The organism is Parvimonas sp. M20 (assembly GCF_035282425.1).
Classification (GTDB): Bacteria; Bacillota; Clostridia; order Tissierellales; family Peptoniphilaceae; genus Parvimonas.
Genome location: NZ_JAYKBQ010000012.1, coordinates 1 through 47,704 on the forward strand (window position 1 = coordinate 1; position 47,704 = coordinate 47,704).

The window sequence follows — 47,704 nt, forward strand, 5'->3', positions numbered from 1 at the left end:
AACATCAAAGCTAACTGATACTAATAAATCGAAAGCTTGACCAGAAATATATACTCTTTAGTTGTAAGGGGTTTTAAACAGAAATATATTGAAAAAGAAAAGAAAAAGAAAAAGTACAAAAGTAAACAAGTATGGCTGTGAAGCTTAAGAGGCTACTCTGTACCCATCTCGAACACAGAAGTTAATGACCTAACAGCAATCTGAGATTGCGTCGTAGGTCAGATGCTAAGAAACTCCATTTGTGAAACAAATGGTAAGTTTCGACAGTGAAAGCTCAGAGCTTAACAGCAAAAATAAATAAACAAGTATGGCTGTGATTGCTAAGAGGATACACCTGTTCCCATCCCGAACACAGAAGTTAAGCTCTTAAACGTCGAAGGTACTGATACATCTCGTATTGGGAGAATAGAAAACAGCCAAACTCCTAGGTAGCTCAATGGTGGAGCACCCGGCTGTTAACCGGTAGGTTGTGGGTTCGAGCCCCACCCTGGGAGCCAATTGTGCCGGGGTGGCGGAACTGGCAGACGCACAGGACTTAAAATCCTGCGATGTTAACTCATCGTACCGGTTCGATTCCGGTCCTCGGCACCAAGTTTTTTTATTATCGCGGGATGGAGCAGTTTGGTAGCTCGTCGGGCTCATAACCCGAAGGTCGTAGGTTCAAATCCTGCTCCCGCAACCATAAGAATAATCGAAAGATTATTCTTTTTTTGTGTAAAATTAGCTTAAATTGAATAAAGTGAGGATAGTCTATAATTGACTAAGATTTGATTTTAAAGCTTATTTGTGTTAAAATTATATCATAAGGAGGCAAGTATGAAAGAGAATTATCAATTATTATTAGATAATATAATAAAAGAAAACGAAAAAAATAACTATGCACCAACTCTTCTACTACATTCATGTTGTGGACCTTGCAGTAGTTATTGTCTTGAATATTTGTCTAATTATTTTAGAATTACAATTTTTTACTACAATCCAAATATTTATCCTAAGGAAGAGTATTTTTTTAGAGTTGAAGAGCAAAAAAAATTGATTGAAAAAATTAATGGAAAATATTCGATAAATATGGTAGTTGGTAAGTATGATGTTGATAGATTTTATAAAATAGTAAAGGGAATGGAAAAACTGAAAGAAGGTTCTATTCGTTGTCATAATTGTTATGAATTAAGACTAAGAGAGGCTGCATTGTTGGCAAAAGCTGAAAAGTTTGATTATTTTACAACAACACTTACAATAAGTCCTCATAAAAATTCACAAATTTTAAATGAAATTGGTCAAAAAGTTGCTGAAGAAATTGGAATTAAACATCTTCCATCAGATTTTAAAAAGAGAAATGGTTATAAAAGAAGTGTAGAACTTTCATTAATGTTTGGGATGTATAGACAAGATTATTGTGGATGTATCTTTTCTAAAATGGAAAGAGAAGAATTTAAAAAATTAAAAGAAAGCTCATAGCCTTCTTTTCTTATGTTCTTGTAGTTAAACGGATATAACAGTCCCCTCCTAAGGGACCGTTGTGGGTTCGATTCCCGCCAAGAACGCCAAGAAAGTACATTTAATAATGTACTTTTTGTTTATAGAAATGTAATATGATATATACAATTTTGGAAAAGTATAATTTTGATAAATTATACACAGGAGAAATTATGAAAAATTTTTTTAATTTTATTTTTAGTAGAATTTTCTTCATATTTTGTATGGTTTTAATTCAACTAATGTTTTTAACAGTATTTTTAATATATTTTAATAGGTATTTTATTTATTTGTATGGGATAAACTTAATTGTTGGTATGGTTTTTACTTTTATTATTATCAATGACAATATTAATCCTGCATTTAAAATAACTTGGATATTAATTGTAATTGTTCTTCCATTTTTAGGGGGATTAATTTATTTAACTTTTGGAGAAAAAAGACTTTTAAAGTCTGTTAAGAAAAGACTTTTTAATTTTTCTATAAAGTTTAAAGATTCTATGGATCTTTCAAAAGACTATGATATAGAAAATTTAAATGATTCTGATATGAATGTATATAGACAAGCTAAATACATAAATGCTTCAACTGGTAGTCCTATATTTTTTAATACTAATACTAAATATTTTGCTTCTGGAGAAGATAGTTTTGAAGAGTATCTAAATGATTTAGAAAAAGCTGAAAAATTTATTTTTATGGAGTATTTTATTGTTTCGGAAGGTTTTTTCTTAGATTCAGTTTTAAAAATATTAAAAGAAAAGGTTAATGAAGGTGTAGAAGTTAGAATTATCCTTGATGATATAGGTAGTATTTTTACAATTTCAAACAAAAAGCTTAATGAAATTCGTAATTCAGGAATACAAGTAGTAGAATTTAATCAAGTCAAGGGAATAGTTTTACCAAAACATAACAATAGAACACATAGAAAAATGACCATAATTGATGGTAAAATTGCTTATACTGGTGGAATTAATATTGCTGATGAATATATAAATGTAATTGAAAAATATGGATATTGGAAAGATTCAGTTTTGAAACTAGAAGGGCATGCTGTTGCTTCTTTTATAAATATGTTTATTTCTCTTTGGGATTATTCAACCGGAGAAAATACTGATATTTCAATTCTGTATGATAAAAAAGATATTGAAAAAAATTCAACAATAAAAGAAGAGCTAGGTGTAGTAATTCCTTTTTCTGAAACTCCACTTGTAGAGTCTACAAGTGAAAATATGTATCTAAATATGATTAGACGTGCGAATAGGTATATTTATATAACAACACCTTATTTAATTATAACTTGGGAAATGGAAAAAGCATTAATAAGTGCTGCAAAAACTGGGGTTGATGTTAGAATCATAACTCCACATATTCCTGATAAAAAGTATGTTCATTTACTTACAAGGTCATTTTATAAAAATCTTGTAAAAAATGGGGTAAAAATATATGAATTTGAAAAGGGATTTATTCATGCGAAGAATTTTGTATGTGATGATGGATTTGTTGTAATTGGAAGCATAAATTTGGATTATAGGAGTCTTTATCTTCACTTTGAATGTGCAGTTTGGACATTTGGAGCACCGATAGTAAAATATGTTAAGGAAGATTTTGAAAAAACTCTAAAAGAATCTATAGAAATTACACCAGAATGGATAAAATCAAGAAGATTAATAACAAGAATATTGCAATCACTGTTAAGATTGTTTGCACCATTAATGTAGGGAGAACTTTTACTGTTAGTAAAAGTTCTTTTTTTGAAAAATATTGTATAGTCTTTAAGATTGTACATATTATTGATATTATGATAGAATAATAGTCTAGAATATTATTAAAATGGAGATATTTATGAGAAATATTATGCTCACAATTAGTTACGATGGAAGTTTATTTTTTGGATTTCAAAAGCAAGAAAATGTTGTAACTATTCAAGGAGAGATAGAAGATGCCTTAAAGAAAATTACTGGCGAAAATATTAATATTATTTCAGCTGGAAGAACGGATAGAGGGGTTCATTCTTTAAGACATATTATAAATTTTCATACTGAAAGTAATGTAGGAGTTTTGAATTTTAAAACTGCTTTAAATCATTTTTTGCCTATTGGTGTTAGAGTTTTAGATTCTAAAGAGGTTTCAGAAAATTTTCATTCAAGATTTGATGCGAAGATGAAAACATATAAATATATTTTAAATTTAGATGAGGTTATGGATCCTATTTATTATAATTACAAGGCAAATTTTCCATATCCTTTGGATATTGATAAAATGCAAAGAGCCAAAGAATTTTTTATTGGAAGAAGGAGTTTTAAGGCTTTTATGGGACCTAGGACAGGTAATACTAATCCGATTAGAGAGATTAGTTCCTTTGAAATATATAAAGAGAACAATGATTTGATTTTTTTGATTAAAGGACAAAGTTTTATCAGAAATCAAGTTAGAATAATGGTTGGAACACTAGTCGATATCGGCAGAGGATTGATTGAAGAAGGTGAACTTGAAAAAATTTTAGATAGTGAAGACAGAACAAAGGCAGGAGTAACTTTAAGTCCGAATGGTCTTTATTTAATGGAGATTTTATATGACAAATTTTAAAGATTTAGATTTTTTAGTTGATAGTTTACGAAAAGTAGATAATGGTAAAAATCATATTCTGATAACTGGCAACATTAAAGTTGGTAAAAGTACGCTTTTAAAAGCTTTTATAGAAAAATATTACAAAAATTCTAAAATTGATGGAATTATGACTGAACTTGTCATTACTGATAAATTTAGAATTGAACTTTTTAGATATGGAACAAAAGAAAGATTTGTCATCGGGGAAAGAGAGAAAGAAATGAAATTTTTTGATGATGTTTTTTTGAAAAAAAGTTATGAATTTATGGATGATTTTAAAGATAATGATATTTTAGTCTTTGATGAGATTGGGAATAAGGAATTACATTTAAAAGAATATTGTACAAAATTAATTTCTCTTTTTGAAAATAATAGAATTTTTGCAGTGCTTAAGAAAGGTGGAAATCCAATAGTTGAAAATTTGGATAAATTAGAAAATTTTGTAATTTTTGATTTGGATAAGTTTTATGAATAGAGATGAGTATTTTATGAGTCTTGCTTTGAAAGAGGCAAAAAAGGCTTATGATAAGGGAGAAGTGCCTATTGGTTGCGTTATTGTTAAAGATGATAAAATAATTTCAAGAGGGCATAATCGAGTTTTGAGCAAAAAAAGTGGAGTTTATCATGCCGAAATTATTGCAATTAATAAAGCGGGACAAAAACTTGGGGATTTTAGACTTGAAGACACAGAGCTTTTTGTAACTCTTGAACCTTGTTGTATGTGTGCAGGGGCGATTGTAAATAGTAGAATAAAAAGAGTTATAATTGGAGCTATGGATGTAAAAAGAGGTTTTTGTGGATCGATTGAAAATGTATTAGATAGACAGGAACTCAATCATAGATCAATTATAAAAACCGGAGTTTTAGAAGAAGAATGTTTAGAAATTTTGCAAGATTTTTTTAAAATTTTAAGGAGTGAAAAGAAAAATAAATGAAATTAGTTGTTTGTTTAGATGAGAATAATGGCATTAGATTTTTTTGTAAAAGAGAGAGTCAGGATGAGTTGCAAAGAAAAAATCTTTTTGAATTAATAGGAAATGCAAAACTTTTTTTGACAAAATATAGCTACGACCTATATAAGGATTTTGAATTTAATTTTGAAATTATCGATGAAAATACAGAAATTGTTGAAGATTCAGTCTTTTTATACGAAGGAGAATTCTTAGAGAGGTTTTTACCTTATGTTGATGAAATAATAGTTTATTTTTGGAATAGAGATTATCCTTTTGATGAAACCTTTGAAGAATTTTTAAATGATGATTGGAAGGCAAGAGAAATCTTTGAATTTAAAGGAAAAAGTCATGAAAAGATTACAAGAAAAATATTTGTAAAGGAGAATAAAGATGAGTAAAAAGATTAGAATTGACAAGAAAAATATCCAAATATTTGGAGCTGTGTTATTTCTTGTTGTAGCGTTACTAGTTGCGTTTTTTACTTATAAATATGTTGAAAATAAAAATTCTATTAAAAATTCTAATATTTTTGGTCTTGATACAAATAAACTTCCAGAATATAACGGAAAGCCTTATGTCGTCATAAATAATAATGAGCCAAATTTTGATAAAAGTGAGTTAGTATCAAAATCTTTTGAAAAATATTCAGAACTTGACTCTTTAAAAAGATGTGGGGTTGCTGATTCTATAATAGGCCAAGATTTAATGCCAACTTCAAAAAGGGAGAATATTTCCTCAGTAAAGCCAACAGGATGGAAATCTGTTAAATATAATGGAATAGATGGTGGAAATTTATATAATCGTTGCCATTTGATAGGGTTTCAACTTGCAGGGGAAAATGCAAATAAAAGAAATTTAATAACAGGAACTAGATATTTGAATACAAAAGGAATGTTACCTTTTGAAAATATGATAGCTGATTATGTAAAGGAAACAAATAATCATGTAAGGTATAGAGTAACACCAATTTTTGTAGATAATGAACTTGTAGCAAGAGGTGTTCAGCTAGAAGCTATCTCCATTGAAGATAATGGAAAGGCGATTAAATTTAATGTATATTGTTTTAATGTTCAACCTTATATAGAAATAGATTATAAAACGGGAAATTCTTGGAGAAAATAAAATAAGAACTCCGCCCTTCCGCGATGCTTTGCATCGGGTGGGTACCCGGGAACCTTGTTGTTCCAGAATAAAAAAGTGCAGAAAAAATAATAGTTTTGTCTGCACTTTAAGTAGAATCTTAAATGGTTCTATTTTTTTTTGGATTTTTTTATTGTTTCTTTTAATAAATTATTTTTTAATTCCCATAAGTCTTTTGAAAGGTCAACTTTATAAATATGAGGATTATCAAATCTTTTAAATTCATCCCAAAGACTTTCAATTTCATTTGCACAATATTTTCTTATTTCTTCAATATCAGGCAGTTGGTAAACTAATTCTCCGTTTTTGAAAATTTGTTTTAACATAGGTCTTAGAATATAATCTTCATAAGTTGTAGTCTTCCAAGTATAAATTGGATGGAAAATTGAAATTGGTTTACTTTCATCAATTTTTTCATCAAATAATGTAATTAAATCCGCTTCGGCTTTATTTGTCTTTTTATCATAAATTCTGTATAGATTTTTAAAGCCCGGTGTTGTTATTTTATCAACATTTTCAGATACTTTAATCTTTGGAAGAATCTTTCCATCTTCTTCAATTGCTACTAATTTATAAACTCCACCAAAAACCGGATGAGTCTTTGAAGTTATAAGTCTTTCGCCAATACCGAATGAATCAATTTGAGCTCCTTGATGTAGTAAATCTCTAATAGTATATTCATCAAGAGAGTTTGAAACTACGATTTTTGCATCTTCATATCCTGCATTATCTAACATTTTTCTGGCTTGTTTAGAAAGGTAAGCTAAATCCCCACTATCAAGTCTAATTCCTTTTGGCCTTATTCCCATAGGCTTAAGAATCTCATCAAATGTTTTAATTGCGTTAGGAACTCCTGATTGCAATGTGTTATAAGTATCTACAAGCAATACGCAATTATTTGGGAATGATTTTGCAAAGGCTTTAAAAGCATCTAATTCTGAGTCAAACATTTGTACCCAAGAATGAGCCATTGTTCCAAGAACCGGAATATTAAATAATTTACCAGTTAAGACATTAGAAGTGCCGTCTACACCTGCGATATATGAAGCCTTTGCTCCATAGACAGAAGCGTCAATTCCTTGTGCACGTCTTGCTCCAAATTCCATAACAGCTCTGCCTTTAGCCGCTCTTTTTATTCTATTTGATTTTGTCGCTATTAAACTTTCATGATTTATTATTAATAAAGCTATTGTTTCGATTAACTGTGCTTGAACAGCAGGACCTCTTACAGTCATTATAGGTTCATTGGGAAAGATTACACTTCCTTCAGGAACTGACCAAATATCACATTCAAATTTAAAGTTTTTTAGAAAATTTAGAAACTTATCATCAAAAGTATTTAAAGATTTGAAATATTCAATATCTTTATCATTAAACTTCATTGAATTAAGTATTTGGGTTAAATGTTCTAATCCTGAGAAGATTGCATAACTTGCACTATCTGGATTTTTTCTGTAAAAAATATCAAAATAAGTAATCTTGTTATTCAAATTTTCATTAAAATATCCTTGAGCCATAGTGTATTCATAAAAATCTGAAAGGATTGAAATATTGAATTCATTAAAATTTCTGTTCACAAAATACCTCCATAGAAATTTATTTATTTAATAAGTATTCAAGGTCGTGGTCAAATATACGAATTCTATCGTGTATTTGTTTTTGCCAGTTTGTATTAAAAGTACCATCGTTATTTACAAAAAAGTTAGAATCCATATATCGAATAATTATATAGTTGCTGTTTTTTTGATCAAAACCATTTCCGCGAGAAAAATCAATTCCTTTTCCAGTATTTCTAGTAACAATTGCTTCAATCAAAGGTAAAGTAATTTCATTACAAGGTATTCTCATATCAGGAATATTCCAAAATGTCTTTTTTTCTTTTTTGTATATTAAAAGATCTGAAATTGTACCATTTGATGCACATTGAACTCTACGAATTTCATTAATATTTATGCTATGCTTTGCACCGAATATAACTCCATTAGATATACGAATTGCTTTTTCTCTCAAACTACGAGCTAAATCAATATCCAAAGTATCAATATTATTTGGAAAATCTTTTGTTAGTTTGTACGTAGCATGAGCTAAAAGTATTGACTTTGTTTCTAAAATATTATGACAACCATTTATAATTGTAGTGTCAGATATAAATTCTATAGGAGCTGACTTATCTTTTTTTTCAAATAACAAGTTATAACTTGAATTAGAATTACAATATCTAAGGGATATTATATAGGAAATTTCATCAAATGAAATATCAAAATTTTTCTTTTCTTTCTTTGTATCTTCATAAGATAATCCATCTTTTCTTACAGTTAAAAGGCTTCCATCTTTACGAGTAAATTTCATATGTTGCTTTTCAAATACAGTTTTCATAAACCCTCCTAAAATATAAATATCATATCGATTCCTATTATAACACTTTTAATAATTTTTTTCTATTATAATCAATTCAATTTTAAATGGTTATTATAATATCAATACATATTTATCCTATATTAAATCAATAAACGTAAATAAAAATTATTCTTATTTGTGTGGATTATTTTTTATTTTTGTGATACAATATAAAAGAATTAGAATTATTCTTGAAATTTTAATTTTTAAAATTTCATAGATAGGGGGTACAATATGAAAAATATTTCAAAAAAATTTTTTGGATTAATATTGGCAGGAGTAGTATTGCTTACAGGTTGTACTGCAAAAACCGAAAAAAAAGATAGAGGCGATAAAAATAAGGGTAAATTAAAAGTTGTAACTACAATTTTCCCAGAATATGATATGGTAAAAGCAATTGCAAAAGATAAAGTTGACTTGGAGTTAATGATAAAACCGGGAGTTGATGTTCATTCATTCACTCCAACTCCACAAGATATAAAAACGGTTCAAAATTCAGATATTTTTATGTATGGTGGAACTGAACATGATAAATGGGTTGAAAATTTGACTAAAAGTATAGATATGAAAAATAAAAAAGTAGTTAAATTAGTAGATGGTATTAAACAACTTGAAGAAGAAACTGTTGATGGTATGAAACACGAACATAATCACGATGATGATAAAGAAGATGAACATAATCATAACCATGAACACGAAAAGGAACATAATCACAATCATAAACATGAAGATTTGGACGAATGTGAAGATTGCAAACATAATCATGAGAATGAGTCAGGAAAAGAATTAGATCCACATTATTGGACATCACCTAAAAATGCTATTCAAATGGTTAAAACTATAACTAATGCATTGGTTGAAAAAGATCCTGACAATGCAGAATTTTATAAAGAAAATGCGAAGAATTATATTAAACAACTTGAAGATGTAGATAAAGAGTTACATGATGTTGTTGATAATGCAAAGATTAAACAAGTTGTTATTGCAGATAGATTTCCATTCAGATATTTATTTAAAGACTTAGGTTTAGAGTATCGTGCTTTGTTTTCAGGTTGTAGTGTTGAATCAACTGCAAGTGCAGGACAAATTAAAAAAATGGTTGACTATGTAAAAGAAAATAAAATTCCGGTAGTTTATCATATCGAAATGGGAAAAGGTGAACTGGCTGAAACTGTTGCTAAAAATTCCGGAGCTAAAGTTAAACTTTTACATTCAATCCATACTGTAACTAAAGAAGATTTTGATAAGGGTATAACTTATATAGACCTTATGAAACAAAATGTTGAGGCATTAAAAGAAGGACTTAATTAATGAAAGAAAAAATTTTAGTTTGTGAAAATTTAGAAATTTTTTATAAAAATAATAAAATAATTGACAATCTTAGTTTTTCTATTAATGAGGGAGATTTCTTCCTCATCTTAGGAAAAAATGGTGTTGGAAAATCTACACTATTAAAAGGAATTTTAGATTTAAAAAATATCTCTTCAGGAGAAATAAAGAAAAATTTTAAAATTTGTGGATATATGTCTCAAGAAGTTTTATTAAAAAAAGAATTCCCATCAACGATATGGGAATTTGTTTTATCTTCGAGAGCCGTCTATTCAAAATTTTTCTATACTTCCAAAGATACTGAAGTCGTTAAAGAAAATTTAAAAAAATTAAATCTTTGGGAAATTAAAAACAAGAGTATAAGTTCACTGTCTATCGGACAAAGACAAAGGGTTTTACTTTGCAGATGTCTTTGTGTATCTGAAAAGATTATTTTTTTGGATGAGCCTACAAATTCTTTGGATATAAATGTTAGAAAGATGTTATATGAAATTTTAGAAAAACTTAATAAAGAAGGACTTACTATTGTTATGATAAGTCATGATGAAGAGGCTTTTAAGTATTCTAATAGAGCTTTGGTTTTAGGAAAAGAAAATAAAGTCATCGAAAATGTTTGGGAAAAATATGAAAAGGGGGAAATAAATTTTGATTAGTTTAATTTCAGAAATGTTAAGTTATCCCTTTATGGTAAAAGCAATATTCGTCGGACTTTTAATTTCAATAAGCTCTGCATTACTTGGAATAACTCTAGTTTTGAAAAGATATGCAATGATAGGAGTTGGTCTTTCTAATGTTTCATTTGCAGCACTTTCTATTGCTCTTTCTTTTGATATTTCTCCAATAGAATTTTCTATGCCTATAGTAATTATAGCTGGAATTATTCTTTTAAAATATGGAGAAAAATATAATATTAGTAGTGATACAGCAATTGCACTTTTAAGTTGTGTTTCAGTTTCTATAGGGGTAACTTTTACTGCTGTAACCAAAGGACTAAATGTTGATGTATGTAACTATCTATTCGGAAGTATACTGATTATGAAAAGAAGTGATATGTATATCAGCTTTGTCTTAGGGATAGTGGTTTTAATTTCCTATATTTTGTTGTATAATAAAATATATACCATAACAATTGATGAAGATTTTGCAAAGGCAAGTGGAGTAAATGTAAGCTTATATAATACTTTGGTTACAATTCTAATTTCCGTAACTATAGTTATAGGAATGAAATTTATGGGAAGTATGCTTATTTCATGTTTAATAATATTTCCTGCAATGACATCAATGAGAATTTTTAAAAGCTATAAAGCTGTTGTTATTTCATCAGTTATAATTTCGACAATAGCCTTGTTCATTGGAATAACTTTATCATATATATACTCAACACCTACAGGTGCAAGTATTGTGTTGGTTAATTTAGTTTTATTTATTTTATCTTGCATAGTAAGGAGGTTTATCAGTGAATAAAAAAATATTGAGTTTAATATTATCTTGTCTATTGCTGTGTTCTTGTTCAAAGGCTGACAGCAATAATAAGTTTGTAAAAAATAAAGAAAATAAAAATGATTTAAAAAGTGCTCTAAAAAACGATCCGGAAAATGCTGGAACCGATAAAGATAAAAAATCTACTGAAACTGATAAAAACCAAAATCCTGATGATTATAAACTGGAAAGACATCAAGGGCAAAATGATTCGAAAGATGAATACAAACAGCCTGAAAAAAAGGATGAACTTACAAAAGAACAGTTAAATAAAAAAAGAGATGCAGATTCAAAAGATGGAATAATAAATATTTCTGATGGGATTTTTTTAGCTCTTGTAAATGATATTTATGTAAATAAAGATGAATATGTTGGCAAGAAAGTTAGAATCTCGGGACAAAATGTGAGATTTGAAGATAAAGATACAGGTGAGGTTGTCTATGCAATTTTACGTGAAGGACCTGGCTGTTGTTACAACGATAGTGTAATTGGATTTGAATATATTACTGACGGAAAATATCCTGAAAAGGATAAATGGTATGAAATGGTTGGAGAAGTAATAGTCGATAAATATAAAACTGGAAAAGTTGTAAAACTCAAACTAATTGAGATAAAAGAAATAGAACCAAAAGGAAAATTAATTCATTTACAAAAATAATTGGAGATAATGTCTCTAATCAGACTGAAAGTGTCAATGAGAAAACATTGACACTTTTTTAGTAAATAAAAAAATAAGTAGTATAAAAATATAAAATGAGATTTACATAAGTAAAGTATATTTTTGAAAATTTAGGAGAAGTTTTGTAATTTAGGGTTATATATTTTTCTAACCCTATTTTATGCTAATTATTCAAAATATGATATAATGATATAAATAATAAAATGGAAAATGAAAAGAAGTAAAAAGGAGAAAGATAGAAAATGGGAATAAATATGAACTTGGAAGATTCAAGGAGACAAGCAGAAAGTATAGAAAATGAAATGAAAAAAAGAATAGAAGGATATGAGGGTTTAATAAGAGCAATAACAAAGATAGGCTATACAACAGGGGAATTAAAAGGACAAGCCTATGATGCGATGAGAGAATATTTTGAAGAAATATTAATGCCAATAGCAAAAGGAGGAAAACTGTTATCAGAATTAACAACAAAAGTTGCGAAAGAATTACCGGAAAGATATGTAAGAGAAGTACATAGTAGTAGTTTAAATGAAGAAGAATTAGAATTAATAATAGCAGAGTATAAAGCACAAGAAAGAAGACTGGAAAGACTTTTATCAAATGACATTGTACTTTTACCAAATGAATTTGGGCAAGGAGAATATGAATATAAAAATCATCTTCTAGTAAGTTCCAATGTATATAGAGATATGAGAAGATATTATGAAGAATTATTACAAAAATTAAGAATATTTAATCGAAACACAGAAAATCTAACAAGAGAAATAGAAGAGCTAAGTAAAGCAATAAAATCAGGTTTAAGAGCAATAAAAAATACAAGCTGTTATAATCAAATGTCAGGAGAATTTGATATAAAAGAGTTAAAAGGAGAAGAATGGCTAAGAAAACTAAATATACTAAACGAACTAAATGAAGCAAGAAAAATAGAAACTAGAGAAGAGAAGGAATACAAAGAAGTCTTAATGAAAGATTTTGGCTTTGACGAAAGAACAGCAAATATAATACTAAAGTTAAAAAGAGCAATAGATAAAAAATTTGCACATTTAAGTAAAGAGAAAAGATTTTATATATTTAATAGAATTATAGGAGATAGACATTATTATAAACTTAAGTGGAAAGGAACAGCTGGAAGCTTGGGAGATTACTTTTATAAAGAAGTAGAAGCAACAGATAATTTTGGAATATCACAAAATATAAGGACAGCATATAGTTTAGAAGAGATATATAAAGAACTAGGATTAAGTAAAAAAGAGTATACACAGTTGATGTATGAATTAGATATTCAACATAGATTTGCCGGTGTAAAGGCATTTGAAGGAAATTATATGCAAACATATCGAAGAAAAAAATTCAAAAAAGAGTTTGCAGAATTTAAGAGAGTGTATGGAGAATATTTAACAGAAGCTGATTTTATAGAGAAGTGGAATAGAGATAGAAGAGATGATGCATATCATGGAAAAGGAGATTTTACACATCAAGCAATCACAATGGCTACAAATTTATATAAAAATCATTCTAGGCTAGCAAATATAGCGGGCTCAATGTATAATTCTGCGGAACCACATAAAGTAACAAATGACTTGGCAGGGTGGCTAGGAGATACTACAAATAAAGCATTTAAAAAACCATCAATGAATGGAGATGACTATAAGGCCGATTTAGATGCAGTAAATATTTTACATCTATGTAACAAAGATAAAAGTAGAGATTCTATTGAAGTAATTAACGAATACTATAAAGGAATACGAGAAGGAACAATAAATAGAGCAAAAATGTTTAAAGAAAATTTAGGGCTTAAATATATTGAAGATGGAATTAGAAAAGTATATGAACTAAGAAAAGTTACAGAATATGGAAATGGATATATATTAGAAGAAAGAACATTAACAATGGAAGAGTTAAAAATAAAAAATCCGGTAGGATATAACTTTATAATGAATTTGATAAATGGAAATAATAAATATATAAAGTATGTAAAACAGGAGAAAGAAAATGAAGAGTAAAACAGAGAAGGCATTAGTAATACTATTATCAATAGTAATAGTTATAATAGCATATAAGATAATAGACCCAAAAGTAAAGAATATCTTTGATGAAATGTATTATGGAGAGAAAAAGGTATATAGTTGGTTTGGAGAAACACCATTTTGGGACATACCGGGGATAGAACAATGGAATAGAAATGACATGAAAGATACATCGATGAGCGAAGATACTACAGTAGAAGAAAGATACGAAAAAAAATATAAAGCAAAAAAAATAGGAAAATGGGATATTATATTTGAATTTAGTTATGATACTAAAGAAATTGAAATAAGTTTCATTGATGATGAAAAAGAAAAAAAAATAGGAATAGGAATATTTATTTCATATAAAGTAGATACGAAAAAGGCGAAAGAAATAATTCGTTTTTATGATAATACAAAAAAAATGCCAGAAGCTGAAATTGAAGACGTCCCGAAAATAAAAGAATATTTAGAAAAAAATAATATTTCATTAAAAGACTTAAAAGAAACAGCAGACGAATTGTTGTATGAAAAAGTAATAGGAGATTGGGAAAAATATGCAAAGTCAAGATTTTCAAAAGACAATTTAGGTACAGTAAAAATAGAAAGAAGTCCATTATTTGACGGAGTGGATTAGGAAAAAGAAATGTAAATAAGAAAAAACTGTTTAACTTTATAAAAAATTTGAGAAATAATAATAAATATATAAAGTATGTAAAACAGGAGAAAGAAAATGAAGAGTAAAACAGAGAAAGCATTAGTAATACTATTATCATTATTATTGATTATAATAGTATATAAAATAATAGACCCAAAAGTAAAGAATGTATTTGATGAAATGTATTATGGAGAGAAAAAAGTATATAGTTGGTTTGGAGAAACTCCATTTTGGGACATACCGGGGATAGAGCAATGGAATAGGAAAGATATGGTATATACATCAATGAAAGAAGATACAACAGTATATGAAAGATATAAAAAGAAATATAAAACAAGAATGTTAGGAGAATGGAAGATTAGATTTAAATTTATTTATGATACAAAAAAATAGATATAAGCTTTTATAATAAGATACTTGAAAAGAAAATAACATTTTCTATACATTACAAATATGATATAGAAAGCAAGAGAATGGTAGAAAATGTTGATTTTTTTGATAATACAAAAAAAATGCCAGAAGCTGAAATTGATGAAATTCCAAAGATAAAAGAATATTTAGAAAAAAATAATATATCCATAAAAGACTTGAAAGAAACAGCAGACGAATTGCTGTATGAAAAGGTAATAGGAGACTGGGAAAAATATGCAAACTCAAGATATTCAAAAGACAATCTAGGGACAGTAAAAATAGAAAGAAGTCCATTATTTGACGGAGTGGATTAGGGAAAATTTAATTATTACGAGGGAAAGCGAATAGTAAAACTAATAAAAAAATATTTAAGAGTACCATATTTTATACACTTAGGGGGAATCGGTACATAAAACCATTCATACACCCGTGTATAAAAAAGCACAGACAAAGCTTATGTATTATCTGCTTAAAAACATCAAGAAAGTGCAGTTTTATCCTATAAAAATTATTGTAAAGTACTTGACAAATGAAAATAAATGATTTATACTATTTAGGTATTGAATATGCACCTTTAGCTCAGCTGGCAGAGCACCTGACTCTTAATCAGGGTGTCCAGGGTTCGAACCCCTGAAGGTGCACCAATTAATTTTTTAGGCTATAAAAATTTATACCCGGATAGCGAAAGTCGGTATAAGAGAGTAACCAAAATATCTAGATGAAGTCGAAGATATTTTGAGTTAATATCTTAGTCCAGTGCGAAGCACGAGAGAATGAGCTATCTAAAAATTGAAATGAAAGTAAGTATAGAATTATAAAAAAATTTGAAAAAATTGAATATTATATGCCCAGATAGCGAAAAGTCGGTATAAGAGAGTAACCAAAATATCGAGATGAAATCGAAGATATTTTGAGTTAATATCTTAGTCTAGTGCGAAGCACGAGAGAATGAGCTATCTAAAAATTGAAATAAAAGTAAGTAAAGAAAATAAAAAAATTCGAAAAAATTGAATATTATGCCCAGATAGCTCAGTCGGTAGAGCAGAGGACTGAAAATCCTCGTGTCGGTGGTTCGATTCCGCCTCTGGGCACCATTTGCGGGAGTGGCTCAGTGGTAGAGCATCGCCTTGCCAAGGCGAGGGTCGCGAGTTCGAATCTCGTCTTCCGCTCCATTTCAATTTGGCGACATAGCCAAGTGGTAAGGCAGAGGTCTGCAACACCTTCATCTCCAGTTCAAATCTGGATGTCGCCTCCAAGGTCTCTTATGAGACCTTTTTTGTTTATGTAAAGAATAATAAAATAATTAAAATATTATATGGAGTTTTATAGATAGGAGTAAGATATGTTAGCTAATGAATTGTTATCTTATTTAAAGGTAAAAAAGATTTGTGGAAATATTGAAAATATAAATATAAAATACATTTCTCAAGATAATAGAAATATAAAAGAAAATACTGCTTTTATTTGCATAGAAGGTAATACTGTAGATGGACATTCATTTGTTGAAAGTGCCGTAAAAAATGGTGCGAAATTGGTGATAGCATCAAAAGAGGTATCTGACAAGTTAGGGGATATTCCGATTGTTTATGTTAAGGATACTTTAAAAGTTATGGGACTTCTAGCTAATGTGCTATATAAATGTCCAAGTGAAAAATTATTTATGGTTGGAATAACTGGAACTAACGGAAAGACAACTACAAGTTATTTAATTAATCATATTTTTGAAACTTGTAATATGAAAACAGGACTAATGGGAACTATACATCATAAAATAGGAAATAAGGTAATTCCTACTAAAAATACAACACCTATTTCTGTTGATTTGCAAGGATTTTTAAATGAAATGGTAGTTGAAAATTGCAAATGTTGTGTAATGGAAGTTTCATCACATGCATTGGCTTTAGATAGAGTTTTAGGTTGTGATTTTGACTGTGCAATTTTTACAAATTTGTCTCATGAACATTTAGAATTACATAAGACAATGGAAAATTATGCAAATACCAAAGAGCTTTTATTTACACAATTAGGACATAATTTAAAGAATGGAAAGTTAAAAACAGCTATTTTAAATAGTGATGACGAATATTCAAAAAGATTTGCTGAGCATATTCCATCAGAAATTATTACTTATGGGATAAACGATAAAAATGCTGATTTTTTTGCTGATAATATTTCATTTGATGATTGGAAAATGAGATTTGATTTACATTTTTTAGATGAAGTATATAGAGTTGAAACTAATTTAGTTGGAGTTTTTAATGTATATAATGTGTTGGCTTCAATTTGTGCTGGATATGTAAAGGGAATTTCAATCTCAGATATATTAGAAGCTTTAAAGAGTTTTACAGGTGTAAGTGGTAGAATGGAAATAGTAGAATCAAATAGAAATTACAAAATAATAATTGATTTTGCTCATACTCCAGATGGACTTATAAATGTTCTTGAAACTTTGAATAAAGTCCCTCATAATAGGATTATTACTATGATAGGTCATAGTGGTGGTAATAGAGATTCCAGTATGAGACCTGATTTAGGAAAAATAGCTTTAGAAAATTCTGATGAAGTTGTATTTACAGCAGATAATCCTAGACATGAGTCAATTAGCAAAATTGTAAGAGAATTGGTTTCTGAATGTGATAAGGGTAATTATACTGTTGTTGAAGATAGAAAAGAAGCAATAGAATATGCTTTTGAAATAGCAAAAGAAAATGATATTGTATTACTTGCTGGGAAAGGTGCAGAGCCATATCAAGTAATTGGTGATGAATATTTTCCTTATAGTGAGATAGATACAGTTAAGGAAATTTTAAAAAAATAGAAATAAATTGTACTATATGATATAATTAATTAATAATTTGTTAATTCTTTTAAGTAGTATTTAAGGAGAAATTATGTGTGGATTTGTAGGATTTTACAGTAAAGATATAAAAGATGAAAATATAATAAAAGAGATGAATAATCAAATTATCCATCGTGGTCCAGATAGTGACGGATATTATTTTGACAGTGGAATTAATTTTGGTTTTAGGAGACTTAGTATAATTGATTTAAACGAAGGCTCTCAGCCGATTTTGAATGAAAATAATGATGTGGCTATAATTTTTAATGGAGAAATTTATAATTATCAAGAAATTAAAGATGATTTGTTAGAAAAAGGATATAAATTTAAAACAAATACCGATACTGAAGTTATTTTACATGGATATGAAGAATATGGGGAAGAAGGTGTTTTGGCTAAATTAAGGGGAATGTTTGCCTTTACTATTTGGGATAGTAAGAAAGAGAGACTTTTTGGAGCAAGAGACCATTTTGGAATAAAACCATATTATTATACAATGATTGACGGAGATTTTATTTTTGGTTCAGAAGTTAAGTCATTCTTAAAATATCCAAAATTTAAAAAAGAAGTAAATGAAAAAGCATTAAAGCATTATTTAGTTTTTCAATATAATCCTTTAGAAGAAACATTTTTCAAAGGTGTGAAGAAACTTAGACCCGGACATTATTATATTTTTGAAAATGGGAAACTTGAAATAAAGAGTTATTACAATTTAACTCTTGATTATAAGGAAATGACTTTTGATGAAGCTGTAAGCAAGATAGAAAAAGAAGTTGAAGAATCAGTTAAATATCACAAGATTAGTGATGTTGAAGTTGGCTCTTTCTTGTCAGGCGGTGTTGATTCAAGTTATGTTGTTGCAACAGCTATGCCTAACAAAACTTTTTCAGTAGGTTTTGATAATAAAGGCTTTGATGAAACAGTTTATGCAAAAGAGCTTTCAGATAAACTTGGAATAGAAAATTTTTCTAAAATAATTACTCCTGATGAATTTTTTGAAGGAATAAATAAAGTGCAATATTATTCAGATGAACCACATGCAAATCTTTCTTCTGTTGCTCTGTATTTTTTGTCAAAACTTGCATCAGAACAAGTTAAGGTAGTTTTATCTGGAGAAGGAGCAGATGAATTATTTGCCGGATATAATGAATATGCAGAAGCTCTCCCACAAAGAATTTATAAAAAATTACCATTTAGTTTAAGAAATAAGTTATATAAAAAATATAAAGATAAAAAGCATTTTAGTGGAAAGACTATCATAATGAAATATGGTCAAAAGGTTGAAGATAGATACATTGGGCCTGCAGAAATAATGTCTGATGAACAAGCTAATACACTTTTAAAAGAAAAATATCAAAATTCTGAAACATCAAGAGATTTAACAAAAAAATATTATGATGAAGTTAAAGATATGGATGATGTTTCTAAGAGATTATATCTTGACATGAAAATGTGGATAGTTGACGATATTTTGCTTAAAGCAGATAAAATGACTATGGCAAATTCTATCGAGCTTAGAGTTCCACTTTTAGATAAAAAGATGTGGGAACTTGCAAGAACAATTCCTGTAAGACATAAAGTTCATAATGAAATAACAAAATATGCTTTTAGAAAAGCTGCTTTAAACAAATTGCCCGATGATTGGGCTAAGAGAAGAAAGTTAGGTTTTGTCGTTCCTTTTGTTTTATGGATTAAGGAAGAAAAATATTATAATATTGTTAAAGAAACTTTCAATAAGGATTTTGTAAGTGAATTTTTTGATGTGGAAAAAATCAATTCACTTCTTGATGATCATTTTAATAATAAAAACAATAATGGTCGTAAAATTTATACTATTTATACATTTTTAAAATGGTATGAACAATACTTTAATTAAGAGGTAAAATAATGAACAAAGCTGTTGTTTTAGGTTGTAATTACTATATAGGACTTAGCATAATAAGATGCTTAGGACGTGAAGGAGTTCATGTTGTAGCTTGTGATTATGACTTTGATAATTCCTATGGAGCAAAGTCTAAATATATATCTGAATTTTTAAAAATTAATGATTTGAATAAATTTGGAGAAGAGGCTTTTGTAGGACTGATAGAGTATGGAAAAAAACAAGATGAAAAACCAGTTTTACTTCCAACTCATGATAAATATGTTGAATTTATAGATGAATATTATGACGAATTGGCAAAATATTATTTAATCAGTCAAGCTAAAGGGCTTAATTCAAAATTATTGGATAAATGGACTTTATATGATATTGCAAGAGAAAATGGAGTAAAAATTCCGGCAACAATTAATGCAAATGATGAAAATTTGGTTGAAAAAGTAAAAAATGAAGTTGGATTTCCTTGTATTATCAAGCCTGTTGATACTGTAGAATTTACTAAGATTTTTAGAAATAAAGTTTTTATCTGTAATAATGTTGAAGAGATGGAAAATGGAATAAAAAAAGCAAAAGACAATGATATAGAAATCTTTGTTCAAGAAATTGTTCCAGGTTTTGACGATTGTATGTTGACTTACGATTATTATATCGATAGAAGCGGAAAGACAACTCATTATATGACTGCTCAAAAGCAAAGACAATGGCCAATAAATTTTGGGGCATCTTGTTTTACAATTCAAAAATACAATCAAAAATTAATTGATATGTCAAAGCCTTTCCTAGAAAATATAGGATATCGAGGTTTTGGTGAAATAGAATATAAAAGACATGAAAAAACAGGAGAAATCTATCTGATAGAAATAAATGCAAGGACTACTAATTTTAACAATTTGATTTATAAAGTTGGAATAAATATGCCTTATATTGCTTATCTTGATTTAACTGGTAATTTAAAAGAAAGTGATTGTAAATATATTGATTATGATACAAATTACGCTTTTATTTATGGTTTTGAAGATATGGTTGCAATTTGGCGTTATAAGAAAACTAAACAAGTTGGAATTTTGAAATCTTTAAAGATTTCATTTTCAAGCAAATGGGCTCCTGCAATTTTTGCTACAGATGATTTGAAACCTTGGTGTTTCTTTAATAAAATTTTATTGGGAAAAGTTTTTAGAAAAATATTTAGGAGGAAATAGTGTACAAATTAGGAGTTATTGGAGGAATGGGACCTTTAGCAACTGTAAAATTCTATGATAAAGTCGTTTTAAACACAGAAGCACATAATGATAATGAACATATTGATTTAATAGTCTTAAATCATTCAACTATGCCAGATAGAACAAGATGTATTATAGAAAATAAAGATACTGAATTTCTAAATGAAATAAAAAAAGATTTAGAAATTTTGGATGAAATCGGGGTAGATGTGGTTGCTATTCCTTGTAATACAAGTCATTATTTTTATGACGAATTTAAAAACTTTGCAAATTTAAAAATTATAAATATGATTGAAGAAACAATTTTAGAAATAAAAAGAAGAGGCTTAAAAAAAGTTGCTGTCTTTGGAACACTTGGAACTCTAAATTCAAAAGTTTATAATAAGTATGCAGAAAAAAATGGTATTGAAGTAAAAGAATTATCTTTAGAAGATAAAAATTCTGTTATGGATATTATTTACAAGATTAAGGAAACCAATAATTTAGAAAATAAAAAATTTGTTGAAATTTTAAATAAATATTGTGATGATGAAACCATTGGAATAATAGCTTGTACTGAACTTAGTCTTTTAGATATCTCTAAAAATATGAATACAATTGATGCTTTGGATGTTCTTGTAAACAAGAGTATTGAATATAGTGGAGCAAAGATTAAAAAATAAATGTGATTCTAACTTTATATTCTCAAAAAAATTAAAAAATTTATAAAATAACTTTATTTTTTAAAAATTTGGGTATATAATGCTTGTATATGATAAAATATAGGAGGATACAAAAATGAAAGATTTTAAAAGTTTAAATGTTTATTTATCAAACATTGCAGTTATGACTACTAAATTACATAACTTACATTGGAATGTAGAAGGAAGAAATTTCTATCAAACACATACCTTTACAGAAGGATTATATGACAAATTCTTTGAATGGTATGATGAAGTTGCTGAATCAATTAAAATGAGAGGTGGATTCCCATTCGCATCATTAAAAGAATATGTTGCTAATGCTACAATCAAAGAATTAGAATCTAAGAAAGTAACAGTTGATGAAGTTAATGAAATAGTTATGAATGATTTATCTACACTTAAAGAAGAAGCTACAAAGATTAGAGAAGAAGCTGATAATGATGGAGATTTCATAATTGTTGGAATGTTAGAAGACCATATTGGAGAATTAGAAAAGAATATTTGGTTCTTCAGAGCTTCTAAACCATGTTGTAAATAAGAAAAATATTTTTAAAAATTTAGGTTGGAGATAAGTCTTCGACCTTTTTTTGTGAAAATTTTTAATCTTTTTATAGTTGACTTTTTTTACTAAATCTAATATAATTTACTCATCAAATATTTAGTGATGATAAGAAATAGTAGATTATTTATGTATATGTAGAGAGAAGTTGTTTGGTGAAAAACTTTTATGCATGTAATTGAACCTATCTTTGAACTTGTATTAAAATTACAGGGTTGTGCCTTATAGCTTTTGAGTATAAATTAGAGTGGTACCACGGCTTTCGTCTCTTGGAGATGATTGCCGTTTTTTTATCATAGAAGCCATTTTATAAAAATCGTCGCTGAAAAATTAATTTATTATTATGGAGGAATTATATTATGAAAATGAAAAGATATTATATGCCTACACTTAGGGAAGATCCTCAAGAGGCAGAAATTATAAGTCATAAATTGCTTTTAAGAGCGGGAATGATTAGAAAGAGTGCAGCGGGAATATACTCTTATCTTCCACTTGGCTACAGAGCAATTAGAAAAGTAGAAAATATTGTAAGAGAAGAAATGGATAGAATGGGTGGATATGAAATTTTAATGTCTGTACTTCAACCAAAAGAAATATGGGAAGAATCGGGAAGATGGCAAACTTTTGGACCTGAAATGTTCAAAGTTAAAGACAGAAATGAAAGAGAATTCTGTCTTGGACCAACTGCTGAAGAATATTTTACAACTTTGATAAGTGGAGAAATAAAAAGCTATAAACAATTACCTTTAAATATTTATCAAATTCAAACTAAATATCGTGATGAAAAAAGACCACGTTTTGGTATAAATAGAGCCAGAGAATTTTCAATGAAAGACGCTTATACTTTTGATGTAAGCCCTGAAATGATGATGGAATCTTATAAAGAAATGTGGAAAGCTTATGAAAAAGTATTTAATAGATTAGGACTTAATTATAAAATTGTTGCCGGAGATGCCGGAGCAATGGGAGGAAATAGCTCACATGAATTTATCGCTCTTTCTGATGTTGGAGAGGGAGTTATTTGCTATTGTGATGAAAGTGGATATTCTGCAACTGACGAAAAAGCAGAAGTTATTTACAAAGTTGATGAAAGTGGAGATGAAAAGGAACTTGAATTAGTTTATACTCCAAATTGCAAAACAATAGAAGATGTTGCAAACTTTTTAAAACAAGAGGCTTCAAAATGTATTAAGGCGATAGATTTAGTTGTAGCAGGAGAACCTATTATAGTATTTGTTCCTGGAGATAGAGAGCTTAATATGACAAAACTTTGTGCTTATCTAGGAGTTCCAGAACATGAAATTGAAATGATGGATGAAGAAACAATTTTAAAAATTGAATCATCTGCAGGATATACTGGACCTGTAAACTTGAAAGTTAGAAAAATTTTAGATAAGAGAATTACTCTTATAAAAAATACTGTAGTTGGTGGAAATAAAGAAGATTATCACTATATAAACTGTAATTTTGGAAGAGATTTTGACGGAGAAATTGCAGAAGATTTACTTATGGTTCAAGAGGGAGATGTTTGTCCTATAAGTGGACATCCATTGAAATTTGCAAGAGGAATAGAAGTTGGAAATATCTTCCAACTTGGAACAAAATATTCTAAGGCTTTAAATGCGACTTTCTTGGATGAAAATGGAGTTAGTCAATATTTTTGGATGGGAAGTCATGGAATAGGAATTACAAGAAGTATTACTGCGATTATTGAACAAAATAATGATGAAAAAGGAATTATTTGGCCAATTCAAGTTGCACCTTATCATGTAATTGTTACAGTTGTAAATATAAATGATGAAGAACAAATGGCACTTGGAGGAAAAATTCATGACGAATTAGAATCTAAAGGTGTTGAAGTTATGCTTGACGATAGAAAAGAAAGAATAGGCGTTAAATTTAATGATAGAGATTTGATAGGTATTCCTTTAAGAATTACTGTCGGCAAAAAAGCTAATGAGAATATAATCGAGTTTTCAACAAGAAGCGAAATGGAAAATGTTGAAATGTCTTCTGAAGATACAATAAATAGAGTTGTAGAAGAAGTTAGAAAAATAAAATAATATTTTTAATACCACGTATTTTCATGTGGTATTTTTTCTAATTGACTGTATCTTATTTTTTCTATTTAATTGGGTATTATATAACTGTTAAATAATAATTTATATAAGGAGTTTTTATGGATAGTGATTTCAGTACAAAAATTCAAAAGCAAAAAATTAGTCGTGAAAGGCGAAAAGAATTAAAACATAGATTAAAAAAAGAACTGGAAGATAGGATGAGATTTGTCTATATATCATCTTTTTTGTCTTGGATTCAGTTTTTGATGAGAATAATTTCTTTTGGTTTTATTGCAAAGGGATTTTCTAATCTTTATCAAAAAATAGATTTTAATATTTTTGTTTATGCTGTAATTGCAATTGGCTTAAATCTTTTAGGCTTTGGAATTTCGATTCTTGCTAAAAAATATCAAGGGGTAGCTTCTCAGTTTGCTAGAGATAATTTGAAATCAAAGTTTTTTGACGCCTTCTCCAAAAGTGATGAAGAAGTTTTTAAAGGTTATTCTACAGCAGATGTACTTACTGTTGCGTCTCAAGGAATTGATACTTTGGATACTTTTTACAGCACTTATTTATCCACAACTTTAAGGACCTTTTTTAACTGTGGAACAATTTTATTAATTGTAGCTTTTATTTATCCTTTGGGTGGTTTAGTATTTTTAATCAGTATTCCATTTATTCCGGTTTCAATAGTGTTAATACAAAAGCGTTCAGCAAAAATTATGCAACATTATTGGTCAACTTATATGGATGTAAGTAATTTATTTATGGACGATTTAAAAGGATTGAATACTCTTTATTCTTATAGTGCTGATGAAATTTATGAGAAGAAATTTAATGAGTCTGCTGAAAGTTTTAGACTTTCTACTATGGAGCTTTTGAAATTTCAACTTCAATCTGTTGGATATATGGATGGGGTTATGTATCTTGGAATTGCAATTTCAGGATTTTTAGCTGTTCTGTCAATATCAAAAGGCAATATGTCAATTTTTAATTTTATATTCTTTGTTTTGATTGCAACTGAGTTTTTTACGCCAATTAGAGAATTGGGATATTGTATGCATTTACTTATGATGAATACTAAAATGGCAGATAGAATTTTTACTTTTCTAGATAGTGTTAAAGGTGAAAAGAAATCAGAAGTTGTGAATATCAAATTAGAAAGTATAGATAATATTGAATTTAAAAATTTATCTTTTTCATATGATGATAGAAATGTTTTAAATAATGTTAATCTAAGGATTACTAAAGGTAGTTTATTTGCAATAGCAGGAGAGAGTGGACTTGGAAAAAGTACATTTGCAAAGATCTTGTTTAAAAATCTTGAAGATTATTCTGGAGAAATATTAATTGATGGGAAATCTTTAAAAGATTTTTCAAGGTCAGATATAAATGCATTAGGTTTTTATGTATCTCCAGATTCTTATGTCTTTAACGAAAGCATTATGGATAATTTAAAAAAAGCTACAAAATTACCAGAATATGAAATATTAAGATGGATTGAAGAAAAAAATATTTTAAAATTTGTAAAAACTTTGCCAGATGGTTTCAATACAATTATTGGTGAAAATGGAAGATTGATTTCTCCGGGACAAAGACAACAGATAATTTGTGTTAGAAGTTTGCTAGCAGATAGAAAAATTTATATTTTTGATGAAATGACTTCAAGCGTTGATACAGAAAATGAAATAGCAATATTGAATTTAATAAAAATGATTTCGAAAAATTCTATTGTTATGTTTATTTCTCATAAGATGAAACAAGTTAATAAAGCAGATTTTGTTTTATTTATGGGAAAAGAAAAAAGTTGGGATTTTGGAAAACCGGAAGATTTATATAATTCAAACTTTGAATATAGAATATTATTAGATAAACAAAATGAAATGGAGGAAATTTTAAATGAAAGATAGTTTAAGATTAGTAGCCAGACTTATAAATTTTATGAAAAAATTACTCCCAGTAATTTTGTTAGCTGTATTTTTTGCAGTTTTTGGTTTTCTAATTACAGTATATATTCCTGCAAAAATTATTTCATTAGGATTTGATGCGCTTAATGGGGAAAAGATAAAAATAATATCTTTAATAATTTTAGTTGTTCTTGCTATTTCAAGAGGACTTTTCAGATATGGAGAACATTATTTTGGACATTACGTTGCGTTTAAAGTTTTGGCAGATTTTAGAAGAGAAATTTTTTCAAAACTTAGACGACTTGCTCCTTCAAAACTTGACTCTCAAGATAGTGGGGCTCTATTGAAACTAATAGGAGAAGATGTTGAAGCATTGGAAGTATTTTTTGCACATACCTTAGCTCCAATTACAACAGGTACTATTGTTTCAATAGTTTTAATTATTTATTATTTACAATATGATATTCTATTGGGATTAATTGCATTTTTAGTATATTTTACACTTGCTGTTATTATACCTAATGTATTTTCTAATAAATTAAAACCGCATCTCGAAGTTCAACAAAAATATAGAAAATCATATACTTCCTATTTTTTAGAAAGTTTAAGAGGGATGAAAGATTTACTTCAACTTGGAGTTGAAAAAGAGAGATTTAAAAACTTATCACAAGAGAGTAGGATTGTAAATAAAAAGGAAAGAAATGTTGCAAAATTAAATTTCCTACAATTTTCATTCAGCTTTTTAACAATAGGCTTTGGAGTTTTAGCTTTTGCATTAGTAAATTTTCTACTAGTTAATAATAATGTAATTAGTGTAAAAGATGCTGTAATTACATTGGTGGTTTTCAGTTCGTCTTTTGCTCCATTTTTAGAGTTAAGCAGACTTCCTTTAGGACTTGGTCGTGCATTACAAGCAGCAAAACAAACTTTTAGATTATTGGATGAAATCGAACCACTTGGAAATGAAGGAAGTAGCGAAATTGAAAAAATAAATGAAATAAAATTTGAAAATGTTGACTTTTCTTATCATAATAGATATAAACTTATTTTTGAAGATTTGAATTTACATTTTGAAGATAAAAAAATTGTTGGACTTGTAGGAGAGAGCGGATCTGGAAAAAGCACATTAATGAAAATGGTAATGAAATGGTATATGGCTAAATCTGGAAAAATATTTTTAAATGAGGAAGATATTATGGGAATAGATAGTAGAAAACTACAAGAAAAAATTGCTTATATTCCTCAATTTCCACAAATTTTTTCTCAAACAATCAGAGAAAATTTAGTTTTAGGAAATGATAAGATTACTGATGAAGAAATTTTAGAAATTGCTGAAAAATGTAGATTAAAGGATGTAATTTTATCCACTGAAAATGGTCTTGACACTAAAATAAACTCTGAAAAAGTAATTTTCTCAAGTGGAGAAATGCAAAGACTTGAACTTATGAGAGCGTTATTAAAAAGAGCTGATGTTTATATTTTTGATGAGCCTACAAGCAATTTAGATACTTTAAACGAATCAATAATTTTGAATTTGATTAAAGAAAATTGTAAGGGGATGGTATTTTTGATTTCTCACAGAATGAGTACTGTATCATTTTCAGATGTCATATATAAAGTAGAAAATGGAAAATGTTTTAAAATATAGTCTTGCAGATTAAGATGAAATGTGTTATCATTATCGTATAAAATTTATGCGAGGTAATGTATGAAAATAAAGATTGTAAAATATATTTGGATTATAATAGGACTGATATTTTTTGCAATAGGTACAATTGGTGTTTTTTTACCAATATTGCCTACTTTTCCTTTTTATATTGTAACATTGTTTTGTTTTGCAAGAAGTTCAAAAAAATTGCATAATTGGTTTGTTGAAACTAAATTATACAAAAATAATTTAGAAAAAATAGTAAACAGAAAAGGTCTTTTATTAAAACAAAAATTAAAGATAATATTCTTTTTTACCTTGACAATGGGAACGGGTTTTTATTTTATGAGAAACACAAAGATTGGAAGAATTATTTTATTTATAGTTTGGTTTTTTCATGTAGTGTATTTTATGTTTGGAATAAAAACAATAAAAAATGAAGAAGAAATAAAAAGTATTTAAACTGATATGAATTTTTAAAAATTTATATCAGTTTTTTAATGCAAAAAAATATTTTTTAAATTTTTAAAAAAATTTTTATTCTACTTGTTGATATAAAATATTTTACAATGGATTTCAAGGGGGAAAATGGGTAAATATACTATATATAGTATTTTGGATTTCTATTGACAATACATATTGTTGATGATATAATTTTATTGTCGAACAATTTTAAAGTATTTTTGGAGGTAGTATATGATTAAAGTTATGAAAAGAAATGGTCAAGAAGTAGATTTTGACGCAAATAAAATCGCAATAGCGATAAAAAAAGCTATGCATAGCAGTACGGGAGTATATGAAGAAGGATTGGCAGAAAAGATTGCATCAGAGATAGAAACTTTTGCAACTACAATTGGAAAGAAGATGAGTATATATGATATAGAAGATCATGTTTACTACAGTTTAATTAAATATGGAAATCCTGCAACTGCAAGAGCTTATGAAAATTATAAGGCGGTTCAAACTTTTAAAAGACTAAAAAATACTACTGATGAAAGTATTTTAGGACTTCTTGATAAGACAAATTTAGATGTTATAAATGAAAATTCAAATAAAAATGCAATTCTAGCATCAACTCAAAGAGATTTGATTGCTGGAGAAGTTTCAAAGGATATCGCAAGAAGAATGCTAATTCCTGTAGATATTGTTCAAGCACATGACGAGGGAGCAATACATCTTCATGATATGGACTATTTAATTCAACCTATGTTCAACTGTTGTTTAGTTAATATCGGAGATATGTTGGATAATGGAACTGTTATAAATGGTAAAATGGTTGAAACTCCAAAATCTTTCCAAGTTGCTTGTACAGTTATGACTCAAATAATTGCACAAGTTGCATCGGGTCAATTTGGTGGTCAAAGCTTAAATATTGCCCATCTAGGAAAATATTTAAGAAAGAGTTATGAAAAGCATTTAAAGCTTGCGAAAGAAATTTTAACTGATGAAAGAGATATTGAAAATATTGCAAAAGCAATGACTAAGAAAGAATTGGAAGCAGGCATACAAACTATTCAATATCAAATAAATACTTTGATGACTACAAATGGGCAAAGTCCTTTTGTTACTCTATTTATGTATGTTGAAGATGGATATGAGTATGAAGATGAAGTTGCACAAATTGTTGAAGAAATAATCAAACAAAGATTACAAGGAATAAAAAATGAAAAAGGAGTTTATATCACACCTGCTTTTCCAAAATTGATTTATGTTTTGGATGAAAACAATGTTAAAGAAGACAGTAAATATTATTATTTAACAAAACTTGCTGCAAAATGTACTGCAAAGAGAATGTATCCTGATTATATTTCTGCTAAAAAACTTAGAGAACATTACGAAGGAAATGTATTCGGACCTATGGGTTGTAGATCATTCTTAGTACCTTATAAAGATGAAAATGGAAACTATAAATTTGAAGGTAGATTTAATCAAGGTGTTGTAAGTTTGAATTTACCACAAATAGGAATTTTAAATACAGGAAATGAAGAAGGTTTCTTTGAAATGTTGGATAAGAGACTTGAAATAGTAAAAAAAGCACTTTTATTAAGAAACGCACTTCTTCAAAATGTAAAGAGTGATAATTCTCCTATTCACTGGCAATATGGAGCCATTGCAAGACTTAAAAAAGGGGAAAGTATTAAAAAATATCTTGAAAATGGATATTCAACTCTTTCTGTAGGATATATTGGATTGTATGAAGCTACAATTTGTGTAAGAGGTGTTAGTCATACGACTGAGGATGGAAAAGAATTTGCTCTTAAAGTTATGAGGAGAATAAAAGAAGCAGCTGATAGTTGGAGTGAAGAAACAGGAATGACATTCTCATTATATGGAACCCCTGCTGAAAGTTTAACTCATAGATTCTGTACTGTAGATAGGAAAAAATATGGAGAAATCAAGGATGTAACAGATAAGGGATATTACACAAATAGTTATCATGTTGATGTTAGAGAAAATATTTCAGTTTTTGATAAATTCAAATTTGAAGAAGAGTTCCAAAAATTATCAACTGGAGGTTGTATTTCCTATGCAGAAATTCCTAATATGAATCATAATGTTGAAGCAGTTGAACAAATGATTAGATTTATCTATGATAATATTCAATATGCTGAATTTAACACAAAATCAGATTATTGCCATGTTTGTGGGTTTGATGGAGAAATAATCATAAATGAACATAATGAATGGGAATGTCCTCAATGTCATAATAAAGATAAACAAAAAATGAATGTAACTAGAAGAACTTGTGGTTATCTTGGAGAAAACTTCTGGAATGAAGGCAGAACAAAAGAAATAAAATCTAGGGTTCTTCATATATAGTGAGGGATTAAAATGAGATATGGTCAGATAAGATCTTATGATGTTGCAAATGGTGTTGGTATCAGAACTAGTATTTTCGTAACTGGCTGTACACATAATTGTAAAGATTGTTTTAATAAAAAATATATGGATTTCAATTTTGGAGAGCTTTGGACTAAAGAAACTACCAATTTAGTCATAGACTATTTGCGTGATAAAAATGTAGCTGGTCTAACTTTACTTGGTGGAGAGCCAATGCAAAATGCAAAAGAACTCCTTGAAATTGTGAGAGATATAAAAAGAAGCGTGAATAAAAATATTTGGATTTATTCAGGATATACTTTTGAGGAAATTCTTGAAGATGATGACAGATTTGAACTTTTAAAAGAATGTGATGTTTTGGTTGATGGAAGATTTGATTATAGATTAAAAGATTTAACTTTGAAATTTCGTGGGTCTTCAAACCAAAGAATTATAGACATAAAAAAGACAATTGAAACTGGAAATATTGTACTGTTTATGGAGTAAATATGTTAGAGAAAAAAATATTAAATATTTCAAAAATTGAAAATACAGATAAATATGACAGGAAAAAAGTTGGATATCTTTCAGGAATTATAGGAACATTTTTAAATGTTACTTTGGGAGTGTCAAAATTTGTGATAGGAATTTTAGCAAATTCAGTTTCAATAACGGCAGATGCAGTAAATAATTTTTCAGATGCGATTTATTCCTTTGCAACAGTTTTAGGCTTTAAATTTTCTTCTGCACCACCGGATAAGGATCATCCTTACGGTCATGGAAGAGTTGAATATATAACTACCTTAATAATCTCAATGATGGTTATGATTGTAGGAGTTCAATTTGCAAAGACATCTATCGAAAGAATTATAAATCCTGAAAAAATTATAATGGGGAAAATAGGAATTGCTTTTTTAGTAATTTCTATTTTTGTAAAACTTTGGATGAGTTTATTCAATAGAAGACTCTCTAAAGCAATAGATTCAAGTATTTTGAAGGCTACATCAATTGACTGTTTGAGTGATGTATTTACAACTTCAGTTGTTTTAATTGCAATGATTTTTGCTAACTATACTACTTTTCCGGTTGATGGGGTTGTAGGTCTAATAGTTTCTGCATTTATTTTATTCTCCGGTTTCTCTTTGGCAAAGGAAACAATAAGCCAACTTATTGGAGAGGCACCAAGTGTAGAATTGATAAAGTCAGTTTTGTCTGATATAGAAAAGCACAGTGAAATTTTGGGAATACACAATTATACTTTTCATAGATATGGGCATCTTAAAACAATTGCAACCGTTGATGTTGAAGTTGATTCTGAAATGAGTTTAATCAAAGCACACAATCTTATGAGCCTTATTGAAAAAGAAGTTTATGAAAAATATGAAATTGTATTAGTAATCCATGTTGAACCAGTAGGTGGAAATTTTACAGATAGAGAAATTGAATTAAAAGAAATTACTGAAAATTGGAAAAATCAGTTTAGTTATATAAAATCAATGCATGATTTTGCAATTTACAAACAAGGAGATAAATACTTTGTAGGATTGCAATTAGCATTAGACGGAAACAAATTAGATAAAAATTTTGATGAAAATAGTTTAAAATCAGAGCTTGAAAAATTGATAAAAAATTATGATGAAGAACTAAAAACTTCAATAACAATTTTATATGAATACTTTTAAAATAGCACTTCGGTGCTATTTTTTGTATAAGTTGACGTCTATGTAATTTTTTTATATAATCAGGGTAGCAATTTATTTGGAGAAAATTTATGAAAAATTTAGTATTACCTTTTATTAGAAAAAATATTTTTAAAATTTTGATTTATAATATTTGTTTTATAGTTGCATATTTTTTAGATGCTTATTATTTTGGATATATTTTTTCTTTAGTCGAAAATAAAATATATAGTTATAATAAATTTATCTTTATTATCCTTTTTTTGTTTGCTATAATTATATTTTCTAAAATTATATCAAGTATTTTATTTTCAAAGCTATCTTATGAAGTAGTTCGTTTTAGATTTAAGTTAGCAAGAAAACTGAATAACTCAATTTTACAAAAGAATATGGAAGATATTGAAAATCCTAAATTTGAATATTCAATGAATAGAGCTTGGAATTTTTTAGCTTATGATAATGCAGGTTTTAGTGCAATTTTAATGGATTTAGTAAATTTTATTCCTATTTTTGTATTGCTTATTTTTTCAGGCTTTATTATTTCGAAAACTTCTTTTTACATTGTAGTTTTTACATTTTTAATTCAACTTGGAGCATATCCTCTAAGAGAAAAAATTAATGAATTTGACTTGGATACAGATTTAGAGCAAGGAAATGTATTGACAAAACTTGAATATTACAATAATTTTAGTATGAGAAATGAATATGGAAAAGATATTCGTATATTTAATTTAGGAAATCTAATCTTAAAGAGATATGAGAAAATTGTTAATGAAGCAATGACTATTATAAAAAATAAAACTAATTTAGGTATAAAATTAGGGATTATTTCAATATTTTTGGAAATTATAACTGATATTCTTACAATTGGAATGTTGATATACTTATTTAGTATTAATTCCATTTCTATATCTACAATTTTTATAGTTTTCAGTATGTATCAACTTTTTGTAACTAATGAAAAGGAGTCTTTAAGAATTATATCCGATTTAAAGAAAAATATAAAAATGTTTGATAAATACCTTTTACATTTAGAAGAAAATATTTTAAAAAGTAAAAATGCCAATATGGAAAATAAAGAAGCATCCTTTGAACTTAAAAATATTTACTTTAAATATCCAAATACTGATAAATACAGTTTAGAAAATATAAATATGGAGTTTTCATCTTTCAATAAAATCGGAATAATTGGAGAAAATGGTGCCGGAAAGAGTACACTTATAAAAGTAATTATGGGAATTTACAATCAAACAAGTGGAAAAATTCTCATTAATGGGAAAGAAGTTTCAGCAAAAGAAAGACTTGCTTATTTTTCAGCCGTTTTTCAAAATTCACATTTTTTTGCAGGGACACTTAAAGAAAATTTATTCGGATTTGATAATGTAAAAAGTAATGAAGAAAAATATGTCGAAGAATATTTAGAAAGTTGTAAACTTGACAATATAAATGGGAAATTGATAGATTTGAATACTAGATTTGGAAAAGAGTTTTTTGAAGATGCTTTTGAACCTTCAGGTGGTCAATTACAAATGCTAACTATTCTAAGAGCATTGGTTAAAAGTGGAACGATGTTAATTTTAGATGAACCCACATCTGCACTTGATGCTAAAAAAGAAATGGACTTTTATAAAAGATTATCTCTTGAAGAAAAGACAAAAGGATTTATTATTATTTCTCATAGATTGGCTATTTCTAATATAGTGGATAAAATTTATATTTTAAATAATGGAAAAATATTAGATTCAGGTTCTCATTTTGAATTAATTGAAAGATCTGAATATTATAGATATTTAAAAGAATTAACTAAAAGTATGTTTAAATTGAAAGTAGGTGATGAAAATGATTAATTCATTTAAAACTATTTTCAGATTTTTAAAACTGTCTTTTAAAATAGATAAGAGATTTGTCTATAGAATTTCAATTGATATTTCAATTAATATTCTATTGACTTTACTAGCTTTATTTATGGTTAGAGATTTTACAGAATATTTACAAATTGGAAATATTAAAAATCTATCTATTAAATTGATTTTTGAGGCTATTGTTTTTGTTGTATTAAGGATTTTTAAAGAAGTATTAAAGTTGAGAGTTCAATACTCTGCAAGAGAGTATTTACTTAAAATGGAAAAAGAACTTTTGAAAAAATCAACAGAAATAGACTATTCTAATTTAGAAAGTCCTGATTTTCATAATTTACAAGAAAGGGCAAGATTTTCCCTTAGAAATCAATATTGTCTTGAAAATTTATTAGAGGCAATTGTAAAAAGCATAGAACATATTTCAATTATGTTAACAACTTTTATTGCCATAGGATATTTTTCTTTCTATCTAAGCATAGTATTACTTATCCTATTTGTTATAAATATATTTGCAAAGAAAAAATACAGTAAGGAAGAGAGTAAATTTTATGAAAATTTATCTCCGATAAATAGAAAATACTGGTATTATAGTTATATGGTTTTGAACAGAGATGATGTATTAGATATAAAATCAAATGAATTTGAAACTTTTATAGATAATAAATTTTCTAAAACTATAAAAGATATATTAAAATGTTTTAAGCTTTTTTATAGGAATAAGGCTATTGTAAATATAATTGAAGTGATAAATTCAATTATCTGTACTTTATTTGTAATAATTTTTAGTGCAAGTAGGGTTTATAAAAATGAAATCAGCTTTTCTGATTTTAGTTTTACTGTGGTAGGTATACTAAAATTTACAAGCAGTATGAATGAATTATCTGAAAATATAATTGATTTGGACAGATTTTCAAAATATACCATTCCTGTTTTGGATTTCATTGAATTTGACATTGGGAAAAATGTAGAGAGAAGTGTTGAGAGTAAAGATTTGGGATTAATCGCAAAAAATATTTACTTTAAATATAGAGATTGTGAAAATTATGTTCTAAATGATATCTCATTTGAAGTAAAAAAACCTAAAATTGTAGTAATTATTGGAGAAAACGGAGCAGGGAAAAGTACTTTAATAAAACTTATTTCAGGACTTTATGAGGCTTCAAAAGGAAGTTTAACTTATGACGGAAAGTCTATTTATGAAACTGAAAATAAGTATATAAGTACAATTTTTCAAGACTTTAAGTTGATTGATGATATAACTTTAAGAGAAAATATTTGCTGTAAATTAATTGAAAATGACGACGAAAAAGAAATTGTAGATGAGGAAATTTTTAAAATTGTTGATAAACTCGGTATAAAAAAAGAAGATTTTAAATTTAATTTAGATGATAAACTTGGAGTTGAACTTGATGATGGAAATATTGAATTGTCAGGAGGTCAAGCTCAACTAATTGCAATCTTAAGGGCAATTTATAAAAACAGTCCTATATTGGTTTTAGATGAACCAACAGGAAGTCTTGATATTGAAAAAGAAAATTCCATTTATAAAATTTTAAAAAATATAAAAGAAGATAAAATAATATTTATGATTTCTCATAGAATGGCATCAGTTCATGTTGCTGATGAAATATGGTTTATGAAAGATGGAAAAATTCATTTCGGAAATCATAATAAGCTCATCGAAAATTCTTTGGAATATAAGGAGTTATACTTCTCTCAAGCGAATAAATATAATTAAAGTAAAAAACTGAGCTCTTAATTATAGTAAATAATTTGACAAATTGTATATATTGGGGTATAATCCAACCGTAGATGTTTATAGATGATAACTTAGAAGAGGAGGTATTATGAAAAAAGAATCAGATAGTGATTTACTAATTTTTTTTGCGGGATTGTTAATGTTGTCCATAGGGCTGTTTTTACTTGCAAAAATAGTTACTGTATATATTAGTTTTTTGGATGGCAAATCTTTTGGTATGAATACGGGGATTGCGTTTATGCCACTATTTATTGGGATTATATGGCGTTTTATAAAACCTGAATCCTCTATTGCTAAAAAAGTAATTTTAATCGGCGCAATTATTATATTAGTATCAATTTTGTTGAGTACTAAGACTTTTTTAAGACATACTGGTGTGTTTGATTATATTCTTATAATTGGATTAATTGCTGTAGGATCAGGTCTGTTGTTTAGAGTTTTAAATAGAAGAAAAAACAATTGAAATGAATCAAATCCTTTATGTACTTGGAGAAGCATACTATGTTGGAGAAGAATTACACATTGGAACACCTTCCGAGGAAAATAAGCCTTTTTTAATATCAACTAAATCTGAAGATGATTTGGTAAAAGGATATAAAAGTAATGCTATGTTTACACTATTTGGAGGAATTGCTACAATAGCAGGATTCGGAACAATTATTTATAAAATTGTAGGTAAATAAGTTGGAAAAATGCTGTTAGTAAAAAACTAACAGCATTTTAATTGTGAAATAACAAAGTTGTGTAACACAAGCAATGAAGTGAAGTTGTTAAAAATATTGAAAAAATTAGTAAAGATAAGATAATATTAATAATAACTCATAGAAAATTACCATTATCTATTTGTAATAAATTGATAGATTTTGAAAAATAGATTTAAGGAGAGAAAGATGAAAATAATTTTATCACCTGCAAAGACAATTTCTAAAACTTGTGAGAGATTTTCTTCAGGGTTTGATTTTTCTGATAAAACAAATGAAATTTTAAAGAATATTCCGGAAGTTTTGGTTTCAAAAGATTATTGCGAGGCTTTTTATATGTATGATGGAATGTGTTATAAAAATATAAAAAGAGAAGAATTTGACGATTGCGATTTGGAGTATATTAGGGAGCATTTAATTATTATTTCTGCACTTTATGGAGTGCTTAAACCTTTTGATTTAATTAATCCATATAGACTTGATTTTATTATAAAAACAAAAATGGGAAATTTATATAGTTTTTGGAAAGATGATATTGCAAAAATTATTTTAAAAGATACAGATTTTATTTTTAATCTTGCAAGTGAGGAATTTTCAAAAACAGTTAAAAAGTACATTTCAGAGAAACAAATTTTGGATTTTGAATTTTTTGAAAAAGTCGATGAAAAACTTAAAAAACATTCTACAATTTCGAAGAAGGCTAGAGGAATGATGCTTAATTTTATGACTAAAAATAAAATTGAAAATATTGAAGATATAAAGAAATTTGACAAAGATGGATATGGTTTTGTTGAAGAAATGTCTTTAGAAAATAAATTTGTATTTGTGAAAAATAGCTAGAAATATTATAGTTTAAGTTGTTGTATGTTGTTTGAGTTATCGAAAGTAATTGCATAAAAGATATGATGACGATATAAGAGGTGATTTTGTTTACAAATGAGACAGTAAGTCTGACGTAAAGATTATCCAAATCTTTGATTCGGAATGTAATAAACTAGCAAATCCAATTTTTAATGGAGCTTTATGAGATCTCTCCGCTTCGTTTCGCGCCGCTAAACTTCGGTCGAGATGACATAATATGGAATTTATTTAAAAGTCAATACGACATTAATATTTTATTATGTTTATAGAGTATAAATATGGCTTTAAGTTTATTTACTTTTAACGTCAAGCTATTAAACGAGGTTTTCTCCTTATACGCCATTTCGACTGAAGCGAAGCGTAGTGAATCTAGCCCTAACTTTGTTTGCTTGCAAATAAAAGTAGGTCTGACAGAGCAATTGTATCATTAGATACAATTGCTCTGGAAATCTCATAACTTTAGATTATGAGTAAACAAAATAAGGACTAGATTTTTTCAAGTCATTTAATTCCTATTGAGAATACATAATAGGGATTAGATTTACAGATTAATATTAAGTTAATGTTTTTTATTTTATAATTAGAACTTCAAAAGTGTAAAAACTTTTGGAGTTTTTTTATTGAGTTTAAAATAATCTATATCGAAATGTTTGCATATAGATATATAATAAATTTTATATTAGCTTTTTATAAATATATTTAATAAATTAATTTTTACTTAAATAAAAAACACTGTTTTTTTCAATAATGATATTTTATAAAAATTAGTATTTTTTGTTTTAATAATATTTTGTTATTTTATCTTGACAAATACGTTTTCTTTATGGTACCATTACTTTGCATAGCGATTATTATACTGCATTTATACTTTCTTTAGATGAATTGGAACTGAGCATTGTTCTATAAAATTATATTATTAAGGAGTTTTTTATGGAAAAAACTGATTTATTAAATGGAAAAAACTTTAAAAAGAGGATATTGCCGATTTTAATATTAATCTCTTATAAATTTTTAAATGAGAAGATGATTTCTTATATTGGAAAAAATAGGGTAGGTAGTTTTTCTAAATCGCTATTAATTGGCAATTTTATTTTTGCAGTCATCTTGTTTTTGTTAATTAAACTTATATTTAAAGGAAAATTAAATTCGATTGATGGTTCTGAAAAAATGAACTTAAAAAAATCCATAGTTATTTCAATAGCGATATTATTTCTAACTATAGGAATTATATATGGGGTGATGTGGATACAATCTTTTCTTTTTAGTCATATTAGTTTAAATAGTTCTAATGCGAGTTCTATTACGAAAGAATTTAAATCTAATCCCTTACCAGTAGTTGAGCTTTCTTTTGTAACATCAACACTTGAGGAACTAGTTTATAGACAACTGTTGTTTGGATATTTGTATGATTTATTTTCAGGATGTAATAAATATATTAGATATGTAACTTCATCACTAATATCTGCAATTATATTTGGATCAATACATGATGGTTTATTCCATCCTGCAATGATTCAATACATAACTCATGGTTTTATTTTATCTGGACTTTATTTATATACAAAAAGGATATCATCTCCAATAATCGTCCACGTTTTATTTAACTTATTTTTAGATATAAGGAGATTTATAATTTATTTCTAATATTATGAAAATAAAATAAAGGAGAAAACAATGCTAAATGCTAATATATTAAATAGTAAAAACTTTAAAAAGTGGATTTTTCCTGCTTTAATGTTTCTATTTTTTGAATTCATCTTTAGGCAGAAAATTTTAAATTCTATATTTTCTGGAAAAATATTTGTTTTTAAATTTTTAGAAAATCCAATTGTAAATAATTTCTTTGTTGGTGGGATTTGTTGCCTATTTGGGAATTGTATAATTTTTTTGATTATAAAGTATGTATTTAGTGGAAAATTAAATTCTATAGATAATTCGGAAAAAATGGACTTAAAAAAATCTATAATTATTTCGATATTAGTTTTTGTTTTTACTATGTTGATTATATATTTAGCTTCATACATTGAAAGTATTCTCAAACTTGAGGTTTATAGTTTGAATGCAAAAAATACTAGGGGTACTGAAAGACTTAATTTGTTTGTAAGTTTATTTTCGATGTCTTTGGTGAGTATATATGAAGAATTGGTGTATAGACGAATATTATTTGGATATTTATATGATTTACATTCGGGTTGTAATAAATATATTAGGATAATAACATCTGTAGTAGTATCATCAATAATTTTCGGCTCAATACATGATGGTGTTTTTGCTTATGCTATGGTTAGATATATTATATATGGAATATCTTTTTCAGCAATATATTTGTATACTAAGAGAATCAGTGCTTCTATAACGGTTCATGTTTTAATTAATATATTTTTAATAATTAGGAATGTTTTTTTCTAATTTAGACATAAAAAAATTATTAACTTATTATATAAAATAAAAATTTTAGGAGGAAGTTATGAGTGTTAAGACAAAAAATTTTATTGTATCATTCTTGATATCTTTGGTGTGTTTTTTAGGAATTTTAAGATTTCCTACATTGGCAAATAAGTATTTAAAATCAGAATTTGTGATTAAAAACTTAACAAATATAAATATTGCTTTAACTTTGATTTTTGCGATTATTGTATATTTGTTTTGTAAAAAATTCCCTACGAATTTAATATCTAAAGATAGCAAAAAGGAATCTTTATTAAAATCTATTTTGATTGGGGCATGTTCAGGGATAGTTTTACTAGTTGTAATTCAAATTTTATTTAAAATTTTAGGATTTTTAGGTTATCCTTATGATATGACAGGGGAGTTTATTAGAATTAAAAATGTAGTTTCTAATAATAAAATCGCATTGATAAATATAGTATTTATTATTCCTTTTGTAACTGAAATAGTTTATAGAAATATTGTATTTGGTTATCTATATGATTTATATGAGGGTGGATACAAATTTATTCGATTATTCACACCAGCTTGTTTATCAGGAATTTTGTTTGCACTTATAAATGTAAAACATGCACTTCCTATAGTGGTAGAGGCGGTAATTATTTCCTTAACTTTTGGATATGTTTTTTTAAAGACAAAAAGAATAGAAAGTGCAATAATTGGACATATCGTATTTAGTACAGGCATTGTAATACTTTCATTTGTTTTAAAAACAAGTGTTTTATAAAATGTATTATATTAATTATTAATTATTAATTATTATATTTAATAGTATATGTGTTTTAAATTTATTAAAGCTTAGGCAAAAACTTGAAAAAATTTCGTTTTTGATATATAATTTTAGGTGAGTGAAAACTTAAAATAAAAATTATTAAGGAGTGTGTTTTATGACTAAAATAGCTGTTATTGGAGCGGGCCCAGGAGGATATGAGGCTGCGATTAGAGCTGCACAAATGGGAGCAGAAGTTGTACTTATTGAAGCAGATAGACCAGGTGGTACTTGTTTAAATAGAGGATGTATCCCTACAAAAACACTTTGGAAAAATGCTGAAATTATGGAAAATATTCATAGAAAAGCAGAATTCGGTTTACTTATGGATGAATGTAAAATTGATCCAATAAGACTTAATGAAAGAAAATGCGAAGTTGTTGAAAAAATCGTAGGTGGGGTAGAATTCTTAATTGGTTCTTATCCAAATATTGAATACCTAAAAGGTTTTGGTTCTTTTGTTGATCCTCATAAAATTCATGTTAAATTAAATGATGGTTCAGAAAAAGATGTAACAGCTGATTACATAATCATTGCTACAGGTTCTAAACCAAGTGTTCCACCAATTGCAGGGACTGATTTGCCTAATGTAATTACTAGTGATGAATTCTTAGATTTAAAAGAAATCCCAGAAGAACTTATCGTTGTTGGTGGTGGAGTTATCGGAATGGAATTTGCAAGTATTTACTCTCAATTCGGTTCTAAGGTAACTGTAATGACTAATGGAGTTTTACCTGCAACTGATGGAGAAATCCAAAAGAGAATTCCAAGTATTTTCAAAAGAGCAGGAATTAAGATTGTAAATAAGGTTCGTGCAAGTGAAATTACACAAGAAAACGGAAAATTAAAAGTTACAGCTAAGAGAGTTGATAAAGATAAAGTTGAAGAAGCTGAAGGTACAATGGTTCTTTTAGCAACAGGAAGAAAAGCTAACATCGATGGATTAGAAATCGAAAAAGCTGGTGTTGTTACTGAAAGAGGAGCTGTAGTTACTGATAAAGGATTTAAAACAAATGTTGACCATATTTATGCTATTGGTGACGTTGTTTATGGAAATGTTCAACTTGCTCACGTTGCAAGTGCTCAAGCAATTCATGTTGTTGAAAAATTAATGGGAGAACATCCTGAAATTAATTTGGATATCGTTCCTGCTTGTACATTTACTTTACCTGAAGTTGCTCAAGTTGGTTTAACTGAAGAAGAAGTTATTGCTCAAAATATTCCTTATGTTAAGAGTAAATTTATGTTCAGTGGAAATGGTAAAGCTGTTTCATTAGGAGAAGCTGATGGATTTGTAAAGGTTCTTGCAACTGAAGACTTAAAGAGAATTTTAGGTATCCATATTATCGGACCTCATGCAAATGACTTAATTCATGAAGGAACAGTTGCTATGGCAAATGATATGGGAGTTGAGTCAATAGGCAAGATGATTCACGCTCACCCAACTCTATCAGAAGCATTTATGGAAGCAATTCACCAATTAGAAGGAAAATCAATCCATAGTGCACCTGCAAAATAATTATTTTGTTAGAATTTTAGGGAGCGTATGCTCCCTTTTTTATATAAAGAGGTAAGAATGAATATTTTTGAACAAATTGCAAAAGAGTTAAATATAAAAGTAGGTCAAGTTGAAAATACTGTAAAACTTATAGATGAAGGAAATACAATTCCTTTTATTGCAAGATATAGAAAAGAAGTTACAGGAAATTTAGATGATGAAATACTTAGAAATCTAGAACAAAAATTACAATATTTAAGAAATTTAGAACAGAGAAAAGAAGATGTTATAAGATTAATTGACGAGCTTGGAGAGTTGACAAATGAATTGAAAAATGAAATTTTAAATGCTGAAACTCTTTCAAAAGTTGAGGATATATATCTTCCATTTAGACCTAAAAAGAGAACCAGATCAACTATTGCAAAGGAAAAAGGCTTAAAACCGCTTGCTGATTTAATTTTAGATAGAAAGCTTAAGGAAAATAATTTTGAACAAAAAGTTTCTGATTTTATAAGTGAAGAAAAAGAAGTTTTAAATATTGACGAAGCTATGGCAGGAGCTTTAGATATCATTGCGGAAATGATTTCTGAAGATAAAGATTTTAGAGATATTTTAAGAAAAGATGCTGACAAGAATGGAGTTTTGGTTTCTGAAAAAGGAAAAGAAGAAAACAATGTTTATGATATGTATTATGAATTTTCTGAAAAAATCTCAAAACTTCCTGCTCATAGAATACTTGCTATAAATAGAGGAGAAAAAGAAAAAGCTTTAAAAGTTTCAATTAAGTTGAGCGATGAAAAAAATATTGGTGAAATTTTATTTTCACTATGTATGGATGATGAAAATTTCTGTCATAAATTTTTAAAAGAAGCTGTTATCGATAGTTATAATAGACTTTTATTTCCACAAATAGAAACTGAAATAAGAGCAAATTTAAAAGAAAAAGCTGATACACAATCTATTGAAGTTTTTGGCAAAAACTTAAAACCTTATATTATGCAATCTCCAATTCTTGATAGAGTTGTTTTGGGGATTGACCCTGGTTATAGAACAGGTTGTAAGGTAGCTGTTATTTCAAAAACAGGATCTGTTTTAGATTATGTAAATATTTATCCTACAAAGCCACAAGAAAAGATAAGGGAAAGTAAAGAAATTTTAGCAAAGCTTATTAAAAAATATGATGTAAGTTTAATTGCTATTGGAAATGGAACTGCAAGTCGTGAAACTGAAAAAGTTGTTGTTGAATTGTTAAATGAATTGAAGAAAGAAGACTTATTCTATTCAATAGTAAATGAAGCGGGAGCTTCAATTTATTCAGCTTCTAAACTTGGACAAGAAGAATTTCCAGATTTAGATGTAACAGTTAGAGGTGCAATTTCAATAGCTAGACGTATCCAAGACCCAATGGCTGAGCTTGTAAAGATTGAACCAAAACATATTGGTATAGGACAATATCAACATGATGTAAATCAAAAACAATTGACAGAAACATTATCTGATGTTATTGAGGATTGTGTTAACAAGGTTGGTGTTGATATTAACACTGCTTCTTTCTCTTTATTGTCTTATATTTCAGGAATGACAAAAACTATGGCTAAAAACTTGGTTTCTTATCGTGATGAAAATGGTGCTTTTAAAAATAGAGATGAAATTAGAAAAGTAAAGGGAATAGGACCTAAGGCATATACTCAATCAGCAGGATTTTTGAGAATTAGAAATGGAGAAAATCCACTTGACAATACTGCTGTTCACCCTGAAAGCTATGAAATTGCAGAAAAACTTTATGGAAAAGATTTAGATAAGATTAATGTTCCAAAACTTTCAAAAGAATTAGAAGTTGGAGAATTGACTTTAAAAGATATTATTGAAGAGCTTAAAAGACCTGGTCGTGATATAAGAGAAGATATGCCAAAACCAATTTTAAGATCTGATGTTCTTTCTATTGAGGATTTGGAAGTTGGAATGGAATTAAAGGGAACTGTAAGAAATGTTGTTGATTTTGGGGCTTTTATAGATATTGGAATTAAAAATGACGGACTTGTTCATATTTCACAAATTTCTAACAAATATATTAAACATCCTTCTGAAGTTTTAAAAGTTGGAGATATAGTTAAGGTTAAGATTTTAGAAATTGACCTTGAAAAGCAAAAAGTAAAATTGACAATGAAGTAAGAAATGCGATAAAATGCATTTCTTTTTTTGCTTTAAATTAATAAGGATATCAATACCAACCTTATATTAGGTGTATAAATAAATAGTGAATTTTTTATCATAAGATTTTTTTGTATTTTAATTAAGTTGTTAAATATTTAAAAATCAACTAATTAATTTTATAATAAAAAATAATTATTAATAATGTTTATCCATAGAAAAAAACTATTAGACTTATTTATAAATTTATGTTAATATGGTCGTGATTATATTTTTTTGTAAATTAGCAAAAAAATTTATCAAATATAAAAAGGAGGTTTTTAATGGATATTCAAGAGAGTGTAAAACTTATCAATTCATATTTAGATTTGAATCGAAAAGTTGTTGGGGTTAAATTTTTCTATGATGAAGAAAGTTATGAAAATTTTGAAGTACCTGAAAGAGCAAATAAAGTTACATATTGTAATGCTGTTAATTTAGCATCAAAGGGGTCAAACGTAAAGGTAAGAAAGGTACATCAAGGTTGTCCAAATGGATCTGTTGCTTTCGGATTTAACCAAGCACCACCAAAATTAGCTTCAGGAGAAGCTAGACTAAGTAAAAATATTTATAAAAATCTTGAAACTTCAAAAAGCGTTTCTGATGAAATGATATTTTTAAAAGGACAAATTTATGGTATTGCAATAATGCCTTTAGAAAATTTTACAGTTGAACCAGATGTTGTTGTCATGGTTGAAAAAGCTTACAATATAATGAGAGTTGTCCATGGATATTCTTATTTTAATGGATATTCTCCAGAAATGAAAACTGTTGGACTGCAAGCTGTTTGTCATGATCTTACAACTCTTCCTTATGAACATGGAACAATTAATATTACATTCCTATGTCCAGGTACAAGACTTATGGCGAACTGGCATCCGGATGAATTAGGAATTGGAATGGCTTGGAAACATTGGTACAATGTTGTTCAAGGAATTATTGAAACTACAAATCCTTTTGAACGTAATGGAAATAAGAGAAAAATAATTAAGAAGATGAAAATGAATCATATGGATGATTCTGTAATTGAGTTAAACAAAAACTATGATACTGGAGCATACTTAGGTGGACCAATAGATAAATAAATTTATTATAGTTAGGGATTTCTTTTTTAGAAATTCCTAACTATAATTTAAAAAAATTAGTAAAGGAGAATTGTATGGATCTTTTAAAAAAATTACCTATTCCTATTGCAGGTTTGATTTTAGCAATGTTTGCACTTGGAAACTTATTACAAGCTTATAGTAATGTTGTTAGATTATGTATAGGTGGAGTAGCACTTATTTTATATGTTATTTTTGTTTTAAAAATTGTTTTGTTAAATTTAAAATTAAAAACTGTTTTAGATAATCCTGTGGTTGCAAGTGTACTTTTAACGAGCACAATGGCAACTATGCTAATAAGCACTTATGTTAAGTCATATATTTCAAGTTTAGCAGTTATTATTTGGTTTATAGGTGTAATACTGCATGTTCTACTTATGGCTTGGTTTAGTTTTAAATTTATATCAAATTTTTCAATCAAAAAAGTTTTTCCATCTTGGTATATAGTATATGTAGGAATTGCAACTGCTAGCGTTTCTGCAGGAGCTGTAGGACAATTAAGAATAGGTCAAATTTGTTTTTGGTTTGCTTTAGCTTCATATTTAGTTTTGATACCTGTTGTTTGTTTTAGAGTGTTTAAAGTCAAAGAAATTCCTGAACCTGCAAAGCCAACTTTTGCAATTTTATCTGCACCTGGATCTCTTGTTTTGGCAGGATATTTAGTTGCTTTTCCACAAAAGAATTTTACATTTGCAACAGTATTATTTGCAATTTCAGTTTTCTTTTATATTATAGTTTTATTGAATATGCCAAATTTAGTAAAATTGAAATTTTCTCCTGGATTTTCAGGCTTTACATTCCCACTTGTAATAAGTGCAGTTTCAAGTAAATTATTTACTGGATATGTGATGGCTTTACATGGTAAAAATTTAATTTTAAAATATTTTGTTAATTTCCAAGAAATAGTCGCAGTGCTTATCGTATTGTATGTTTTTATTGGTTATATGAAATTTTTATTAGAAAAAGAAAGTTAAATTGAAAAAATAAGTTAGCCAATTAAAAAATTTCAAAAGTTATTTTATAATTAAATAGTTTTTTAGGATAATCAGAGATTGTGAAATATATTGTAAATGAAAAATCCTCCTGATGTGTAAAAATAAAAACACACAGGAGGATTTATTATGTCAAGAAAAACGAAACAAAAGCAGAATATGTTTTTTTAAAATTTAGGCAAAGTTTTAGAAGTTTTTAAAGAGGAAATTAGCTAAATTAGTTTAAAAATATCTTTACTTACTTCTATTGTGAATAAAATTGAATTAATCTAATTAATGGGTTATAATTGGAATATATGTTAAACGAGGTGAATGAAAATGATACAAAGCAATAGTATAATAGTTGAAGATATGATTAAAGAAATAGAAGCAGAACTAAAATCACTAAGAAATCTAGTAGGTATAAGTTTAGATTTTAGTACAACAGTTATAGCAAATCGAAAAATAAAACAATCTATAAGAGAAGGAATATCTATTACTTCAGAAATAAAAGGCTTCTTTGAAATTTCATTAAAAAAAGTTTCAGTAGTTGAATCAACATTAAAAAAAGCAGATAATGAAATAGGAGAAAAATTTTTAAAAAGATAAATATAATACATAGGAAAAATTATACATAAAAAAGAGGCAGGAGTATTAAAAATGAAAGAGTTAGAAAAGAAAAAGGAATTTATAAAAGATAAATTAAGAAAAATAAATAATTTTAAAATAGAATTTGAAGAATATACAAGAAAAGAAAAAGAATTAAAAAGAAATATAAACTATGGAAAAGTCGACATGAAAATTCAAGGTTTTTATGAAGTTTTGGAAGAAGAGATAAAATATATTAATACTATGATATTAGATGAAGAGGAAAATTTACAAACAAGTTTAAGATATATAAATAATAGAATGGAAAATGAAAAGAAGTAAAAAGGAGAAAGATAGGAAATGGGAATAAATATGAACTTGGAAGATTCAAGGAGACAAGCAGAAAGTATAGAAAAAGAAATGAAAAATAAAATAGAAGGATATGAAGGTTTGCAACATAGTCAAGTAAATGGACACAATTTTACAATAAGATTTTTGGGAAAGACAGATTTAAACCTGCCTTTCCAT

43 protein-coding genes, 8 tRNA genes and 1 rRNA gene are annotated in these 47,704 nt (G+C 27.5%); 50 read left to right on the forward strand and 2 right to left on the reverse strand.

What is annotated here, in order from left to right; genetic code table 11:
• Positions 1 to 306: 306 nt before the first annotated feature.
• The 12 genes from rrf to VJI93_RS05980 all read left to right on the forward strand — a co-directional run bounded on the left by rrf (position 307) and on the right by VJI93_RS05980 (position 6,158).
• A 5S ribosomal RNA gene (rrf, locus tag VJI93_RS05925) occupies positions 307 to 422 on the forward strand.
• Positions 423 to 497 (forward strand) — tRNA-Asn (locus VJI93_RS05930).
• Between the two features lie 5 nt (positions 498 to 502).
• A tRNA-Leu gene (locus VJI93_RS05935) sits at positions 503 to 591 on the forward strand.
• A gap of 14 nt (positions 592 to 605) precedes the next feature.
• Positions 606 to 682, forward strand: a tRNA-Met gene (locus VJI93_RS05940).
• Between the two features lie 134 nt (positions 683 to 816).
• Positions 817 to 1,458 (forward strand): epoxyqueuosine reductase QueH, encoded by a 642-nt coding sequence (locus tag VJI93_RS05945; protein WP_323999981.1) that lies wholly within the window; start codon positions 817 to 819, stop codon positions 1,456 to 1,458.
• 14 nt (positions 1,459 to 1,472) lie between these two features.
• Positions 1,473 to 1,547, forward strand: a tRNA-Arg gene (locus VJI93_RS05950).
• Between the two features lie 102 nt (positions 1,548 to 1,649).
• On the forward strand, positions 1,650 to 3,194 hold the full coding sequence (gene cls, locus VJI93_RS05955; RefSeq protein WP_323999979.1) for a cardiolipin synthase: 1,545 nt from the start codon (positions 1,650 to 1,652) through the stop codon (positions 3,192 to 3,194).
• 124 nt (positions 3,195 to 3,318) lie between these two features.
• Positions 3,319 to 4,062, forward strand: a complete 744-nt coding sequence (truA, locus tag VJI93_RS05960; protein ID WP_323999978.1) for a tRNA pseudouridine(38-40) synthase TruA — start codon at positions 3,319 to 3,321, stop codon at positions 4,060 to 4,062.
• Positions 4,049 to 4,558: a nucleoside-triphosphatase gene (locus tag VJI93_RS05965; RefSeq protein ID WP_323999976.1), complete on the forward strand. Its 510-nt coding sequence runs from the start codon at positions 4,049 to 4,051 to the stop codon at positions 4,556 to 4,558. The genes truA and VJI93_RS05965 overlap by 14 nt, the downstream gene beginning before the upstream one ends.
• Complete coding sequence (tadA, locus tag VJI93_RS05970; RefSeq protein WP_323999975.1) at positions 4,551 to 5,018, forward strand: tRNA adenosine(34) deaminase TadA; 468 nt, start codon at positions 4,551 to 4,553, stop codon at positions 5,016 to 5,018. Before VJI93_RS05965 ends, tadA begins: the two co-directional genes overlap by 8 nt.
• Positions 5,015 to 5,434, forward strand: coding sequence for a hypothetical protein (locus VJI93_RS05975; RefSeq protein WP_323999973.1), 420 nt, complete (start codon positions 5,015 to 5,017; stop codon positions 5,432 to 5,434). The genes tadA and VJI93_RS05975 overlap by 4 nt, the downstream gene beginning before the upstream one ends.
• Positions 5,427 to 6,158, forward strand: a complete 732-nt coding sequence (locus VJI93_RS05980) for a DNA/RNA non-specific endonuclease (RefSeq protein WP_323999972.1) — start codon at positions 5,427 to 5,429, stop codon at positions 6,156 to 6,158. Before VJI93_RS05975 ends, VJI93_RS05980 begins: the two co-directional genes overlap by 8 nt.
• Before the next feature lie 128 nt (positions 6,159 to 6,286).
• On the opposite strand, the gene VJI93_RS05985 is transcribed toward VJI93_RS05980, so the two are convergent.
• Entirely contained in the window at positions 6,287 to 7,753 is a 1,467-nt protein-coding gene (locus VJI93_RS05985) for a nicotinate phosphoribosyltransferase (RefSeq protein ID WP_323999971.1), read from the reverse strand.
• Between the two features lie 19 nt (positions 7,754 to 7,772).
• Positions 7,773 to 8,552: a hypothetical protein gene (locus VJI93_RS05990; protein ID WP_323999970.1), complete on the reverse strand. Its 780-nt coding sequence runs from the start codon at positions 8,550 to 8,552 to the stop codon at positions 7,773 to 7,775.
• Between the two features lie 255 nt (positions 8,553 to 8,807).
• On the opposite strand from VJI93_RS05990, the gene VJI93_RS05995 reads away from it, so the two are divergent.
• From VJI93_RS05995 to VJI93_RS06180, 38 genes are all read left to right on the forward strand, one after another.
• A complete protein-coding gene (locus VJI93_RS05995) occupies positions 8,808 to 9,884 on the forward strand; it encodes a metal ABC transporter substrate-binding protein (protein WP_323999969.1) in 1,077 nt (358 codons plus the stop codon).
• A complete protein-coding gene (locus tag VJI93_RS06000; RefSeq protein ID WP_323999968.1) occupies positions 9,884 to 10,555 on the forward strand; it encodes a metal ABC transporter ATP-binding protein in 672 nt (223 codons plus the stop codon). The genes VJI93_RS05995 and VJI93_RS06000 overlap by 1 nt, the downstream gene beginning before the upstream one ends.
• Positions 10,548 to 11,366 carry a metal ABC transporter permease gene (locus VJI93_RS06005; protein WP_323999966.1) on the forward strand — a complete coding sequence of 273 codons (819 nt, stop codon included), beginning with the start codon at positions 10,548 to 10,550 and terminating at the stop codon, positions 11,364 to 11,366. The genes VJI93_RS06000 and VJI93_RS06005 overlap by 8 nt, the downstream gene beginning before the upstream one ends.
• Positions 11,359 to 12,039, forward strand: a complete 681-nt coding sequence (locus tag VJI93_RS06010; RefSeq protein WP_323999964.1) for a TIGR03943 family putative permease subunit — start codon at positions 11,359 to 11,361, stop codon at positions 12,037 to 12,039. Before VJI93_RS06005 ends, VJI93_RS06010 begins: the two co-directional genes overlap by 8 nt.
• 263 nt (positions 12,040 to 12,302) lie before the next feature.
• Positions 12,303 to 14,063: a hypothetical protein gene (locus tag VJI93_RS06015; protein WP_323999962.1), complete on the forward strand. Its 1,761-nt coding sequence runs from the start codon at positions 12,303 to 12,305 to the stop codon at positions 14,061 to 14,063.
• Positions 14,053 to 14,703, forward strand: coding sequence for a TipC family immunity protein (locus VJI93_RS06020; protein WP_323999960.1), 651 nt, complete (start codon positions 14,053 to 14,055; stop codon positions 14,701 to 14,703). The genes VJI93_RS06015 and VJI93_RS06020 overlap by 11 nt, the downstream gene beginning before the upstream one ends.
• 96 nt (positions 14,704 to 14,799) lie before the next feature.
• Positions 14,800 to 15,117: a TipC family immunity protein gene (locus tag VJI93_RS06025; RefSeq protein ID WP_323999958.1), complete on the forward strand. Its 318-nt coding sequence runs from the start codon at positions 14,800 to 14,802 to the stop codon at positions 15,115 to 15,117.
• A 47-nt stretch (positions 15,118 to 15,164) separates the two neighbouring features.
• Entirely contained in the window at positions 15,165 to 15,449 is a 285-nt protein-coding gene (locus tag VJI93_RS06030; protein WP_324009216.1) for a TipC family immunity protein, read from the forward strand.
• A gap of 254 nt (positions 15,450 to 15,703) precedes the next feature.
• Positions 15,704 to 15,779 (forward strand) — tRNA-Lys (locus tag VJI93_RS06035).
• Positions 15,780 to 16,153: 374 nt separating this feature from the next.
• Positions 16,154 to 16,229 (forward strand) — tRNA-Phe (locus VJI93_RS06040).
• Positions 16,230 to 16,232: 3 nt separating this feature from the next.
• Positions 16,233 to 16,307, forward strand: a tRNA-Gly gene (locus VJI93_RS06045).
• Between the two features lie 9 nt (positions 16,308 to 16,316).
• A tRNA-Cys gene (locus tag VJI93_RS06050) sits at positions 16,317 to 16,390 on the forward strand.
• Positions 16,391 to 16,477: 87 nt separating this feature from the next.
• Entirely contained in the window at positions 16,478 to 17,953 is a 1,476-nt protein-coding gene (locus VJI93_RS06055) for a UDP-N-acetylmuramoyl-L-alanyl-D-glutamate--2,6-diaminopimelate ligase (RefSeq protein WP_323999956.1), read from the forward strand.
• A gap of 73 nt (positions 17,954 to 18,026) precedes the next feature.
• Positions 18,027 to 19,850 carry an asparagine synthase (glutamine-hydrolyzing) gene (asnB, locus tag VJI93_RS06060; protein WP_323999955.1) on the forward strand — a complete coding sequence of 608 codons (1,824 nt, stop codon included), beginning with the start codon at positions 18,027 to 18,029 and terminating at the stop codon, positions 19,848 to 19,850.
• Positions 19,851 to 19,861: 11 nt separating this feature from the next.
• A complete protein-coding gene (locus VJI93_RS06065; protein ID WP_323999954.1) occupies positions 19,862 to 21,052 on the forward strand; it encodes a carboxylate--amine ligase in 1,191 nt (396 codons plus the stop codon).
• Positions 21,052 to 21,735: an aspartate/glutamate racemase family protein gene (locus tag VJI93_RS06070; protein WP_323999953.1), complete on the forward strand. Its 684-nt coding sequence runs from the start codon at positions 21,052 to 21,054 to the stop codon at positions 21,733 to 21,735. Before VJI93_RS06065 ends, VJI93_RS06070 begins: the two co-directional genes overlap by 1 nt.
• 115 nt (positions 21,736 to 21,850) lie before the next feature.
• Positions 21,851 to 22,294: a Dps family protein gene (locus tag VJI93_RS06075; RefSeq protein WP_323999952.1), complete on the forward strand. Its 444-nt coding sequence runs from the start codon at positions 21,851 to 21,853 to the stop codon at positions 22,292 to 22,294.
• A 380-nt stretch (positions 22,295 to 22,674) separates the two neighbouring features.
• On the forward strand, positions 22,675 to 24,378 hold the full coding sequence (locus VJI93_RS06080; RefSeq protein ID WP_323999950.1) for a proline--tRNA ligase: 1,704 nt from the start codon (positions 22,675 to 22,677) through the stop codon (positions 24,376 to 24,378).
• Between the two features lie 116 nt (positions 24,379 to 24,494).
• Entirely contained in the window at positions 24,495 to 26,285 is a 1,791-nt protein-coding gene (locus VJI93_RS06085) for an ABC transporter ATP-binding protein/permease (RefSeq protein WP_323999948.1), read from the forward strand.
• A complete protein-coding gene (locus VJI93_RS06090; protein WP_323999946.1) occupies positions 26,275 to 27,930 on the forward strand; it encodes an ABC transporter ATP-binding protein in 1,656 nt (551 codons plus the stop codon). The genes VJI93_RS06085 and VJI93_RS06090 overlap by 11 nt, the downstream gene beginning before the upstream one ends.
• Before the next feature lie 60 nt (positions 27,931 to 27,990).
• On the forward strand, positions 27,991 to 28,392 hold the full coding sequence (locus VJI93_RS06095; protein ID WP_323999943.1) for a YbaN family protein: 402 nt from the start codon (positions 27,991 to 27,993) through the stop codon (positions 28,390 to 28,392).
• A 234-nt stretch (positions 28,393 to 28,626) separates the two neighbouring features.
• Positions 28,627 to 30,750, forward strand: a complete 2,124-nt coding sequence (gene nrdD, locus VJI93_RS06100) for an anaerobic ribonucleoside-triphosphate reductase (protein ID WP_323999941.1) — start codon at positions 28,627 to 28,629, stop codon at positions 30,748 to 30,750.
• 12 nt (positions 30,751 to 30,762) lie between these two features.
• Positions 30,763 to 31,257 (forward strand): anaerobic ribonucleoside-triphosphate reductase activating protein, encoded by a 495-nt coding sequence (nrdG, locus tag VJI93_RS06105; RefSeq protein ID WP_323999937.1) that lies wholly within the window; start codon positions 30,763 to 30,765, stop codon positions 31,255 to 31,257.
• 2 nt (positions 31,258 to 31,259) lie between these two features.
• Positions 31,260 to 32,432 carry a cation diffusion facilitator family transporter gene (locus VJI93_RS06110; protein WP_323999933.1) on the forward strand — a complete coding sequence of 391 codons (1,173 nt, stop codon included), beginning with the start codon at positions 31,260 to 31,262 and terminating at the stop codon, positions 32,430 to 32,432.
• 89 nt (positions 32,433 to 32,521) lie between these two features.
• Positions 32,522 to 34,276, forward strand: a complete 1,755-nt coding sequence (locus tag VJI93_RS06115) for an ATP-binding cassette domain-containing protein (RefSeq protein ID WP_323999929.1) — start codon at positions 32,522 to 32,524, stop codon at positions 34,274 to 34,276.
• Positions 34,269 to 36,026 carry an ABC transporter ATP-binding protein gene (locus tag VJI93_RS06120; RefSeq protein ID WP_323999925.1) on the forward strand — a complete coding sequence of 586 codons (1,758 nt, stop codon included), beginning with the start codon at positions 34,269 to 34,271 and terminating at the stop codon, positions 36,024 to 36,026. The genes VJI93_RS06115 and VJI93_RS06120 overlap by 8 nt, the downstream gene beginning before the upstream one ends.
• Before the next feature lie 109 nt (positions 36,027 to 36,135).
• Positions 36,136 to 36,510: a hypothetical protein gene (locus VJI93_RS06125; RefSeq protein ID WP_323999923.1), complete on the forward strand. Its 375-nt coding sequence runs from the start codon at positions 36,136 to 36,138 to the stop codon at positions 36,508 to 36,510.
• A 1-nt stretch (position 36,511) separates the two neighbouring features.
• Positions 36,512 to 36,730, forward strand: coding sequence for a GIDE domain-containing protein (locus tag VJI93_RS06130; protein WP_323999920.1), 219 nt, complete (start codon positions 36,512 to 36,514; stop codon positions 36,728 to 36,730).
• Positions 36,731 to 36,937: 207 nt separating this feature from the next.
• Positions 36,938 to 37,588: a YaaA family protein gene (locus VJI93_RS06135; RefSeq protein WP_323999918.1), complete on the forward strand. Its 651-nt coding sequence runs from the start codon at positions 36,938 to 36,940 to the stop codon at positions 37,586 to 37,588.
• Between the two features lie 951 nt (positions 37,589 to 38,539).
• Positions 38,540 to 39,253 (forward strand): CPBP family intramembrane glutamic endopeptidase, encoded by a 714-nt coding sequence (locus VJI93_RS06140; RefSeq protein WP_323999917.1) that lies wholly within the window; start codon positions 38,540 to 38,542, stop codon positions 39,251 to 39,253.
• A gap of 45 nt (positions 39,254 to 39,298) precedes the next feature.
• A complete protein-coding gene (locus VJI93_RS06145; RefSeq protein WP_323999982.1) occupies positions 39,299 to 40,018 on the forward strand; it encodes a CPBP family intramembrane glutamic endopeptidase in 720 nt (239 codons plus the stop codon).
• 58 nt (positions 40,019 to 40,076) lie between these two features.
• Entirely contained in the window at positions 40,077 to 40,784 is a 708-nt protein-coding gene (locus VJI93_RS06150) for a CPBP family intramembrane glutamic endopeptidase (RefSeq protein WP_323999915.1), read from the forward strand.
• A 160-nt stretch (positions 40,785 to 40,944) separates the two neighbouring features.
• The gene (lpdA, locus tag VJI93_RS06155; RefSeq protein ID WP_323999914.1) at positions 40,945 to 42,345 is read left to right on the forward strand and encodes a dihydrolipoyl dehydrogenase; all 1,401 of its coding nucleotides are present in this window, start codon (positions 40,945 to 40,947) and stop codon (positions 42,343 to 42,345) included.
• Between the two features lie 57 nt (positions 42,346 to 42,402).
• Positions 42,403 to 44,496, forward strand: coding sequence for a Tex family protein (locus tag VJI93_RS06160; protein WP_323999911.1), 2,094 nt, complete (start codon positions 42,403 to 42,405; stop codon positions 44,494 to 44,496).
• Between the two features lie 302 nt (positions 44,497 to 44,798).
• Positions 44,799 to 45,599, forward strand: coding sequence for a DUF169 domain-containing protein (locus tag VJI93_RS06165; protein WP_323999909.1), 801 nt, complete (start codon positions 44,799 to 44,801; stop codon positions 45,597 to 45,599).
• Positions 45,600 to 45,673: 74 nt separating this feature from the next.
• Positions 45,674 to 46,591 carry a TDT family transporter gene (locus VJI93_RS06170; RefSeq protein ID WP_323999907.1) on the forward strand — a complete coding sequence of 306 codons (918 nt, stop codon included), beginning with the start codon at positions 45,674 to 45,676 and terminating at the stop codon, positions 46,589 to 46,591.
• A 336-nt stretch (positions 46,592 to 46,927) separates the two neighbouring features.
• Positions 46,928 to 47,197: a hypothetical protein gene (locus VJI93_RS06175; RefSeq protein WP_323999905.1), complete on the forward strand. Its 270-nt coding sequence runs from the start codon at positions 46,928 to 46,930 to the stop codon at positions 47,195 to 47,197.
• A 51-nt stretch (positions 47,198 to 47,248) separates the two neighbouring features.
• Positions 47,249 to 47,518 carry a hypothetical protein gene (locus VJI93_RS06180; protein ID WP_323999903.1) on the forward strand — a complete coding sequence of 90 codons (270 nt, stop codon included), beginning with the start codon at positions 47,249 to 47,251 and terminating at the stop codon, positions 47,516 to 47,518.
• Positions 47,519 to 47,704: the final 186 nt, after the last annotated feature.

What these genes read in the sequence shown, in the direction of transcription:
- VJI93_RS05945 (WP_323999981.1), top strand. Translation starts at nt 817, where the DNA reads ATGAAAGAGAATTATCAATTATTATTAGATAATATAATAAAAGAAAAC.
- cls (WP_323999979.1), top strand. Translation starts at nt 1,650, where the DNA reads ATGAAAAATTTTTTTAATTTTATTTTTAGTAGAATTTTCTTCATATTT.
- truA (WP_323999978.1), top strand. Translation starts at nt 3,319, where the DNA reads ATGAGAAATATTATGCTCACAATTAGTTACGATGGAAGTTTATTTTTT.
- VJI93_RS05965 (WP_323999976.1), top strand. Translation starts at nt 4,049, where the DNA reads ATGACAAATTTTAAAGATTTAGATTTTTTAGTTGATAGTTTACGAAAA.
- tadA (WP_323999975.1), top strand. Translation starts at nt 4,551, where the DNA reads ATGAATAGAGATGAGTATTTTATGAGTCTTGCTTTGAAAGAGGCAAAA.
- VJI93_RS05975 (WP_323999973.1), top strand. Translation starts at nt 5,015, where the DNA reads ATGAAATTAGTTGTTTGTTTAGATGAGAATAATGGCATTAGATTTTTT.
- VJI93_RS05980 (WP_323999972.1), top strand. Translation starts at nt 5,427, where the DNA reads ATGAGTAAAAAGATTAGAATTGACAAGAAAAATATCCAAATATTTGGA.
- VJI93_RS05990 (WP_323999970.1), bottom strand. Translation starts at nt 8,552, where the DNA reads ATGAAAACTGTATTTGAAAAGCAACATATGAAATTTACTCGTAAAGAT.
- VJI93_RS05995 (WP_323999969.1), top strand. Translation starts at nt 8,808, where the DNA reads ATGAAAAATATTTCAAAAAAATTTTTTGGATTAATATTGGCAGGAGTA.
- VJI93_RS06000 (WP_323999968.1), top strand. Translation starts at nt 9,884, where the DNA reads ATGAAAGAAAAAATTTTAGTTTGTGAAAATTTAGAAATTTTTTATAAA.
- VJI93_RS06015 (WP_323999962.1), top strand. Translation starts at nt 12,303, where the DNA reads ATGGGAATAAATATGAACTTGGAAGATTCAAGGAGACAAGCAGAAAGT.
- VJI93_RS06020 (WP_323999960.1), top strand. Translation starts at nt 14,053, where the DNA reads ATGAAGAGTAAAACAGAGAAGGCATTAGTAATACTATTATCAATAGTA.
- VJI93_RS06025 (WP_323999958.1), top strand. Translation starts at nt 14,800, where the DNA reads ATGAAGAGTAAAACAGAGAAAGCATTAGTAATACTATTATCATTATTA.
- VJI93_RS06055 (WP_323999956.1), top strand. Translation starts at nt 16,478, where the DNA reads ATGTTAGCTAATGAATTGTTATCTTATTTAAAGGTAAAAAAGATTTGT.
- asnB (WP_323999955.1), top strand. Translation starts at nt 18,027, where the DNA reads ATGTGTGGATTTGTAGGATTTTACAGTAAAGATATAAAAGATGAAAAT.
- VJI93_RS06065 (WP_323999954.1), top strand. Translation starts at nt 19,862, where the DNA reads ATGAACAAAGCTGTTGTTTTAGGTTGTAATTACTATATAGGACTTAGC.
- VJI93_RS06075 (WP_323999952.1), top strand. Translation starts at nt 21,851, where the DNA reads ATGAAAGATTTTAAAAGTTTAAATGTTTATTTATCAAACATTGCAGTT.
- VJI93_RS06080 (WP_323999950.1), top strand. Translation starts at nt 22,675, where the DNA reads ATGAAAATGAAAAGATATTATATGCCTACACTTAGGGAAGATCCTCAA.
- VJI93_RS06085 (WP_323999948.1), top strand. Translation starts at nt 24,495, where the DNA reads ATGGATAGTGATTTCAGTACAAAAATTCAAAAGCAAAAAATTAGTCGT.
- VJI93_RS06090 (WP_323999946.1), top strand. Translation starts at nt 26,275, where the DNA reads ATGAAAGATAGTTTAAGATTAGTAGCCAGACTTATAAATTTTATGAAA.
- VJI93_RS06095 (WP_323999943.1), top strand. Translation starts at nt 27,991, where the DNA reads ATGAAAATAAAGATTGTAAAATATATTTGGATTATAATAGGACTGATA.
- nrdD (WP_323999941.1), top strand. Translation starts at nt 28,627, where the DNA reads ATGATTAAAGTTATGAAAAGAAATGGTCAAGAAGTAGATTTTGACGCA.
- nrdG (WP_323999937.1), top strand. Translation starts at nt 30,763, where the DNA reads ATGAGATATGGTCAGATAAGATCTTATGATGTTGCAAATGGTGTTGGT.
- VJI93_RS06110 (WP_323999933.1), top strand. Translation starts at nt 31,260, where the DNA reads ATGTTAGAGAAAAAAATATTAAATATTTCAAAAATTGAAAATACAGAT.
- VJI93_RS06115 (WP_323999929.1), top strand. Translation starts at nt 32,522, where the DNA reads ATGAAAAATTTAGTATTACCTTTTATTAGAAAAAATATTTTTAAAATT.
- VJI93_RS06120 (WP_323999925.1), top strand. Translation starts at nt 34,269, where the DNA reads ATGATTAATTCATTTAAAACTATTTTCAGATTTTTAAAACTGTCTTTT.
- VJI93_RS06125 (WP_323999923.1), top strand. Translation starts at nt 36,136, where the DNA reads ATGAAAAAAGAATCAGATAGTGATTTACTAATTTTTTTTGCGGGATTG.
- VJI93_RS06130 (WP_323999920.1), top strand. Translation starts at nt 36,512, where the DNA reads ATGAATCAAATCCTTTATGTACTTGGAGAAGCATACTATGTTGGAGAA.
- VJI93_RS06135 (WP_323999918.1), top strand. Translation starts at nt 36,938, where the DNA reads ATGAAAATAATTTTATCACCTGCAAAGACAATTTCTAAAACTTGTGAG.
- VJI93_RS06140 (WP_323999917.1), top strand. Translation starts at nt 38,540, where the DNA reads ATGGAAAAAACTGATTTATTAAATGGAAAAAACTTTAAAAAGAGGATA.
- VJI93_RS06150 (WP_323999915.1), top strand. Translation starts at nt 40,077, where the DNA reads ATGAGTGTTAAGACAAAAAATTTTATTGTATCATTCTTGATATCTTTG.
- lpdA (WP_323999914.1), top strand. Translation starts at nt 40,945, where the DNA reads ATGACTAAAATAGCTGTTATTGGAGCGGGCCCAGGAGGATATGAGGCT.
- VJI93_RS06160 (WP_323999911.1), top strand. Translation starts at nt 42,403, where the DNA reads ATGAATATTTTTGAACAAATTGCAAAAGAGTTAAATATAAAAGTAGGT.
- VJI93_RS06165 (WP_323999909.1), top strand. Translation starts at nt 44,799, where the DNA reads ATGGATATTCAAGAGAGTGTAAAACTTATCAATTCATATTTAGATTTG.
- VJI93_RS06170 (WP_323999907.1), top strand. Translation starts at nt 45,674, where the DNA reads ATGGATCTTTTAAAAAAATTACCTATTCCTATTGCAGGTTTGATTTTA.
- VJI93_RS06175 (WP_323999905.1), top strand. Translation starts at nt 46,928, where the DNA reads ATGATACAAAGCAATAGTATAATAGTTGAAGATATGATTAAAGAAATA.
- VJI93_RS06180 (WP_323999903.1), top strand. Translation starts at nt 47,249, where the DNA reads ATGAAAGAGTTAGAAAAGAAAAAGGAATTTATAAAAGATAAATTAAGA.